The 56,645-nt window shown below is 72.1% G+C and carries 50 protein-coding genes and 1 riboswitch (2 of these 51 running past the window's edge); of the genes, 29 read left to right on the top strand and 21 right to left on the bottom strand.

Translation table 11 applies throughout. The features are described from left to right. Positions 1 to 1,045, bottom strand: partial view of a hypothetical protein gene (locus tag OG446_RS01320; protein WP_328892242.1) — the 5' portion only. The gene continues 248 nt to the left of window position 1, outside the view; 1,045 of the gene's 1,293 nt are visible here — the first part of the coding sequence; its start codon is at positions 1,043 to 1,045; its stop codon lies off the left edge, out of view. A gap of 144 nt (positions 1,046 to 1,189) precedes the next feature. On the opposite strand from OG446_RS01320, the gene OG446_RS01315 reads away from it, so the two are divergent. The 4 genes from OG446_RS01315 to OG446_RS01300 all read left to right on the top strand — a co-directional run bounded on the left by OG446_RS01315 (position 1,190) and on the right by OG446_RS01300 (position 6,370). After that, positions 1,190 to 3,121 (top strand): acyl-CoA dehydrogenase family protein, encoded by a 1,932-nt coding sequence (locus OG446_RS01315; RefSeq protein WP_328892241.1) that lies wholly within the window; start codon positions 1,190 to 1,192, stop codon positions 3,119 to 3,121. A 94-nt stretch (positions 3,122 to 3,215) separates the two neighbouring features. Further along, positions 3,216 to 3,402, top strand: a riboswitch (cobalamin riboswitch). 60 nt (positions 3,403 to 3,462) lie between these two features. Beyond that, positions 3,463 to 4,503 (top strand): ABC transporter substrate-binding protein, encoded by a 1,041-nt coding sequence (locus tag OG446_RS01310; protein ID WP_328892240.1) that lies wholly within the window; start codon positions 3,463 to 3,465, stop codon positions 4,501 to 4,503. A 41-nt stretch (positions 4,504 to 4,544) separates the two neighbouring features. Further along, positions 4,545 to 5,588: a FecCD family ABC transporter permease gene (locus OG446_RS01305; RefSeq protein ID WP_328898166.1), complete on the top strand. Its 1,044-nt coding sequence runs from the start codon at positions 4,545 to 4,547 to the stop codon at positions 5,586 to 5,588. Continuing rightward, on the top strand, positions 5,585 to 6,370 hold the full coding sequence (locus tag OG446_RS01300; RefSeq protein WP_328892239.1) for an ABC transporter ATP-binding protein: 786 nt from the start codon (positions 5,585 to 5,587) through the stop codon (positions 6,368 to 6,370). The genes OG446_RS01305 and OG446_RS01300 overlap by 4 nt, the downstream gene beginning before the upstream one ends. Positions 6,371 to 6,522: 152 nt before the next feature. Here the strand turns inward: OG446_RS01300 and OG446_RS01295 are convergent, their stop codons facing one another. Next, entirely contained in the window at positions 6,523 to 7,566 is a 1,044-nt protein-coding gene (locus OG446_RS01295; RefSeq protein ID WP_328892238.1) for a PRC and DUF2382 domain-containing protein, read from the bottom strand. A 598-nt stretch (positions 7,567 to 8,164) separates the two neighbouring features. Here OG446_RS01295 and OG446_RS01290 point away from each other — a divergent pair. The 6 genes from OG446_RS01290 to OG446_RS01265 all read left to right on the top strand — a co-directional run bounded on the left by OG446_RS01290 (position 8,165) and on the right by OG446_RS01265 (position 15,047). Further along, on the top strand, positions 8,165 to 8,965 hold the full coding sequence (locus OG446_RS01290) for an IclR family transcriptional regulator (protein WP_328892237.1): 801 nt from the start codon (positions 8,165 to 8,167) through the stop codon (positions 8,963 to 8,965). 133 nt (positions 8,966 to 9,098) lie between these two features. Then, positions 9,099 to 10,766: an OPT/YSL family transporter gene (locus OG446_RS01285; RefSeq protein ID WP_328892236.1), complete on the top strand. Its 1,668-nt coding sequence runs from the start codon at positions 9,099 to 9,101 to the stop codon at positions 10,764 to 10,766. A gap of 84 nt (positions 10,767 to 10,850) precedes the next feature. Further along, positions 10,851 to 11,909, top strand: a complete 1,059-nt coding sequence (locus tag OG446_RS01280) for a hypothetical protein (RefSeq protein WP_266787589.1) — start codon at positions 10,851 to 10,853, stop codon at positions 11,907 to 11,909. Between the two features lie 85 nt (positions 11,910 to 11,994). Then, the gene (locus tag OG446_RS01275) at positions 11,995 to 13,296 is read left to right on the top strand and encodes an alpha/beta fold hydrolase (protein WP_328892235.1); all 1,302 of its coding nucleotides are present in this window, start codon (positions 11,995 to 11,997) and stop codon (positions 13,294 to 13,296) included. Between the two features lie 115 nt (positions 13,297 to 13,411). Beyond that, a complete protein-coding gene (locus OG446_RS01270) occupies positions 13,412 to 14,065 on the top strand; it encodes an adenosylcobinamide amidohydrolase (protein ID WP_443050258.1) in 654 nt (217 codons plus the stop codon). 76 nt (positions 14,066 to 14,141) lie between these two features. Beyond that, complete coding sequence (locus OG446_RS01265; protein WP_328892234.1) at positions 14,142 to 15,047, top strand: NAD(P)-dependent oxidoreductase; 906 nt, start codon at positions 14,142 to 14,144, stop codon at positions 15,045 to 15,047. Between the two features lie 27 nt (positions 15,048 to 15,074). Here the strand turns inward: OG446_RS01265 and OG446_RS01260 are convergent, their stop codons facing one another. The 8 genes from OG446_RS01260 to OG446_RS01225 all read right to left on the bottom strand — a co-directional run bounded on the left by OG446_RS01260 (position 15,075) and on the right by OG446_RS01225 (position 26,419). After that, positions 15,075 to 16,331: a sulfite oxidase gene (locus OG446_RS01260; RefSeq protein ID WP_328892233.1), complete on the bottom strand. Its 1,257-nt coding sequence runs from the start codon at positions 16,329 to 16,331 to the stop codon at positions 15,075 to 15,077. A 522-nt stretch (positions 16,332 to 16,853) separates the two neighbouring features. After that, positions 16,854 to 17,816, bottom strand: coding sequence for an RNA polymerase sigma factor SigF (locus tag OG446_RS01255; protein WP_389257076.1), 963 nt, complete (start codon positions 17,814 to 17,816; stop codon positions 16,854 to 16,856). A 311-nt stretch (positions 17,817 to 18,127) separates the two neighbouring features. Beyond that, complete coding sequence (locus OG446_RS01250) at positions 18,128 to 18,739, bottom strand: helix-turn-helix domain-containing protein (RefSeq protein WP_328892232.1); 612 nt, start codon at positions 18,737 to 18,739, stop codon at positions 18,128 to 18,130. Between the two features lie 68 nt (positions 18,740 to 18,807). Beyond that, complete coding sequence (locus OG446_RS01245) at positions 18,808 to 20,736, bottom strand: ABC transporter ATP-binding protein (protein WP_328892231.1); 1,929 nt, start codon at positions 20,734 to 20,736, stop codon at positions 18,808 to 18,810. Beyond that, positions 20,736 to 21,560, bottom strand: coding sequence for an ABC transporter permease (locus OG446_RS01240; protein ID WP_328892230.1), 825 nt, complete (start codon positions 21,558 to 21,560; stop codon positions 20,736 to 20,738). The genes OG446_RS01245 and OG446_RS01240 overlap by 1 nt, the downstream gene beginning before the upstream one ends. After that, complete coding sequence (locus OG446_RS01235) at positions 21,557 to 22,615, bottom strand: ABC transporter permease (RefSeq protein ID WP_328892229.1); 1,059 nt, start codon at positions 22,613 to 22,615, stop codon at positions 21,557 to 21,559. Before OG446_RS01235 ends, OG446_RS01240 begins: the two co-directional genes overlap by 4 nt. Then, positions 22,612 to 24,738, bottom strand: coding sequence for an alpha/beta hydrolase family protein (locus OG446_RS01230; protein ID WP_328892228.1), 2,127 nt, complete (start codon positions 24,736 to 24,738; stop codon positions 22,612 to 22,614). The genes OG446_RS01235 and OG446_RS01230 overlap by 4 nt, the downstream gene beginning before the upstream one ends. 28 nt (positions 24,739 to 24,766) lie before the next feature. Next, positions 24,767 to 26,419, bottom strand: a complete 1,653-nt coding sequence (locus OG446_RS01225; protein WP_328892227.1) for an ABC transporter substrate-binding protein — start codon at positions 26,417 to 26,419, stop codon at positions 24,767 to 24,769. A gap of 294 nt (positions 26,420 to 26,713) precedes the next feature. Between OG446_RS01225 and OG446_RS01220 the strand changes: the two genes are divergently transcribed. The 8 genes from OG446_RS01220 (at position 26,714) to abc-f (ending at position 35,213) form a co-directional block, all read left to right on the top strand. After that, a complete protein-coding gene (locus tag OG446_RS01220) occupies positions 26,714 to 27,634 on the top strand; it encodes an NADP-dependent oxidoreductase (RefSeq protein ID WP_328892226.1) in 921 nt (306 codons plus the stop codon). Then, the gene (locus OG446_RS01215) at positions 27,631 to 28,395 is read left to right on the top strand and encodes a GNAT family N-acetyltransferase (protein WP_328892225.1); all 765 of its coding nucleotides are present in this window, start codon (positions 27,631 to 27,633) and stop codon (positions 28,393 to 28,395) included. The genes OG446_RS01220 and OG446_RS01215 overlap by 4 nt, the downstream gene beginning before the upstream one ends. 208 nt (positions 28,396 to 28,603) lie before the next feature. Further along, complete coding sequence (locus tag OG446_RS01210; RefSeq protein WP_328892224.1) at positions 28,604 to 29,818, top strand: PP2C family protein-serine/threonine phosphatase; 1,215 nt, start codon at positions 28,604 to 28,606, stop codon at positions 29,816 to 29,818. 268 nt (positions 29,819 to 30,086) lie between these two features. Next, positions 30,087 to 30,755, top strand: a complete 669-nt coding sequence (locus tag OG446_RS01205) for a TetR family transcriptional regulator (RefSeq protein WP_328892223.1) — start codon at positions 30,087 to 30,089, stop codon at positions 30,753 to 30,755. Beyond that, positions 30,752 to 31,525 carry an SDR family NAD(P)-dependent oxidoreductase gene (locus OG446_RS01200; protein ID WP_328892222.1) on the top strand — a complete coding sequence of 258 codons (774 nt, stop codon included), beginning with the start codon at positions 30,752 to 30,754 and terminating at the stop codon, positions 31,523 to 31,525. Before OG446_RS01205 ends, OG446_RS01200 begins: the two co-directional genes overlap by 4 nt. Before the next feature lie 66 nt (positions 31,526 to 31,591). Beyond that, complete coding sequence (locus tag OG446_RS01195) at positions 31,592 to 32,632, top strand: NAD(P)-dependent alcohol dehydrogenase (RefSeq protein ID WP_328892221.1); 1,041 nt, start codon at positions 31,592 to 31,594, stop codon at positions 32,630 to 32,632. A gap of 112 nt (positions 32,633 to 32,744) precedes the next feature. Beyond that, positions 32,745 to 33,059, top strand: coding sequence for a DUF6191 domain-containing protein (locus OG446_RS01190; RefSeq protein WP_328892220.1), 315 nt, complete (start codon positions 32,745 to 32,747; stop codon positions 33,057 to 33,059). 504 nt (positions 33,060 to 33,563) lie between these two features. Further along, on the top strand, positions 33,564 to 35,213 hold the full coding sequence (gene abc-f / locus OG446_RS01185; RefSeq protein WP_328892219.1) for a ribosomal protection-like ABC-F family protein: 1,650 nt from the start codon (positions 33,564 to 33,566) through the stop codon (positions 35,211 to 35,213). 38 nt (positions 35,214 to 35,251) lie between these two features. On the opposite strand, the gene OG446_RS01180 is transcribed toward abc-f, so the two are convergent. The 4 genes from OG446_RS01180 to dhaK are packed head-to-tail and all read right to left on the bottom strand — an operon-like array spanning position 35,252 to position 37,883. Beyond that, positions 35,252 to 35,764, bottom strand: coding sequence for an NUDIX domain-containing protein (locus tag OG446_RS01180; protein ID WP_328892218.1), 513 nt, complete (start codon positions 35,762 to 35,764; stop codon positions 35,252 to 35,254). Between the two features lie 50 nt (positions 35,765 to 35,814). Then, complete coding sequence (locus tag OG446_RS01175; protein ID WP_328892217.1) at positions 35,815 to 36,225, bottom strand: PTS-dependent dihydroxyacetone kinase phosphotransferase subunit DhaM; 411 nt, start codon at positions 36,223 to 36,225, stop codon at positions 35,815 to 35,817. Then, positions 36,222 to 36,836 carry a dihydroxyacetone kinase subunit DhaL gene (dhaL, locus tag OG446_RS01170; RefSeq protein WP_328892216.1) on the bottom strand — a complete coding sequence of 205 codons (615 nt, stop codon included), beginning with the start codon at positions 36,834 to 36,836 and terminating at the stop codon, positions 36,222 to 36,224. The genes OG446_RS01175 and dhaL overlap by 4 nt, the downstream gene beginning before the upstream one ends. A gap of 54 nt (positions 36,837 to 36,890) precedes the next feature. Next, positions 36,891 to 37,883, bottom strand: a complete 993-nt coding sequence (dhaK, locus tag OG446_RS01165; RefSeq protein WP_219570360.1) for a dihydroxyacetone kinase subunit DhaK — start codon at positions 37,881 to 37,883, stop codon at positions 36,891 to 36,893. 225 nt (positions 37,884 to 38,108) lie between these two features. On the opposite strand from dhaK, the gene OG446_RS01160 reads away from it, so the two are divergent. Further along, on the top strand, positions 38,109 to 38,654 hold the full coding sequence (locus OG446_RS01160) for a DUF1697 domain-containing protein (protein ID WP_328892215.1): 546 nt from the start codon (positions 38,109 to 38,111) through the stop codon (positions 38,652 to 38,654). An 11-nt stretch (positions 38,655 to 38,665) separates the two neighbouring features. Here the strand turns inward: OG446_RS01160 and OG446_RS01155 are convergent, their stop codons facing one another. Further along, positions 38,666 to 39,088: an arsenate reductase ArsC gene (locus OG446_RS01155; RefSeq protein ID WP_328892214.1), complete on the bottom strand. Its 423-nt coding sequence runs from the start codon at positions 39,086 to 39,088 to the stop codon at positions 38,666 to 38,668. 93 nt (positions 39,089 to 39,181) lie between these two features. On the opposite strand from OG446_RS01155, the gene OG446_RS01150 reads away from it, so the two are divergent. Together OG446_RS01150 and arsB are read left to right on the top strand one after the other, a co-directional pair. Next, positions 39,182 to 39,490 (top strand): ArsR/SmtB family transcription factor, encoded by a 309-nt coding sequence (locus tag OG446_RS01150; protein WP_328892213.1) that lies wholly within the window; start codon positions 39,182 to 39,184, stop codon positions 39,488 to 39,490. Beyond that, on the top strand, positions 39,487 to 40,602 hold the full coding sequence (gene arsB / locus OG446_RS01145; protein ID WP_328892212.1) for an ACR3 family arsenite efflux transporter: 1,116 nt from the start codon (positions 39,487 to 39,489) through the stop codon (positions 40,600 to 40,602). Before OG446_RS01150 ends, arsB begins: the two co-directional genes overlap by 4 nt. A 57-nt stretch (positions 40,603 to 40,659) precedes the next feature. Here the strand turns inward: arsB and OG446_RS01140 are convergent, their stop codons facing one another. After that, entirely contained in the window at positions 40,660 to 41,025 is a 366-nt protein-coding gene (locus tag OG446_RS01140) for an ArsR/SmtB family transcription factor (protein WP_328892211.1), read from the bottom strand. Positions 41,026 to 41,129: 104 nt separating this feature from the next. Between OG446_RS01140 and OG446_RS01135 the strand changes: the two genes are divergently transcribed. Then, entirely contained in the window at positions 41,130 to 42,491 is a 1,362-nt protein-coding gene (locus tag OG446_RS01135; RefSeq protein ID WP_328892210.1) for an NAD(P)-binding domain-containing protein, read from the top strand. 4 nt (positions 42,492 to 42,495) lie between these two features. On the opposite strand, the gene OG446_RS01130 is transcribed toward OG446_RS01135, so the two are convergent. Next, a complete protein-coding gene (locus tag OG446_RS01130; RefSeq protein ID WP_219570362.1) occupies positions 42,496 to 42,891 on the bottom strand; it encodes a TOBE domain-containing protein in 396 nt (131 codons plus the stop codon). Positions 42,892 to 43,034: 143 nt separating this feature from the next. Here OG446_RS01130 and OG446_RS01125 point away from each other — a divergent pair, with 143 nt between their 5' ends. Then, the gene (locus tag OG446_RS01125; RefSeq protein WP_328892209.1) at positions 43,035 to 44,540 is read left to right on the top strand and encodes an MFS transporter; all 1,506 of its coding nucleotides are present in this window, start codon (positions 43,035 to 43,037) and stop codon (positions 44,538 to 44,540) included. Between the two features lie 21 nt (positions 44,541 to 44,561). Continuing rightward, a complete protein-coding gene (locus OG446_RS01120; protein WP_328892208.1) occupies positions 44,562 to 45,593 on the top strand; it encodes a glutathione S-transferase family protein in 1,032 nt (343 codons plus the stop codon). Between the two features lie 6 nt (positions 45,594 to 45,599). Here OG446_RS01120 and OG446_RS01115 read toward each other — a convergent pair whose 3' ends face one another. Beyond that, on the bottom strand, positions 45,600 to 46,109 hold the full coding sequence (locus OG446_RS01115) for a tetratricopeptide repeat protein (protein ID WP_328892207.1): 510 nt from the start codon (positions 46,107 to 46,109) through the stop codon (positions 45,600 to 45,602). 126 nt (positions 46,110 to 46,235) lie between these two features. Here OG446_RS01115 and OG446_RS01110 point away from each other — a divergent pair, with 126 nt between their 5' ends. The 4 genes from OG446_RS01110 (at position 46,236) to OG446_RS01095 (ending at position 52,399) form a co-directional block, all read left to right on the top strand. Next, the gene (locus OG446_RS01110; RefSeq protein WP_328892206.1) at positions 46,236 to 48,458 is read left to right on the top strand and encodes an NADP-dependent isocitrate dehydrogenase; all 2,223 of its coding nucleotides are present in this window, start codon (positions 46,236 to 46,238) and stop codon (positions 48,456 to 48,458) included. Positions 48,459 to 48,794: 336 nt separating this feature from the next. Further along, the gene (gene ctaD / locus OG446_RS01105; RefSeq protein ID WP_328892205.1) at positions 48,795 to 50,525 is read left to right on the top strand and encodes an aa3-type cytochrome oxidase subunit I; all 1,731 of its coding nucleotides are present in this window, start codon (positions 48,795 to 48,797) and stop codon (positions 50,523 to 50,525) included. 29 nt (positions 50,526 to 50,554) lie between these two features. Beyond that, positions 50,555 to 50,899: a hypothetical protein gene (locus OG446_RS01100; protein ID WP_328892204.1), complete on the top strand. Its 345-nt coding sequence runs from the start codon at positions 50,555 to 50,557 to the stop codon at positions 50,897 to 50,899. Between the two features lie 135 nt (positions 50,900 to 51,034). Then, entirely contained in the window at positions 51,035 to 52,399 is a 1,365-nt protein-coding gene (locus OG446_RS01095) for an NAD(P)/FAD-dependent oxidoreductase (RefSeq protein WP_328892203.1), read from the top strand. A gap of 29 nt (positions 52,400 to 52,428) precedes the next feature. Here the strand turns inward: OG446_RS01095 and rho are convergent, their stop codons facing one another. Then, positions 52,429 to 53,580, bottom strand: a complete 1,152-nt coding sequence (gene rho / locus OG446_RS01090; protein ID WP_328892202.1) for a transcription termination factor Rho — start codon at positions 53,578 to 53,580, stop codon at positions 52,429 to 52,431. 350 nt (positions 53,581 to 53,930) lie between these two features. Here rho and OG446_RS01085 point away from each other — a divergent pair, with 350 nt between their 5' ends. Further along, positions 53,931 to 54,812 carry a GNAT family N-acetyltransferase gene (locus OG446_RS01085; RefSeq protein WP_328892201.1) on the top strand — a complete coding sequence of 294 codons (882 nt, stop codon included), beginning with the start codon at positions 53,931 to 53,933 and terminating at the stop codon, positions 54,810 to 54,812. On the opposite strand, the gene meaB is transcribed toward OG446_RS01085, so the two are convergent. Further along, positions 54,809 to 55,822 (bottom strand): methylmalonyl Co-A mutase-associated GTPase MeaB, encoded by a 1,014-nt coding sequence (meaB, locus tag OG446_RS01080; RefSeq protein WP_328892200.1) that lies wholly within the window; start codon positions 55,820 to 55,822, stop codon positions 54,809 to 54,811. The two genes, OG446_RS01085 and meaB, sit on opposite strands and share 4 nt — an antisense overlap. A gap of 12 nt (positions 55,823 to 55,834) precedes the next feature. After that, positions 55,835 to 56,645: the 3' portion of a methylmalonyl-CoA mutase gene (scpA, locus tag OG446_RS01075; RefSeq protein ID WP_328892199.1), read on the bottom strand. 1,391 nt of this gene lie beyond the right edge of the window; 811 of the gene's 2,202 nt are visible here — the last part of the coding sequence; the start codon falls outside the window, past its right edge; its stop codon occupies positions 55,835 to 55,837.

Here is a 56,645-nt window from a genome sequence, read left to right as displayed (position 1 = left end):
ACATCGCCATGACCCGGCTTGCCGCGCGGCCGCTGCCCGTGAGCCAGGCGGCGAGTGCCACCACCGCTCCGACGGTCACCACCAGCCGGACCCCGGCGCGCAGATAGCCCGCCAGCGTGTCGAACACCGCCCCCGCCGCCGGCTGGGAGACGTCCGGGGGAAGGCTGTCGAGATAGAACGCTCGCCCCGCCCACAGTCCGAGCCCGAGCAGCGCGGCACCCACGGCCATGGCCAGCGCCGCGGTGACCAGCGCCCGCCGGCGGCGCACCGCCAGCAGCACCCCGCCCGCCGCCACCACCACCGTGAACACGGGCAGCCAGAATCCGAGCAGTTCGAGGGCCCGGAAGCCCTTCTCGGCCTTGCCGACCGAGTCCGAGGTGAGGAGGGTGAAGTCGGTGTGGATCTCGGGAATCTTCTCGGCCACCGTCAGACCGCGGTCGACGAGGCGCTGTTTCACCCGGTCGATGACCGGGGCGAGGTCCAGGGTCACGGTGTCGCCGGCCAGCTTGACCGCGCCACCGCCCTCACCGGTCAGGGCCTTCACGACGGAGGCGTGCGCCTGCCGGTTGAGGTTGCTCCACACCCGCTCGAAGCCGTCGCTGGTGACGAACCGCTCCACGGTGCCGTGCACGAAGTTCGAGACGCCCGTGGTGAGCGGGCCACCGAGCTTCTGGAGGGCCTTGTCCACCACGGGCCGGTCGGCGGGCGCGACGTCCGCCAGCAGCGCGTCGACGTTCAGGTGGGTCATGACGGCGTCGGTGACCCGTGCGGTCACCGCCGCCTGCACATCCGGGTCGGAGGCCAGCGGCTCCATCATGTCCACGTAGCGGTCCGTGTCCCCGGCGACGCCGCTCGCCCAGCTCGACAGGACGCTCAGCGGGGTGAGCACGGCCGCCACCAGGATCAGCAGGACCGCGAAGAACGAACGCAGGCGCGGGCGTGAGCGTGCCGGGGCGCGGGCCTCCAACTGCGCCACCCGGGCCCGCAGGGCTTCCAGTTCGGCGTGTTCGTCCTGAGCCGCAGGCTGTTCGGGGTGCCGTTCCATGAACCAAGGGGATGGCCTGTCCGCCCGTACAGCGCGGCGGATTGCTGCATACAGGTGACGGACGGCCGACGGGCCGCTGCCGCGCATCGGCCCGGACAGCGACTTGTGGAGTGTCCTGGACGTTTGCTGATCGTTCCCGGTTTTATGAACACCATTTTCGACAGCGCCCACACTCCGGAAGCCGGAACCGGTCCGGTCGCCGGCCCGCTCAGCACCGTCCTCCTCGGCGCGGACGCCCGCCGCGAGCACGGATTCTGGCGCCGCCTCGTCGCCACCGAGCCGTTCCGCCGGCCGCTCTGGCCGCCTCCCGGCCCCACGCCGGACGAGCGCCTCGCCCTGGCGCACGCACGGCTGCGCGCGCTCAACAACGCACTGGACAGCGCCGCCCGGCCCGCCGCGGACCCCCGCGCCCTGGCCGCACTGCACGAGTGGCTCGCCCCCGTGGACCCGGCGTTCGCCACGGTCGCGGGCATCCACTACAACCTCTTCCTCGGCAGCCTTCTGGACCACGACGCCGACAGCCCCCGCGATCTGTCGGACTTCCTCGGGCTGCGGCGGATCGGCACCTTCCTCTGTACGGAGGTGGCGCACGGCAACGACGCCGCGGCCATCGAGACGACCGCCACCTACGACCCCGAACGGGACGGGTTCGTGCTGCACACCCCGCACGCCGGCGCACAGAAGTTCATGCCCAACACCAGCCCGGCCGGCGGCCCCAAGTCGGGTCTCGTCGCCGCCCGGCTGATCGTCGACGGCCATGACCAGGGGGTCTTCCTGCTGCTGGTGCCGCTCACGGACGCGTCCCGGGCCCTGCCCGGGATCCGGGTGCGCCGGCTTCCCGCACGGATGGGCAGTCCGGTCGACCACTGCCTGACCTCCTTCGACCGGGTCTTCGTGGACCGCGGGGCGCTGCTCGGCGGCGCGCAGGGGCGGGTCGGCGACGACGGGGTGTTCCGCGGCGGCACCGACGGACGCAGGCGCCGCTTCCTCGCCTCGATCGGACGGGTCACCACCGGCCGGGTCTGCATGAGCGCCAGCGCGGTGGGCTCCGCCCGCACCACGCTGGCCGTCGCCGTCCGCTACGGCGGCCACCGCTTCGTCTCGGGCGGCCGCTCGGCGTCTCCCGTGCCGGTGATGGCCCACCGCAGCCACCACGGCCCGCTCGCCGAGGCCATGGCCACCGTCTTCGCGATGAGCCTGCTGCACCGGCGGGTGCTCGACCGGTGGGAGAAGGCGGCGGCCCGGCCGCCCGCGGAGCGGGAGACGGACGAGCGGCTGGTCGACATCGCCAAGGGATGGATCACCTGGCAGGCCAGGTCCGTGATCGTCGAATGCCGGGAGCGGTGCGGAGCCCAGGGGCTGCTGGAGAACAACGGAATGACCGAACTCGTCACCGGGATCGAGGGCGCCATCACCGCCGAGGGCGACAACCTGGCCATTCACTCCCGGGCGGCCGCCGGACTGCTCCTCGACGCGGCACGGGCCCCGAGGGAGGAGACGGCTGCCCGCCCCGCGGGCGGCAACCTCGCCGACCTCCGGTTCCTCGGCCGTCTCCTGGACGAGGTGGAGCGCATCTGGTTCGCCCGGGCCGCCGCACGGATGGCGGAGGCGGCGGAGGGCGACCCGCTGGCGCGCTGGAACGCGGCATCCGGGCCCGCGCTGCGGGGGGTCGAGGCCCATGCGTACCGGCAGGCGGCCCAGGCGTACGAGAACGCGCTCGCGGCGCTGCCCGGCGGCGAGGCCCGCGAGCGCCTGGACGAACTGGCCCGGCTGTTCGCGCTGCGCTGGGTCGCACGCAACAGCGGGGACCTGCTCGCGGCAGGCCACCTGACCGCCGGTCAGGTCGACGGACTGAGCGATGCCACCGAACAGCTCGTCACCGCGGTCGGCGGACATCTGCCGGAACTGGCCGCATCCTTCGCGCTGCCCGGTGAACTGCTCGCCGACTGGCCCATCACCGGAGCCCGCTACACCGACGCGTACGACGATCCGGGCGCCTCCTGGCACACCGCCGCGGCCCCGGAAGCGCCCGGCCCGCGCACCCCTGGTGGCGAATCGGTTCACCCCAACGTGTGACCGGAGCCGGGCCGCCCCGGACGGCCCGTGTCCGGGGCGGTGCGCGGCACACCGCCCCGGCCCCGCACCGCCGCTGAGCTGCGCAGAGGCTCGTGGTAGCGTGCCCGGAGCCAGTCGAACTCCACGTAGGGGTCAGGGAATCCGGTGCGAATCCGGAACTGACGCGCAGCGGTGAGGGGGACGGGCGGGGCCACGGCCACTGGGAGACCCACGGTTTCCCGGGAAGGCGTCCCGTCCGCATGAACCCGAGTCCGAAGACCTGCTGGCACCCGCGGTCCGGTACCGGGCCGCGGAACTCCGCACGGGCCCCGCGCATGGGCCCAGAGACGCCGAGGTACTCCGTGCCGCGCACAGCCGGCCCCGCCCGCTCCGCCGCCCTGCTCACCGCCGCCCTGATCCTGCTGACGGCCTGCGGCGGCGGCCTGGACAGCACAACCGCCAAGTCCGGCCACGCCGAGGGCTATCCGGTCACGCTGAAGAACTGCGGACGGACCGTCACCGTGGACGCGGCGCCGGAGCGCGCCGTACCGGTCGACCAGGGATCGACCGAGATCCTGCTCTCGCTCGGTCTCGCCGACCGGCTGGCCGCCACGGCCACCTGGACCGATCCGGTGCTCAAGGGCCTGGAGAAGGCCAACGCGGGCGTCCCGAGGATCTCCGACAACCGCCCCTCGTCGGAGAAGGTCCTGGACCAGGAGCCCGACTTCGTCAGCGCCTCCTTCGAGTCGACGCTCGCCAAGGGCGGTGTCGCCCCCCGCGAGCAGTTCGAGAAGCTCGGCGTCCCCACCTACGTCTCGCCCGCCGACTGCACCGCCAAGGACAACAGCAAGGACGGCGACGGCGTCCGCACCGGCGCCCTGACCATGGACAGCGTCTACGCCGAAGTGCGCGACCTGGCCGAGGTGTTCGGCGTTCCCGAGCGCGGCGAGAAGCTCGTCGCCGGGCTGCGCGCGCGGGTACGGAAGGCGACGAGCGGCATCGACGCCTCCGGCGCCTCGCTGCTGTACTGGTTCGCCAACTCCGAGGCCCCGTACCTGGCCGGCTGCTGTGGTGCGCCCGGCATCATCACCCGGGAACTCGGCGCGGAGAACGCCTTCGACGACACCCACGAGGAATGGCCGCAGATCAACTGGGAGACGGTCGCCGACCGCGACCCCGACGTGCTGGTCATCGGCGATCTGACCCGCAAGTCGCAGACCGCAGAGAGCGCCGCGAAGAAGATCGCCTTCCTGGAGTCCGACCCCGTCACGAAGAACATGGACGCCGTCCGGCACAAGCGCTATGTGCTGCTCAGCGGCCAGGCGATGAACCCGACCATCCGGACCGTCGAGGGCGTGGAGCGCGTGGCCGCCGGCCTGCGCACCTTCGGGCTCGCGGGGTGACGGACACCGAACGGGCCGCGGCGCCGCGCGAGGCCGCGGCCGTGCGCACCGGGCCCGGCCTCCGGCGCATCAGCGGTATCCGCGAAGGGCTCCTGTGGACCGGCGGGCTCCTGCTGCTCGCCCTGTCGGTGGCCGTCGCCGTCACCATCGGCCCGGCCCGGATCTCCGTCGCCGACGTCTGGTCCGCGGTCGCCTCCCACCTCGGCGCGGGCGAGTCGCGGCTCAGCCCGATCCGCGACGGCATCATCTGGAACCTGCGCATGCCGCGCACCCTGCTCGCCGCCGTCTGCGGCGCGGGGCTCGCGGTCTGCGGCACCGTCATGCAGTCGCTGCTGCGCAACCCGCTTGCCGACCCGTTCGTCCTCGGGGTCTCCTCCGGAGCCTCGACCGGCGCCGTCGTCGTGGTCGTCCTCGGGGTCGGCGGGGGAGCGGTCTCCCTGTCGGCCGGCGCGTTCATCGGGGCGCTGTGCTCCTTCGCCCTGGTCATGCTGCTCAGCCATACCCTCGGCGGCAGCACCGACCGGGTCGTCCTGTCCGGGGTCGCGGCCATGCAGCTCTTCTCCGCGCTCACCTCCTTCGTCGTGATGACCGCCGCCGACGCCGAGCAGACCCGCGGCGTCCTGTTTTGGCTGCTGGGCTCGCTCGGGGGCGTCGGCTGGAGCGATGTGTGGATCTGCTCCGCCGTGCTCGGCGTGACGCTGCTGATCTGCCTCGGCCACGCCCGTACGCTCGACGCCTTCGCCTTCGGCCAGGACGCGGCGGCCACGCTCGGCGTCCACGTCGGCCGTACCCGGATCGTCCTGCTGTGCACCACCGCACTGCTGACCGCCGCTCTGGTGAGCTCGGCCGGTGCTATCGGGTTCGTCGGGCTGGTGCTGCCGCACGCGGCCCGGGCGCTCACCGGCTCCGGGCACCGCAGACTGCTGCCTGTCACCGCACTCGCCGGGGCCGTGTTCCTGGTCTGGGTCGACACCCTCGCCCGGACCGTCCTCGATCCGCAGGAGGTACCGGTGGGAGTCGTCACCGCACTCATCGGGGTCCCCGCCTTCGTGCTGGTCCTCCACCGCACCCGGCGGACCCCGTGACCCGGGCCCTCGGCGGCCTGCGGGCCGACCGGGTCAGCCGGGAGGCGGGCGGCCGCCTCATCCTGGACGGCGTCTCGCTCGCTCCGCCGCCCGGCGCCACCATCGGGCTGATCGGCCCGAACGGCTCCGGGAAGTCCACCCTGCTGCGGATCCTGGCCGGAGTCCTCGCTCCGGACGCGGGACTGGTCACTCTCGACGACGACCCGCTGAACGAGGTCGGCCGCCGCACCGTGGCCCGGCGCGTCGCAGTGGTCGACCAGCACGCCGTGACCCAGGTCGAGCTCAGCGTCGTGGACGTCGTACGCCTGGGCCGCATCCCGCACCGCCGCGCCTGGTCGGCGCCGTCGGAGGCCGACGAGAGGGCGGTGCGGGAGGCCCTGGAGCGGACCGGTCTCGCGGAACGCCGCGACCAGTCCTGGCACACACTCTCCGGCGGTGAACGCCAGCGCGTCCAGATCGCCCGGGCGCTCGCCCAGCGGCCGCGCGAACTGCTCCTGGACGAACCGACCAACCACCTGGACATCCAGCACCAGCTCGAACTGCTGACCCTGGTCACGTCGTTGCCGCTGACCGCCGTCGTCGCCCTGCACGATCTCAATCTGGCCGCGATGTTCTGCGACCGGATCGTGGTGCTGGACGGGGGAAAGGCCGTCGCGGGCGGCACTCCGGCGGAAGTGATCACGGAGGGGCTCATCGCCGAGGTCTACCGGGTGCGGGCCGTCGTGACACCGGACGGCCCGCAGGGGAGGCCCTCGGTGCGCTTTCGTCCGGGGCGGGCCTGAGCTTCCTGCCGCGTCCGGTGCGGTCCGATGCGTCGCGGCCGCCGGGTCGCCCCGCGCCGTGGAGCGCGCAAGGGGCGGGCCCCGGTGCGGGGCCCGCCCCTCTCTCGGTGCGGTGCGGTGGAGTACGTCCGTCCGGCGCGGCGTGGCGGGGGTCAGCGGCGCCGTCCCTGACCGAACTCGCCGCCCATGTCCTTGCCACCCGTGTCCTTGCCGCTCTTGCTGGTGCCGTCCGCGTAGTCGATCTGCTCCTTGCGCAGCTCGGCGGAGACTTCCTTCTGCTCGGTCACCTTCTTCGTTTCCATCCGCACCCGCTCGACCGGCACGGTCTCCTTGCGCATCGTGGCGCGTTCGGCGTGCAGGGTGACCTCCACGTCCTGCTCGGTGATGTCGGACCGGCCGGCGGCCTTGTCGCCCGGACGGAGCGGTTCACGGATCACGCGCACCTCTTCGTGCGTGACGGGCACGGTCCTGGTGACGTTCTCGGTGACGACGTACTTGTGGAGACGGGCCTTGCCGCTCTCGTACTCCTCGGTGCCGATGTGCAGCTGTTCCTCGGAGCGGATCAGTTCCTCCTTGCCGCTGAGGTCGGCGCTGGAGCGTTCGGCTCCCGCACCGGCTCCGACCAGCGGACGGGACGTGCCCGAGGTTTCGGTGTCGCGGTGCCTGCCGGTCCCGGTGCCCGCACCGGCCATGCCGGCCGACGTGGTCTTGTCGGTCGTGCGGCCCGTGCCCGCGGCACCCATGGCCCCGGCCCCGGCCCCTGCTGCGGCACCGGCCCCGGCCGCGCCCATGGTGCCCGTGCCGGTCGTGGTCGGTGCGTCGGCGCTCGTGGTGCCGGCGGCCCCGGCGCGGTCGCCGAGGTTGGCCTTGGTATTCCGGCTCAGGCCGTAGTGCCGGTAGAGCTCTTCCTCCTCGGAGACGGACAGATGGGCGTCCGCGTCCACCCGGGGGGCTTCCTTCACCCGGTCCTTCGGATGCGAGATGTGCAGGTCGGAGCCCACGCGACGGGCTCCGGCGAGAGGCACGAAACTCTCCTTCATACCGAACAGGCCGGTCTTCACCGTGATCCAGTCCGGTCGGCCGGTGTTGTCGTCGACATACACCCGCCCCACGTTGCCGATCTTCTCGCCCTCGGTGTCGTACACCGTCAGGCCGTCGAGCTCTCCGGAATCCGTGAAACCGTCAGCGGCTCCCATGACCGATTCCTCCTCGCCCGGGCGCGTCCTGTGGGTGGGTCCAGCAGGGGAGGCGCGTCCGGATTCCATCGCGCCTCACCCGGATGGGCGCTGCAACCGCCCGGCCGCCGGAGGCCGGCCGCCGTACCCGCCCCACGTCGGTGCAGGCCCCGTGCGATGCGGCTGTGGGGCTTCCGTCCCGATTAGGCCAATCGAGTGAACGAGGGCGGGGAGGCCCCGTGAGCCCGCCCACCGCAGAGCGGGGCGGAACGGCCGCGTCGTGAGGAACGCGGAGCGGACGGCGTTCTCCGCCTTCACCCGGGCACCGGAGCGGACGGCGTTCTCCGCCTTCACCCGGGCACCGGACCCGACGGCGTTCTCCGCCTTCGCGCGGCACCGGACCGACCGCGTTCTCCGCCTCCATCCGGGCAGCGGACCCGTCCTTGTCGCAGGGCCCGCCCTCCACCGCCCCCTGAGCAGGCCGTTCCCGCCGCTGAGCGAATTTCCGGGAAACCCTTGACACCCGCTGAGGCCGCCCGCATCCTTTCGCCAGAAATCGCAACGGCGTTGCGATTTCCGCACCGGAAGATCGACGACGTGGACCAAGGAGGCCCGGCCCATGGCTGAGCGCGGCACGGACACCACCACTCCGGCACCGGCCGGACAGCAGGCCCCCGCCGTGCTGCAGACCGTGGACCGGGCCCTGCTCGTGCTGCTCACGTTCACCGAGCAGCGTCCGGAATGGGGCGTCAGCGAACTGGCCCGCCACCACGGCTGGGACAAGGCCGTCGTGCAGCGCCTGCTCACCACCCTGAGCGCGCGCGGCTTCCTGCTCTGCGACGACAACAGCCGCCGCTACCGCCCGGGTCCGGCCCTCTCCCGGCTGGCCAGGGTCAGCGAGCACAGCGGCGTGCTGTCCTCGATCTCCCGCCCGATACTCGCCCGGCTGCTCCGCGAGACCGGCGAGAGCATCGTCCTCAACGTCCCGCACGGCGGCAGCTACCGCTGCGAGGCCGCCGTCGACGGCACCGGGCCCGTCCGCTACACCGCGATCATCGGCGCGGTCATGCCCGGCCACGCCGGGGCGTCCGGGCACACGATCTTCGCGTACCACCCCGAACGCGAGATCCGGCAGATGTTCGGCGCCACCGGACTGACGCGCTTCAACGACCGCACGATCACGGACCTGGACGCGCTCCTCGCCTGCTACGCGCAGGTCCGCGCCGATGGCTACTGCATCAGTCACGGCGAGTACGACGAAGCGGTGACCGCGGTCTCCGCCCCCGTCTTCCAGGGGGACGGCGTCCCCGCCTCCCTGACCGTCATCGGCCCGTCCCACCGCGTGGACCGGGCCGCCGAAACCCTCGTGACGCTGGTACGCGCCGGAGCGGCGGAGATCACCGCCGCCCTCGGCGGCTGAGCCCCGCGCCCCGAACGAACCCGCCCCACCGCGGCCCTCCCGCGCCGCCGGCCTGCCCCGGTCCCGCCCCGGCCGCCCACCCCACCGGGGGACTCACCGAGCTCCCCGCCCTGCTCACCGAAGGGGGTGCCCCATGGCGCACCACGTCTCTGCGCCGCACCCTGCCCCGCAGCCGCCGGGTCCCGAAGAACCCCAGTCGCATCCGAGGGTGACGGAACCCGTCCTGCTGGTCATCCTCGTCGTGCTCTCCGCCGTCGGCGCCGTCATCGGCATCGACCTCGTCTCCAAACTGGGGATCTCCGCCAACACCTCGGTCGTCGGCGCACTCGTCGCCATGCTGATCGGACGCATCCCCCTCGGCTTCCTGAGCCGGATGCGTTCCGTGCACCGCCAGAACCTGGCCCAGAGCGCCATCTCGGCCGCGACCTTCGCCTCGGCGAACGCGCTGCTCACCTCCGTGGCCGTCCCGTACGTCTTCGGCCGCGAGGACCTGGTCTGGCCGATGCTCGCCGGCGCGTGCATCGGCCTCCTCGTGGACGCCTGGGTCCTCTACCGGGCCTTCGGCTCCCGGCTGCTGCCCGCCGACGCCGCCTGGCCGCCCGGCACGGCCGCCGCCGAGACCATCAAGGCCGGCGACCGGGGAGGACGCCGCGCCCTGATCCTGGCCGGCGGCACCGCGGTCGGACTCGCCGGGACGCTCTTCAGCCTGCCGCTCTCCGCCGCCGGTGTGGCCTTCCTCGGCAACGTCTGGGCGCTGATGATGTTCGGCATCGGCCTGATGCTGCGCCAGTACAGCCCCGATGTCTTCCACACCGATCTCGGCGCCGGGTACATCCCGCACGGCGTCATGGTCGGAGCCGGGATCGTCGCACTCGGCCAGGCGGTCCACCTGCTCATAGGCCGACGTGAACGCAAGCGGAGGGAAGCCGCCGCGGAGGCTTCGAGCGTCGCGACCGTCCAGGACACGGACCCGACCACCGCCTTCACCGTCGACGAACGGGCCCTGCGGGCCTCCCTGATCCGCGGCTTCGCGCTCTTCACCGGGGGCGCGGCCGTCCTCGCCGTCCTCGGCGGCCTGATCGGCGACATGAGCCCCCTCGGCATCGTCGGCTGGGTCCTGTTCGCCGCCTTCGCGGCCCTGGTCCACGAACTGATCGTCGGCCTCGCCGCCATGCAGTCCGGCTGGTTCCCGTCCTTCGCCGTCACCCTGATCTTCCTCATCCTGGGCCTCGCCATCGGCATCCCGTCCGTACCGCTCGCCCTGCTGGTCGGGTACGTCTCCGCCACCGGACCCGCATTCGCCGACATGGGCTACGACCTCAAGGCCGGCTGGCTGCTGCGACGCGAGCACCGCCCCTGGGACCCGTTCGAGCGCGAGGGCCGCCGCCAGCAGTTCATGGCCGCCCTCATCGGATTCGCCGTCGCCCTCGTCGTGGTCGCCCTCGCCTGGCGCTCCTACTTCGGACAGGGACTCATCCCGCCCGTCGCCAAGGTCTACGCCGACACGATCAAGAGCGGGCTCAGCGACCCGGACGCGGTACGCACCATGCTGCTCTGGGCCGTTCCCGGCGCGGCCATCCAGCTGCTCGGCGGCACCCGCCGGCAGATGGGCGTCATGCTCGCCACCGGCCTGCTCATCCTCACCCCGCAGGCCTGCTGGCTCGTCCTCGGCGCCCTCGTCGTCCGGGTCGGCTACCGGAAGCTGCGCGGTCCCGCCGCCGACGAGGAACTCAACCTGGTCGGCGCCGGACTGATCGCGGGCAGCTCGCTGGGCGACTCGGCCCAGATCCTCAAGACCTGACGGCCCCACCACCCCCTGAACCACAACCCGCACCACCGCACCACTCAGCACCACCCGCATGGCAAGGAGAACCACCCCGTGGACATGTACAGCAGGCTCGAACCGCGCCCCGAGTACCTCAGCTTCGAACTCGCCCTGGCCGCCCGCAAGCTCGTCGAGGAGGTCATGCTGGTCAAGCGCGGCGAGCACGTCGTCCTCACCGGCGACACCAGCAGCGACCGCCGCGTCATCGAGGCCACCGCCCAGGCCGTCGCCGCCGCCGGAGCGCACCCCGTCGTCGTCTGGTACGAGACGCTGCCCGGCGCCTCCATGGAGCCGCCCCGGCCCGTCGCCGGTGCCATCGCCGACGCCGACGTGTGGATCGAGTTCGCGGTCTCGTACCTGATGCACTCCGACGCCTTCCGCACCGCGATGGCGAACGGCTGCCGCTACACCAATCTGACCGCGATGGACGTCCAGATGCTGGTCGCCACCGTCGGCCGTCCCGACTTCCAGGGCGTCATCCGCCTCGGCAAGGCGCTCGTCGCCCTCCTGGAGGCCGCCGACGAGGTCCGGATCACCTCCGCCAACGGCACCGACCTCGTCGGCCGCAACGGCGACCGGCCGATCAACCTGCGCGGCAAGCCCGCCGAGAAGCCCGGCGAGACCGTGATGCTCTCCGGCCAGATCTCCTGGAACCCCCTGGAGGAGACCCAGGACGGCGTCCTGGTCTTCGACGGTGCCCTGTGGCCGCCGGACGAGCTCGGCCTGCTGCGCTCCCCGGTCCGCTGCACCGTCGAGAAGGGCGTCGTCACCAAGATCGAGGGCGATGCCGACGCGGACACCTTCCGCCGCTGGATGGAGTCCTTCGACGACCCGAACATGTTCCGCATCGCGCACTGGTCGCTCGGCTTCAACCCCGGCGTCCTCGCCCCGACCGGCCGCATCGTCGAGGACGAACGCGTCTTCGGCTGCGTCGAGCTCGGCATCGGCACCAAGGGCGCCTGGATCGGCGGCGAACCGTGGGTCGCCGCCGCCCACACCGACGGCAGTGTCCTCGGCCCGTCCATCTACCTGGACGGCGTCGCCATCGAGGAGAACGGGCGCTACGTGCACCCCGAGCTCGTCGGGATCTGCCGCGACCTGGGCGTCGCCGGCTACTGAGCCGACCGCCGGGCGGGCCCGCACCACCCTGGTGCGGGCCCGCCCGGCACCCGTGAAACCGCACCGAGTCGCGCAAGGAGCGCCCATGACCACCCCCGCCCCCGTCTCCTACCGCCACGACGGCCTGGTCTGCACCGACCACACCCTCACCGTGCCGCTCGACCACCACACCCCGGAGGGCCCCGCGATCCGTCTGTTCGCCCGCGAGGTCGTCGCCGAGGGACGTGAGCACGAGGACCTGCCCCGCCTGCTCTGGCTCCAGGGCGGCCCCGGCGGCCGCGCCGAACGCCCCAACGCCGCGGGTGCGTGGCTGCGCCGAGCCCTCGCCGACTACCGCGTCATCCTCCTGGACCAGCGCGGCACCGGCCGTTCCACCCCCGCCGACCGGGTCACCCTGGCACGCTTCGGTGCGGACTCCGGGGCCGCCGCCGACTACCTCGCGCACTTCCGCGCCGACTCGATCGTCCGCGACGCCGAACACCTGCGCCGCCACCTCCAGGGCGAGGTGCCGTGGAGCGTCCTCGGCCAGAGCTTCGGCGGATTCTCCACCCTCACCTATCTCTCCTTCGCACCGGAAGGCCTCACCCAGGCGTACATCACCGGCGGGCTGCCGACGCTCACCGGCCATGCCGACGACGTCTACCGCGCCGCGTACGCCCGCACCCTCGCCCACAACGAGCGCTACTTCGCGCGCTACCCCGGCGACCAGGCCCTCGCCGACACCGTCGCCGCCCACCTGGACACGCACGACGTCCGGATGCCGGCCGGGGAACGCCTCACCGTGCGCCGTTTCCAGAGCCTCGGCATCACCTTCGGTACCGCGGCCAAGTTCGACTCGCTGCACTACCTCCTGGAGACCGCCTTCGCCGAAGGCCCCGACGGACCGGAACTCACCGACACCTTCCTGCGCGGCGTCGACGCCGCCGTGTCCTTCGCCGAACGCCCCCTGTACGCCGCGCTCCACGAGCCGATCTACGCCCAGGGCGGCCGCCCCACCGACTGGTCCGCACACCGGATCCGCCAGGAGTTCCCCGCCTTCGACGCCACTGCCGGCGGCCCGCTCCGGTTCACCGGCGAGATGGTCTACCCCTGGCAGTTCGACGAGGATCCGGCGCTCGTCCCGCTGCGCGGCGCCGCCGAGGCGCTCGCCGCCCGTACCGACTGGCCGGCCCTGTACGACCCGGACCGGCTCGCCGCCAACGAGGTTCCCGTCGTGGCCGCCGTCTACCACGACGACATGTACGTCGACCGGGAGCACGCCCTGGCCACCGCCGGTGCCGTGCGAGGACTGCGGACCTGGGTCACCGACGCCTACGCCCACGACGGCGTCCGGGCCGACGCCGCCGTACTGGACCGGCTGATCGCCATGGCCCGCGGCGAGGCCTGACCCCCGGCACCGGGGCGCCCCCGGGTGAGCCCCGCCGCGGCACCTATGATCGACGGGTCCCACGCCGACCACCGTCCTGCCGCACCACCGGGGGTATCCCATCCGTTCCGTACGCATCCGGCTGCCCGAACAGCGCGGTGAACTGCTGGCCCGGCGCGAGGACGGCCTCGAACTGCACCATCTCGTGTGGCGGCTGGGACCCGGCTGGCGGGTGTGCAGCAGCGCGGTACTCGGCGGCGGCATCGGCCCGCGCGACTGGATCCTCAACGCGCAGGTGCCCGGCGGCTATCCGCGCATGGACCCCGACCGCCACCTGGCCGAGATCGCCGCCGCCGAACGGCTCACCGGCCCCGGTGCCGGACTGATGACGGCCGCCGACGTCACCGCGTATGCGGTCGCCGCCGACGAGGGCGTCACCGCGACCGCCACCTGCGGTCTCGGCGTACGGGGCTGGGCGGCGGCAGCGGCCGAGGGAAGCGGGGGACCGCAGCGGCCGGGGACGGTCAACATCGTCGTCACGCTCCCCGCGCCCCTGACCGACGCCGCGCTCGTCAACGCCGTCGCCACCGCCACCGAGGCCAAGGTGCAGGCACTCCTGGACGCCGGGCTCGACTGCTCGGGCACCCCCACCGACGCCGTCTGCATCGCCGCACCCGAACCGCGTGACGGCGTGCGCGAACTATTTGCCGGACCCCGCTCACGGTGGGGCGCACGGCTCGCCAGAGCGGTGCACGCCGCGGTCCTCGAAGGCGCGCAGCGTCAATCCTGAGTATCCGAAGCGCCGAGACAGTATCCGAAGCGCCGCGACCGGACCTTCCGGCCGGCCGACGAAGGGACCTTGCCTCATGACCTCAGCCGCCGCCACCGTTGTGGCCCGTCCCGTCGTCGCCGTGCTCGGCACCGGGATCATGGGCGCCGCCATGGCCCGCAGCCTGCTCCGGGCCGGACTCGACGTCCGGGTCTGGAACCGCACCCATGCCAAGGCGGCCCCGCTCGCCGCCGACGGCGCCACCGTCGCGGCCACCGCGGCCGAAGCCGTACGCGGCGCCGATGTTCTTCTCGCCGCGCTCAACGACAGCACCGCCGTCGCCGCCGCGCTCACCGCCGCGTCCGACGGACTGCGCCGCGGCCAGATCCTCCTGCAGAGCTCCACCGTCGGCCCGGAGGGAACCGCCGATCTGGCGCAGCGCGCCGCCGACCTCGGCCTGGTCTACCTCGACGCCCCGGTCGCCGGTACCCGCCGGCCCGCCGAGGAGGGCAAACTCACCGTCCTCGTCTCGGGACCGTCAGCCGCCCGCAGGGATGTCGAGCCGGTGCTGGACGCGATCGGGCAGCGCACGGTCTGGGTGGCCGAGGAGCCTGGCGCCGCCTCCCGGCTGAAGCTCGTGGTCAACACCTGGGTGATCACCATGGTGAGCGGGGTCGCGGAGTGCCTGAACCTCGCCGAGGGACTCGGCGTGGACCCTCAGGCGTTCCTCGACGTCGTCAAGGGTGGGCCCCTCGACTCTGGCTATCTGCAGGGCAAGTCCGCCGCGGTGCTCTCCGGTGACCTCACCCCGAGTTTCGCTCTGTCCACGGCCCTCAAGGACACCCGTCTGATCCTCGACGCCGCGGAGAGTTCCGGTGTGCGGCTGGACCTGACCGCCGCGTCCGCCGCCCGTTTCGAGCGGGCCGAGGCGGCCGGACACGGTGACGAGGACATGATCGCCACCTACTACGCCGGACGGCCCACGCAGAAGGACGGCGGCTGACCCGGTCGCGCCCGGCACCGGCGCCCGTCAGACGACCCGCACCTCGTGCCGCACCACCGCGTCGAACAGATAGCCCTGGGCGTTGTGCACGGCGACGTCCGGCTGGACGCGGCCCGACCGGTCCGTCGCCCGTGCCAGCAGGACGGCCGGGCCGCGCGCGCCGGGCACCCAGTCGGCCGACCAGCGCACCCAGCTACCCCTCCGCGGTTCGTCATGCAGCCGCGCCCGGCGCCACCGCGTGCCCCCGTCCGTGCTGATCTCGACCGTGCGCACAGGTGCCCCGCCCGACCACGACCGTCCGGTCAGCACCTGGCGCCGACGGGCGGGGAACTCCGCGTCAGAGGCCAGCTCGAAGGCACTCTTCAGCGTCTGCCGGGTCAGCGGCGCACTGCCCTCGGCCGGGTAGCCGGGGCCGAACAGCCGGTAGAGGCCGGTGTTCCACGGGGAGACCAGGGGCCGGGCGCTCACCTCGATGTCGCCGACCCACTTGATGTTCGCGATCCCGACCCAGGACGGCACGATCAGCCGCACCGGATGGCCGTGATCGGGCGGCAGCGGTTCGCCGTTCATCTCGTACGCGAGGAGCACGTCGTCCAGTGCCTTCGCCACCGGCAGCGGCCGGCGCACATGCCCGAGGTTGATCCCGTCGCTGACCACCTCGTCGTCGAGGCCCCGCGGCAGCACGTCGACGGCGTGCCGGGTGATGCCCGCGCGGTGCAGTACGTCGCCGAGCCGCACTCCGCGCCAGCGCGCCGTGCCGATCGCCCCCAGGGTCCAGGCCGTGCCACTGACCTGCTGCCCCTGCTGAGTCGTGTAGTAGCTGCGGGCGTTGCCCGCGCACTCGACGAACGCGGTACGCGTCACCGACGGCAGCGCGCGCAGTTCGTCGTACGTGAACTCCACCGCAGGGCCGCCGAGTCCGTCGCCCCACACCCTGAGCCGCCAGTCGGCTGCCTCGATCCGCGGGGTCACCGTGTGGTTGCGTACGAAGAACCGTTCGGCCGGAGTGAGCAGCCCGGTCGTCCGCAGTGCGGCGAAGTTCGTCTCCGCGTTGGTGCCGCGCACCGTGAACACGTCGGGCGGCAGCGGCTTCACGATGCCCGGGGCGGCGGACGCCGCGTGCGCGGGAGGGGCGAGCCCGGCGAGCGGGGCCGCCACCGACGCGGCAGCGACCAGCCGCAGCAGATCACGGCGCTCGATCCCCGCGGAGCGCGCGGCACCGCGCGCCCACTGGCGCAGCCGCATCCGGTCGTAGGAGGCCTCGGACGGCGGAACGGATCTCATGGACGGCTCCAGGGGCGGGAGGAGAGCGGGACGGCAGAGCGGATCGGAGACGCGGATGTGTGTCATCGGCCCGCAGAGCGGATCAGCCGTTCGACGGCGTGGGTGCACAACAACGCCCGCCGGGGCGACACGCGGTGGAGACGGGGCGTCCCGGATCCACGTGCCGCCGCGAGGAGGGAGCCGGGTTCGCGGGCATGCGGGTGAGCGTGTCAGCGGCCCACCGGGGCGTCAACGCACTCCGGCAGGGACCCGGGGCCCGTCGGGAACGTACGAGGACCGGACCCGTCGACGCGCGCGGCGCGGCCCCGCGCCCTCGGCACGGCTCCGACCTGCGCGGACGCGGCACCGGGGAGATCCGGCACGCCGGGCCGGGGCAGGGAGCCGGTGGTGTTCCCGGGGGGTGTGGATTTCATCGGGCCGCAATCTTCGGACGGCCGCGACGGCCGGAACCGGCGAGAACCGCGTCCGGACACACGTGTGGGCTCCGGGTCGCCGCGGCGACCCGGAGCCCACACGTCACGCTCACTCCTCGATGGTCATCCCGTCACGGAGCCTGTGCAGAATCCGGCTGATCAGCCGGGAGACGTGCATCTGCGAGATGCCGAGCTCGGCGCCGATCTGCGACTGCGTCATCTCCTGGCCGAACCGCATGTCGATGATGCGACGCTCACGCTCGTCCAGATCGTCCAGCAGCGGTGCCAGGGCGTGCAGGTTCTCGACCGTCTCCATGGCCGGATCCGGGCTGCCCAGCACATCGGCGAAGGTCCGCCCCGTCGTGCTGTGCTGCCCCGAGTCGGCCGCGGCGGCCGGCATGTCCAGCGAACCCGCGGTGTACCCGTTGGCCGCCACGATGCCCTCGGTGATCTCCTCCTCGCTCAGCCCCAGGTGCTCGGCGAGCTCGGGAACGGTGGGGTCGCGGTCGAGCTCGCCGGCCAGGGCCTCCTTGGTCTTGGCGATGTCGACCCGCAACTCCTGGAGCCGGCGGGGGACATGGACCGCCCAGCTGGTGTCACGGAAGAATCGTTTGATCTCCCCGGTGATGTACGGAACCGCGAAGGAGGTGAACTCGACCTCGCGGGACAGGTCGAACCGGTCGATGGCCTTGATCAGCCCGATGGTGCCGACCTGGACGATGTCCTCCATGTCGCCGCTGCCCCGGTTCCTGAACCGGCCGGCGGCGAACCGGACGAGGGAGAGGTTCATCTCGATGAGCGTGTTCCGCGCGTACTGATGGGCGGCCGTCCCCTCCTCCAGGACCTGGAGGCGGTCGAAGAACAGCCGGGACAGTTCCCGTGCGTCGGTGGGCGCCACCTTGCCCGCGTCCTCGATCCACGGCAGGTCGCCGAGGTCCATGGGGGCCGGTCCGGTGCCCGTGAGTTCGTCCTGCCCGGCGACAGCCGTCACGGCTGCTCCCTGGCCGGCCGGTGCCGACCGTGCACTCTCCGCTCGCTCCGCACCGGCAGTCCGCGCAGTGTGCGTCGTCATCTCGTCACGCTCCCCTGGTGGTAGGCCATCAGGTGTAGACGCCTGCCCCGTCAGGAGATTCCCATGCGCACAAACGGAATTTGATCAGTGACTTGGCGTCAATGGCCGGAAGTCGAGGGGCCTCCCGCCTCCGGGGCAGGGCGCGGCATCCCGGCACAGGGAACCGCCCCACCGGTACGGGGGAGCCCGGTGGGGCGGTCCTCACCAGAGTGCCACAGCCGCGGCCGCCAGGGGACGGGCCGACGCGTATCCGGCGGTAGTTGAGTCGAAATCGACGGTGCCCCGAGGCGGGCACGGCCCCGGGCGGAGAGTCAGTCGCGCGGATATCCGACGACCGTGTGGGTGACCGCGGGGGAGTCCTCGGTGGTGTAGTAGTGGCTGCACTGTGCCGAGAAACGGGCGGTGTCCCCCGCCTCCAGGAGGTACGGAACGTCGTTCACCACCAGCGTCACCTGACCGGACATCACGAGCACGTACTCCACCGAGTCCGCGCCGTGCGAACTGACCTGGCTCTGCGCGTGCGGGTGGAGCCTGGTCCGGTAGATCTCCAGACGGCCCTGCTCGTGACCGGAATACAGCAGGCTGACCGAGGTCTCGTCCTCGGGCTCGTCCAGCGTGGAGACCCGGATGATCTCCGGCTCCAGCAGCGGCTGGCGCAGCAGATCCGTGCAGTTGGTGCCCAGCACGTCGGCGACCCTGACCAGCACGTCGACCGTCGGATTGGCCTCCGCGCGCTCTATCTGGGACAGCAGTCCCTTGCTGACTCCGGTCGCGGCCGACAGCTCACGCAGGCTCCAACCCCTGGCGAGCCGACGGCGGTTGAGATTTCCGGCCAGGGAAGCCCGCACACCGGAGGCGGACTTCCCGGCCTCCGGCGGACGTGCGGCCGCGGGCGGTCCGGCGTCGGTGGTCGTCTCGGACACCGTTCCTCCTCGCTCTCGGTGGTACGCGCAGGTCAGCGGCACACTCTACCCGCGCCGGCGCGGACCGGTCAGGGACGGCGGCCGATGCCGGCGCTCGCGGGAACCGCGTCGATCATGCGACGGGTCCAGGGGTGTCGCGGGGCGTCCAGGACCTGGGCGGCGACCCCCTGCTCGACGATCCGTCCCCGGTGCATCACGGCCACCAGGTCCGCGATCTGCCGCACCACGCCCAGGTCGTGGGTGATGAACAGCACCGCGAAGCCCTCCTCGCGCTGAAGCGTGACGAGCAGGTTGAGCAGCTGGGCCTGGACCGACACATCGAGCGCCGCCACCGCCTCGTCGCAGATCAGCAGCCGGGGCCGGGCGGCCAGGGCGCGTGCCAGGGCGACCCGTTGACGCTCGCCGCCGGAGAGCGCGGCCGGACGACGCCTGGCGTACGCACCGGGCAGCCCGACCTGTGCGAGGAGGTCGTCCACCCCGGGCGCGTCGCCCCGCCCGCGCCCGCCCCCGGCGGCGGCCAGGGCCTCGCGCAGCGTCGCGCCCACGGTGCGCAGCGGGTTGAGCGAGGAGTACGGGTCCTGGAACACGATCTGTACCTGTTCCGCCAGACGCCGCCGGTCCGCCGTGGTGGGACGACGCCCCGCGGGCAGGGCGATCCCGCCCACGGACACCGCGCCCCCGTCGAAGGTCTCCAGGCCGACCGCGATCCTGGCGAGCGTCGTCTTGCCCGAGCCGGACTCGCCGACCAGGGCGACGACCGTGTTCCGCGGAACGGTGAGGCTGACATCGAGCAGTGCGGTGTGGTCCCCGGCCGACGAGCGGAAGGTGCGGTCGACGGAGGTGGCCACGAGCGCCGCATCCGGGGCGGGTTCCTCGCCGGGCCCCCGGCCGGGCACCGTCGCCGGCTCCGCGACCACGCGCGCCGACGGTCCGACGAGCGCGCCACCGAGCTCGGGCAGGCGCACACAGGCCGACGACCGGCCCGTTCCGCCCGCCGCCCCGGCCCCCGCCGGGGGCAACAGCTCGACCGGTTCGCTGCGGCACACCGGGGCCGCGTGGGCGCAGCGGTCGGCGAACGGGCAGCCCGGTCCCCGGGAACCCGGGGTGGGCACGGAGCCGGGAATGGCCGGGAGTTCCGCGAACCGCTCGTGCACCGACGGCTCGGAGGCCAGCAGGCCCGCGGTGTACGGATGCAGCGGTCCGGACTCCAGCTCCTGCGAGCTGCCGTGCTCCAGCACCTGGCCGGCGTACAGCACGTACACCCGGTCGCAGGCGGAGAACGCGACCCGCAGATCGTGCGTGATGAGGACCAGCCCCATGTGCCGGCTCCGCTGCAGGCCACGCAGCAGATCCAGTACGGCACCCTGACTGGCGGCGTCCAGGGCCGTGGTCGGTTCGTCCGCGATCAGCAGTTCGGGATCGCCCGCGAGCGCAGCCGCCGCGGCGACGCGCTGACGCATCCCGCCCGACAGCTCGTGCGGATAGCGGTCGGCGACATCGGGGCCGAGGCCGACCTCTGCCAGCCGCCGCTCCACTTCGGCGCGCCGGGCCGCCTTCGCCCGACGCAGGTTGCGTCCGCCGTCGAGGTCGCGGAGACCGTCCGCGATCTGACGTCCGCAGGTCAGCTGCGGATGGAGCATGGTGAACGGGTCCTGCATCAGCAGCGTGACGCGCCGTCCACGCAACGCGTGGTGTTCGCGCGGCGAAAGACCGAGGACCTCCCGGCCGTCGATGCGTACGGAGCCGCCCGTCACCCCGGTACCGGACGGCAGCAGCCCCGCAACGGCCCGCATGGCCAGGGACTTGCCACTGCCGGACTCACCCACGATGCCGATGCACTCGCCCCGGCCCACCTCCAGCGAGATGCCCTCCAGGATCGGGACCGGACCGCCCGGCGCGGCCGTCGCCGCCACTCGGAGGCCGTCGACGGCCAGCAGCCGGCCGGTGGCCGGTGAAGCGGCGGGGGTAGGGCCGGCCATGGCCGCGCGCGCTGTCATCAGGACCTCCCACGGTCGGAGAACGCCTCGAACAGCCGGTCGCCGAGGAGGTTGAGTGCGACGGCCGCCGCGACGATGAGTACGGCAGGAGCGAGGGCCGCGGAAGGGTTGTCGTACAGCAGGGTGCGGTTCTCGGAGAGCATCCGGCCCCAGTCCGGGGCACCCGGCGGGACACCGAGGCCGAGGAACGACAGGGAGCTCAGCGCCACGATCGCCCCGGCGAAGTTCAGCAGGGTGTTCGCCACGACGACGGGCAGCACATTGGGCCAGATGTGCCGGGTCATCACGGTGAAGGGGGAGAGGCCCAGGGTCTGTGCCTCCTCGACGTACGCGCGGTGCCGCTGCTCCAGCACGGCGGACCGCACCAGCCGGATGTCGGCGGGCGACGTCAGCACGACGAGCACGCCGACGGCCAGCGCGTAGCCGCCACCGCCGATCCCGGCCACGACGATCGTCACCAGGAGCGCGGGCAGCGCCAGCAGCAGATCGGCCCAGCGCCGCACGACGGTGTCGATCCACCCGCCGCGGTAGCCGGCCAGCAGGCCGAGGACGTTGCCGATGACCATCGACCCGACCGCGACGAGGGCCGCACCCGCCAGGGTGGACCGGGCACCGGCGACCACCATCCGCGCGATGTCACGGCCGAGTTCGTCGGTGCCGAGCAGATGCCCGCCACCGGGCATGGCCGCGCCGGTCGCGAGGTCCTGGGCGTCCCAGTCCGGCAGGACCAGCCGGCCGACGGTCGCGGCCAGTGCGAACAGCACCAGCAGGACGGTGCAGCAGACGGTGAGCGGGGAGAACCCGCGGTCGGTACGGGATGTCATGCGTTCTCCTCCGCACGGGCGCCGGACGACAGGGCGGGGGCGGACGTCTTCGGCGTGGACGGGGTCCTGGCCGCGGGTGCGCTCCGCAACTGCGGATCCAGCAGCGGCTGTACGAGATCGGTGACGAGGTTGGCCAGACAGACGAGGGCGGCGATGAGCAGCGCCTCGGCCTGGACGACCGGCACGTCCCGGAAGGTGACCGAGTCGACGAGCAGGGAACCGAGCCCCGGCAGTGCGAAGACCTGCTCCACCATGACCGTTCCCGCCAGGAGGTAGGCGAGGATCAGCCCGATGCCGGTGAGGACGGGCACGACGGTGCCGCGCAGCACGTACCGCAGCAGGATGTCCCGCTCCCGCACACCCCGGGCGCGGGCGAACGTGACGTGTTCGCGGCCGAGTTCCCGGATCACCGCCGCCCGGGTCAGTTTCAGCAGGACGGCGGTCACGGCGAGTCCGAGCGCCAGGGCGGGCAGCACCAGGTGGGTGAGCCGGTCCGTGCCCGTGCCCTCGCCCGGTCCGTACGCCGGGAACCAGCCGAGCATCAGCGAGAACACGTAGATGAGCACCAGTCCGCCCGCGAACGCCGGGGTGGACAGGGCCACCACACCGAGGCTCTGCACGGCCCGGTCGGTGACGCGCCGGTTGCGCAGGCCCGCCAGGACGCCCAGCGGTATCCCGAGCAGCAGCGCCACGGCGAAGCCCAGGCCGACCAGCTGCCCGGTGAGCACCAGGCGGTCGCCGAGTGCGGCGGCGACGCTCTCGCCGGTGCGGATCGACGTACCGAGATCGAGCCGGACGGCGTCACTCAGCCAGTACCAGTACTGGACGGCCATCGGGCTGTCGAGGTGGTGGCGGGCCCGGACGGCGTCCAGCGCCTCGGGGGTGGCACTGCGCGGGCCCAGCAGCGTCTGGGCGGGGTCGCCCGGGGCGGCCTGGAGCAGGGCGAACACGGCGACGGACAGGACGACCAGCAGTCCCAGGGTTCCGCCGAGGCGGCGTACCACGAGCCCGGCGGGGAGCGCGGCGCTCAGCCGCGACCGGGTGGTGGCCGTCATCGCTCGTCTCCGGCAGGTCCGGCGGAAGCCGGGCGGGGGATGGCGGGACCCGAGGATGTCAGGGGGGTGACGTCCTCCGGCCCCGCCGGGGGAGCCGTGCCGGGGATCGGCTCGGGGGAAGCGTCCCCCGGCACGGCGGTCGGGCGGGCGGCCGCGGGACGCGGCGCCAGGTGGGTGGCGAGCCACTGTTCGACCCGGGCCGCGGCATCGAGGAGATGGCCGCCGTCGGTGAACTCGTGGCCCTCGTCCGGATACACGTACAGCTCGACGGGGGCGCGGCCGGTGCGCAGCAGCGACCGGTACAGCTCCTGGGCCTGGCCGACCGGCGTGACCCGGTCCGCGGAGCCGTGCACGATGAGCGTCGGGGTGCCGCTGCCGCCGCGGGCGAAGACCGGCGAGCGCCGGATCAGCTCCTGCGGGGTGTCCGGGCCGCCGATCGCGTAGGTCCGGTCGTAGCCGCCGCCGATGTTGCTGGTGTGCGTGAAGCTCAGCCAGTCGGTCGGCGCCGAGACGACGACCGCGGCCCGGAACACATCGGTGCGTGCCGCGGCCTGGGCGGCGAGGAAGCCGCCGTAGCTGTGGCCCAGGACGGCGGTGCGGTCCGGGTCGGCGAGCCCGGCGTCGATCAGGTGGCGCACACCGGACAGCACGTCGTCCAGGTCGGCGCCGCCCACGTCGCCGACCACGGCACGGGCGTGTTCGAGTCCGCGGCCGTTGCTGCCGCGGGGGTTGGGCAGCAGCACCAAGTATCCGGCGGCGGCCAGGGCGGGCGCGAGTCCCAGCACGTCGCCCGGCGCGTATCCGGCGGACCAGAGCCAGGCGGGGCCGCCGTGCACGAGGACGGCGAGGGGGCGGGGGCCGGTGCTGTCGCCGGCGGAGAGGACGAGCCCCTGGACGGTGCGGCCGTCGGCCGCGGACCAGAGGATCTGTTCGGTACGGAGACCGGCGAGTTCGGGGTCCGGGGGATCGTTGAGCGCGGTGACCGGCGCCCAGTTCCAGGCGTCCTGACCCCCGGTGCGGGCGATGACCGCCTCGGGGGGACGGCCCGGCGCGTCGAGCACGGTCGCGGCCAGCAGCCCGTCGCCGCTGAGCGAGAGTCCGGGCTGGTAGCCGGACCCGCCGAGGGTGGCCGGGCCCGACCAGCGGGTGGGGGCGCCGGGGCCGGTGTGCCCGACACGGGATCCCGTACCGTCCCAGCCCGCGAACCACAGGGCGCCGGGTTCCCTCTCGTCGAACCGCAGCCAGGTCGCGTCCTCGACGCCGGGCACCACGACGGTGTCCCCGGTCGTCAGACCGACCACGACCGGGCGTCCGGCGACGATGGAGATGCCTTCGCAGACCGCCGCCGACCGGCCGTCGGCGGCGAGCGCGGGGGCGCCCAGCTGTCCCCGGGGCGTGTACACGGTCCTGGCGGTGCGGGCGTCGAGGTCCAGGGCGGCAAACCGGGCACCGTAGTACCCGGCGGGCAGCGTGTCCTCGCAGACCGTCGCGACAGCGGTCGCACCCCCGCGCCACGCGACGTTCCACACCGTGAGCCCCGCCGGCCCTGCCTCCCGTACCGCACCGTCGGCGAGATCGACGAGATGCAGCGAGCGGCGGCCGGTACCCGGGGCGAAGCGTTCCGGCGCCGGTAGGGATCCGAGTCGCACCGGCAGGCCGAGGTGCATGCCGTCCTGCTCCGCACCGTCCGCCGCGCAGAGCAGCAGCGCCTGGTGGCCGTCGTCGGAGACCAGGAGCTCCTCCACGGCGCCGGGTGCCCGGACGACGGTGCGTACCGTGCCGGTGCGTGTGTCCAGGGCCGCGAGCCACACCTCGGTTCCGGACGGGCCCCCGCTCTCGGCGATGTGCAGCAGGGTCCGGGAGTCGGGCAGCCAGCGCGGGCTGTGACGGTCCGTCGACGCGGCCGGTGCCGATGCCGCGCGCGGCACGGGGACCGGCGTGCCCGCGGCCCGGTCGGTCATTGCGGCGGGGACCGGAGCAAGGACCAGCCCGGCCCCCTCGGGGCCCGCCGCTGCCACGGCGACCGCGCGGCCGTCCGGGCTGATCCGGGCCTCTACCGGGTGGACCAGGCGCAGCATCGCCTCGCGGACGCGCCGCACGACGATCGCAGCGGGACTGGGCATGGGTTTCCGTTCCTCGAAGGTGTGGCGGTCAGGCGGACTTGCGGATCCGGGTCGCCCACGGGCCGATGAACGCGAACGGGCCCTGGTCCGGCAGCACGAACTCCTTGGAGAACGCGGAGGCGGTCCGGGCCCACCACAGCGGGAGGTACGGCAGGTCGGCGCCGGCGGTCTGTACGGCCTTCATCAGTTCCCGGGCACGCACGTTCTTGTCCGTGGCGGACTTCGCCGTGTCCAGTGCCGTGTTGACGGTGCTGTTGTCGTAGTGCGCGATGTCCGTCGCCGTGGCCGCCGCGTTGAGGTACGGGTCGGCCAGTTCGGCCGGGTCGCCGGTGACGGGGAAGTACCACAGGAACTGCAGTGGCTGCTTGCCGGAGCCGAGCTCCGCCACCCACTGCTCCAGGGTGATCTCCTTGACGTTCAGCGTGATACCGATCTTCTTGAGCGAAGCGGCGAGCGCGAGCGCCGCCTTGCCCAGCTGAGGACCGCTGTTGGGGTAGTGCAGTTCGGCCGTGAAGCCGTCCTTCGCCGACGACTTGTCCAGTTCGGCCCGTGCGGCGTCCAGGTCGAAGGACAGCGCGGGAATGGCGTCGTAGGCGGAGCGGACCTCGGCCGCCGGCATCAGGTCGCCCCACATCTCGCGGGACGGCAGCGCGTCGGCGACCTCGGCCCTGCCGTGCAGGATGCCCTTGACCATGCCCTCGCGGTCGGCCGCGTGGGCGATGGCACGGCGGACATGGATGTCGTCGAACGGCGCCTTCGCGGTGTCGAACGCCAGCGACACCACGGACCGGTCGCCGGTGTACGTGACGCGTGCGTGCGACTCCCAGCCGCGGGCCTCGTCCGACGCGAGGCCGAGAGCGCCGTCCACCGCGCCGGACTTCATCGCGACCAGCCGCGTGCCGGCATCGGGGACGAAGGAGAGCTTCAGCTTCCGCACGGCGGGCTTCTGGCCCCACCACGCGTCGTTGCGCTCCAGCAGGACGTGGTCGTCGGCGGCGAACTCGGTGATCCGGTACGGGCCGGTGCCGAGCAGCAGCGTCTTCGCCGTGCCGATCCGGCCCTTGTTACGGGTGAGGAAGGCACGGCTGCTGACGAGGAGCCCGCCGGCGGTCGTCGTCCAGGCGAACATGGCGTCCGGTGCCTTCAGCCGGATGGTGACCTCGTGGTCGCCGGTGGTCTTCACGGAGTCGACGCCCGCGTACGCGTATCCGAGGGCGGAGCCGTTCTTCGGGTCCCGGATCGCGTTGATGGACGCCACCACGTCGTCCGCGGTGAACGGGGTGCCGTCGGTGAACGTGACGCCGCGGCGCAGTGTGTACACATACGTCCTGGCGTCGGGCTGCTTCCAGGACGACGCGAGCCCTGGACCGAGCTTCCCGGACGGATCGACCGAGAGCAGGGACTCCTGGGCCAGCACGGCGACCAGGTAGTTGAGGACGCCGGACTCACGGCTCACGTCGAGGGTGGAGAGGGAGGAGGGCAGGGCGAGCGTGAGCGTGTCGATCGGCACGTCCGCCCCCTGCGCACCGGCGCCCGAGCCCGTTGTCCCGTCACCGGATTCCTTAGCGGGCGGGGGCGCACACGCGGCGAGCACACCGGACGCGGCGAGGACACCCAGGCCGGCGCCGGTGAGGCGCAGCAGTCGGCGTCGGCTGAGGTTGCCACCCGGTTCCGAGGTCATCGGGAACCACCCATCTCACTTTGTCCACTGTCAATGCCCAACTGGGCGTGGACAGTATCCGAAGCGCTTTGGGTGCGTCAAAGGGTGACTAATGACCGTCCAAGGGGCGGACGTTCGGGAGGTACTTATGCCGCACAAATGGACGAACGGTGCGCCCTGTTCTCGATGGGTGGATTCCCTGGTCGACCCTTGAGCCCCGCAGCGGGGAATACGTGCGCAGCGAACGGACTTCCTGCTGCTGGGGCAGCCGGCGTCCGGCCCGGGCGCCCCATGCCATGAACGGAGAGGGAGCCGATGTCCAAGGCGTACGTGTTCACCCGCAACGGCGGACCGGAGGTGGAGGCCCTCGTCGACCAGGACACGCCCGCGCCCGGTCCCGGGGAGCTGCTCGTCGCCGTCCGGGCGGCCGGGGTCAACCCGGTGGACTGGAAACTGCGCACGGGGTACACCCGGCCCGGCAGCGTGCCGCAGCCGTTTCCCACCGTCTTCGGCAGCGAGGCCGCAGGGGTCGTCGAGGCGACCGGCCCGGGCGTCGAGGGATTCGCGGTCGGCGACGAGGTCTTCGGCAACCCGGTGACGGGCGGGTACGCCGAGCACACCCTGCTGCCCGTCGCCGTGACCGCCCACAAGCCGGCTTCGCTCCCGTTCACCGACGCGGCGGTGCTCCCGGTCGCGGCGGCCACGGCCTATGACGGGGTACGCCAGCTCGGCCTCGCCCCGGGGGCCGTACTGCTGGTCACGGGGGCCGGCGGAGGGGTGGGCAGCGCCGCGGTGCAGCTCGCCCGCCACGGGGGCGCCCAGGTCATCGGCGTCGCCGGCGCGGCCAAGAAGGAGTTCGTCGAGTCGCTCGGCGCGGTGCACGTGGAATCCGGCGCGGGACTCGCCGAGCGGGTACGGGCGGCGGCACCCGGCGGCATCGACGCGGTCTTCGACCTGGCCGGCGGTGACACCCTGCGCGAAGCGGCCTCGCTGCTCGCGGACCCCGCCGCGCTGATCAGCGCCGGTGACAAACCGCTGGTGGCCGAGCTCGGCGGGGCGCCCGTCGAACGGGCCCGCACCGCCGCGGTGCTCGACGCGGTGGCGGCCCTCGTCGTCTCCGGCGCCCTGCGCACGCACGTCACCCGGACCCACCCGCTCACGGCGGCGGGCGAGGCGCTGCGTGCGGTGGAGGACGGCCATGCCCTCGGCAAGACCGTGATCGAGGTGGCCGCATGACCGGGTCACGGACCCCCGACAGCGCTCTGCACCCCCTCGACGACCCGGTGGGCTCGGCGCTGCGGGGACCGCACGCCCACTTCGCCGAACGCCGCGGCCGCATCCTGCGCTATCCGCCGTCCGTCACCCCCTGGCTCGCCCTTCCGGACCTGCCGGAGGCAGCGGACTGGGCCGATGCGGCCGCGCTCGCGGGACCCGGCGGCATCGTCACCGTCACCGCCTTCCGTGAGCGGCCGCCGGAGGACTGGGAGGTCGTCTTCGACGCCGAGGGCGTCCAGCTGGTCGACGTGGCGGTCGAGGCGGCTCCGTGGCCGGAGGCCGTCCGGCTCGGCCCCGCCGATGTGCCGGAGATGCTGGACCTGGTCGCACGGACCCGGCCCGGCCCCTTCGAGACCCGCACGATCGAGCTCGGCACCTATCTCGGTGTACGGCGCGACGGGGTACTCGTCGCCATGGCCGGTGAGCGGTTGCGCCCGCCCGGCTGGAGCGAGATCAGCGGCGTCTGCACGGACGAGTCGGTCCGCGGGCAGGGACTTGCCGGCGGACTCGTGCGGGCCGTCGCCCACGAGATCCGGGCGCGCGGCGAAACGCCCTTCCTGCACGCCGCCGCGTCCAACACCAACGCCGTCCGGCTCTACGAGTCGCTGGGCTTCGCCCTCCGCCGCCGCACGCCGTTCCTCTCGGCGATCGTCCCGGGGAACCCGCCGATACGTGTGGCCGGCAACGCCCCGGACGACGTGCGTGAGGCTGCCACGCGCTGATCCGGAGGCCCCCGGTCCTGCGGGCGCGGAAGGTTTGCGCCCCCGCCTTCGGCCTGCGAACTGTGGGCCGAAGGCCCCTGCCGGCACGGCTCTCGGGACTTTCGGCGCAGTGTGTGAGGCCGTAAGCCTCGTGTGCTGACCGCAGCGTCTCGGGTGCACTGGTAGGGAACGCCGGCGCCGGGCCGGCTGATCCCGGGAGGAAAGGGCCGTGACGATCGGGCTCCAGCAGTTGACGGCGACGCGTGGAGCAGAGCTTGCGGGTGCAGACGCCGGCGAGCCGGCGGGCGGGGTGCAGAGGGTCGGCAACCGGCCGCTGTTCGGCGGTCTGGCACTGCTGACCGCCGTGATCCTCCTTCTCGACATCGGGTCCGGCGACGACCTGCGCATCGTGCCGCTGCTGGTCGTCGTGCCCGCCCTCGTCTCCGTGTTCGGGACCATCCGGCAGACCGTGGGCGTGGCCTCCTGGATCATGGTGGTGGCCGTCACCTCGCGCCTCGTCATCGGCGGGACGTTCTGGGACATCACCAGCAGTGTCATCTTCACGGTGCTGGCCTGCGTTCTCGGCGTCGGCGCCTGCGCGCTGCGCATCCGCCATGCCACCGAGATAGCCAGACTGCGCTCCGCCGCCGTCGCGCTGCAGCGCCAGATCCTGCGCCCGCTGCCCATCGAGACCGACCAGGTCGTCGCCCACGGCACCTATGCGCCGATCGAGGAGGACCGTCTCGTCGGCGGTGACATCTACGAGGTCGTGTCGTCGCCCTACGGAACCCGGGTGATCATCGGGGACGTGCAGGGCAAGGGGCTCGCCGCGATCGGGGCGGGTTTCGCCGTGCTCGGCGCGTTCCGTGAGGCGGCCATCCGTGAGCCCAGTCTGACCGGGGTCGTCGACGCCCTGGAGGACGCGGTCGCCCGGCACAACGCCTTCTCCGCGCAGACCGGCGAGATCGAGCGCTTCGTCACCGCGCTGGTGCTCGGCTTCGACGGCGACGGACGCGTCCAGGCCGTCAACTGCGGACATCTGCCGCCCCGCCTGCTGCACGACGGAGTGGCCTGCCCCGTCCCGCTGCGCCGTACCTCGGTACCGCTGGGCCTGGCCGAGCTCAGCAGCGAGGCGCGTGTCACCGAATGGGTGGACTTCCCGGCCGGTGCGACGCTGCTGATGTTCACCGACGGGGTGACGGAGGCCCGTGACGCGGCGGGAGCCTTCTACCCGCTGGACACCCGGCTGGGTCGCTGGGCCCATCACGGCCCCCGGCAACTGCTCGACGCGCTCCACCACGACCTGGAGGAGTTCTCCGGCGGCGTGCGGCGCGACGACATCGCGGTGCTCGCCGTGCGGCGGGAGCCGTCCCGCGGTCACCTCCGGCCCGAGGAGTCGGACCGCGGCGCGAGGCGAGCCGCGGAGGTGTTCAGTGGCCGCTAGGACCTGTCGTCGGACTGCCGTCCGCCGTGCGACGCCGTGCACACACTCCCGCCGTACCGGCCCTGGACCCCGGTACGTCCAGTACGAGGGCCGGGGGCCGGCACGCCGAGAGGACGCACCTGAGCCGCGCGGCCGCCCTTCGGGCGACGACGGCAGCGTGACGACGGGCCCCAGCGGTGCCGCGTCACGCGAGGCCGACATGGTCCACCCAGCTTGTCGCGGTGGGACGTTTGTCGCGGCGGGACATTTTTGGGTGTATGGTACAGACATGAACCGGGAACGGAAGACCCCCGAGAGGCGGAGCCGCAAGGCGCGCCGGACCCGGGACACACTGGCCCAGGCCGCATTCGAGCTGGTGCTCGACCACGGTCTGAGGGACGTCACGGTCGAACAGATCGCGGAACGCGCCGACGTCGACCGCCGCACGTTCAGCCGGTACTTCACGAGCAAGGAGGCTGCCGTCCTGGACTCGGTCCGGGGCGACGGCGACCGGATCAACGACGCGCTGCGGGCCCGGCCCGCCGGCGAGCCCCCGCTCACCGCGTACCGCCGGGCCGTCCTGGACTGGCTGGCGGACCCCGAAGCGGAGGCATGGCACCGCCGCCCGAGGATCTTCGAACTGCTGGTCCTCGCCGAGCGGGAGCCGACCCTCTACGCGGCGTTCCACCACATCCGGGTGGACGCCCAGGAGGACTCGCTCGCCATCGTCGCCGACCGGCTCGGAGTCGACCCGCGGCAGGACATCCGCCCCGCCGTGACGGTCGCCGCCGGAGCCGGAGCACTGCTCGCCGCCCAGGTCGCCTGGGTGCGCGGGGGCTGCCCCGACGAGTTGCCCCGACTCGTCGAGCAGGCATTCGACGCCCTTTCGGGGGAGCTCATCCAGGAGCCCGCCGGACCGGCGTCACACAGCACCACGGAAGGAAACGGAACATCATGAGCACCACCCCCACCCCCGCCGACCAGGAGTTCGCCGGCCGTACCGCCCTCGTCACCGGAGGAGCGTCCGGCATCGGCCTGGCGCTGGCCCACCGGCTCGCCGCCTCCGGCGCGTCCGTCGTCGTGGCCGACTACGACGAGGCGAGCGCCCGCAAGGCGGTGGCCGAACTGGAAGGCGCCGGAGCCAAGGCGGCCGCCGTGGCCATGGACGTCACCGACCCGGCCTCCGTCGAAGCGGGTGTGCGGTTCGCCGTCGACACGTTCGGCGCGCTGCACCTCGCCGTCAACAACGCCGGCATCGGCGGACCGAGCAGCCCGACCGGCGACTACGCCGTCGAGGACTGGAACCGGGTCGTCGCCACCAACCTGAGCGGCGTCTTCTACTCGATGCGCTACGAGCTTCCGGCCATCGTCGCCGCGGGCGGCGGCGCCATCGTGAACATGTCGTCGATCCTCGGCACCAACGGCTTCGCCGGCTCGCCCGCGTACGTCGCTGCCAAGCACGGCGTCGTCGGTCTCACCAAGACGGCCGCACTCGAGTACGCCGCACAGAACGTGCGCGTCAACGCGGTCGGCCCCGGCTTCATCGACACCCCGCTGCTGCGCAACACCGAGGGCCCGGCCCGCGACCACCTGATCTCGCTGCACCCGGCGGGACGCCTCGGAACGGCGGAGGAAGTGGCGGAGCTCGCCGCCTTCCTGCTCTCCGACCGCGCCTCCTTCATCCACGGCAGCTACCACCTGGTGGACGGCGGCTACTCCGCCTCCTGAGTGGCGGACGGGGGACAGGGGGGCGAGAAATAGGGCAAAGGAGCAGGAGAGGTCAAGGAGGACCCCATGAAGGCTGTTCAGTACCGCGAAATCGGAGCCGCACCCGAGGTCGTCACCGTGCCCGACCCGGAGCCCGGGCCCGGGCAGGTGCTGCTGAAGGTCACCGCGGCAGGTGTCTGCCACTCGGACATCGCGGTGATGAGCTGGCCCGCGGACGAGTTCCCCTACCCGCTGCCGCTGACCCTCGGTCACGAGGGAGTCGGCACCGTCGCCGCACTCGGCGACGGCGTCAGCGGGCTCTCGGTCGGTGAGTCCGTCGCGGTCTACGGCCCCTGGGGCTGCGGCACGTGCGTGAAGTGCGCCGAAGGCAAGGAGAACTACTGCCTGCGCGCCAAGGAACTCGGCATCAACCCGCCCGGGCTGGGTTCGCCCGGCGCCATGGCCGAGTACATGATCGTCGACGACCCGCGCCACCTCGTCCCGCTCGGTGACCTCGACCCCGTGCAGGCAGTGCCGCTCACCGACGCCGGCCTCACCCCGTACCACGCGATCAAGCGCTCCCTGCCGAAGCTGGTGCCCGGCGCGACCGCCGTCGTCATCGGCACCGGCGGCCTCGGCCACGTCGCCATCCAGCTGCTCCGGGCCATGACGGCCGTCCGGGTCATCGCGCTCGACGTCACGGAGGACAAGCTCGCCCTGGCCCGCGAGGTCGGGGCGCACGAGACCGTCCTGTCCGACCAGCACGCCGCGGACCGGATCCGTGAACTGACCGGCGGGATCGGCGCCCAGGTCGTGCTCGACTTCGTCGGAGCGCCTCCCACCGTGGCCACGGCAGGCGCGGCGGCCGCGGTCGACTCCGACGTCACGATCGTCGGCATCGGCGGCGGAGCACTGCCGGTGGGCTTCGGCTCACTGCCGTTCAACACGACGGTGACGGCCCCCTACTGGGGATCCCGCTCCGAGCTGGCCGAAGTCCTCGACCTGGCGCACGCCGGCGCGGTGAAGGTCCACGTCGAGACGTACTCGCTGGACGAGGCACCGCTGGCGTACGAGCGGCTGCACGACGGCCGGATCAACGGCCGCGCGGTCATCCTTCCCAACGGCTGACCGGACCCGGCACCTCCCTCACGAGCCTGCGGGCCGACGCACCCAGCGCCGGCCCGCATCGTGATGCCCGCGGCCGATGCGCACCGCACCGCTCCGGATGGATACTGTCCGCATGGAATTCGCTGCTCTGATGACGCTGCCCGTCCTGGTCATCGGTCTGACCGTCGTGGCCCTCCTGGACCAGCTGATGCTCCGGGCAGGGCGGGCCGGTCTGCTCCCGTGGCGCAACAGCGCCCGGCAGGGCCAGATCTCGGCGACCGGCTTCGAGCAGCTGCACGCGACGTTCTCACCCGGCAAGCAGAGCGAGCTCAAGGAACGACAGAGCGCGCTGCTGCTGCGGGACGACGAGGAGGACGGCGCCCCGCCGCACCGCTCCACCGTCGACCTCGACGGTGGCCTCGCCGTCATCCGCCTGCGGCAGCAGTGACGCCCGGCCCGGCTCATGGGCCGGGCGTGTGACCGTGCGCATCGGGTGATCGTCACCTCCAAGGCCGGACCGGTGGGCGGGCCCATCAGGACCACGCCTCGGTGCCGGGTGTACCGGGCGGCCGTCACTCGTGCGGAACGACGATGCCGGCTGCGCGCGGGTTCGCGTCGATCAGCGTGTTCAACCGGGCGATGGAATGGAGGCCGAGTGCGGCGAGACTTCCCACGCAGCGGACACAGGCCCCCGCGCAGGGGCGGGGGACAGCGCGGCGCGGGCTCGGGGAAAGGGAGCTGACAGATGCCCCGGCCCCCCGGCTACACTCACCTCATGGGTTCGTACTACTTCTTCCGCTGACGTCGGCAAGGGCAGCCGCCGCACTCCGCCGGGCCGTCACCCCGTGACCCCGGGCAGGCCGCGCGCCGCCCCCTTCGGACCGTCCGGAAGCCCCGCCCGCCGCGTCCCGTCCCGGGCCGCCGAGGCATGTGACCCCAGGGAACCGCCACCATGCCCCTCCCGCACGACCGCGCCCAGCTGACCCTCAAGGACGTCTCCAAGGCCTACGGAGACCGCGCCGTCCTCGACCAGGTCTCGCTCACCGTCCGCCCCGGCGACCACGTCGGTGTCATCGGCGAGAACGGATCCGGGAAGTCCACCCTCCTGCGGCTGATCGCCGGTGCCGAGACGCCCGACAGCGGCGAGATCACCGTCCGCTTCCACGGCGGCACGGGCTACCTCTCCCAGACGCTCGACCTCGACCCCACCCGCACCGTCCAGGACGCCGTGGACACGGCCCTCGCCGAACTGCGCGCACTGGAGCGGCGGATCAGCGCCGCCGAGGCGGCACTCGCCGCCCCCGGCGGCGCCGACAACGCACAACTGGCCACGTACGGAGACCTGCTGACGGAGTACGAGGAGCGTGACGGATACCGGGCCGACGCCCGGACCGAGGCCGCACTCCACGGCCTCGGACTCGGGCTCCTCACCCGGGAGCGCACGCTCGGCAGCCTCTCCGGAGGCGAACAGTCCAGGCTGGCGCTCGCCTGCGTCCTGGCGTCCGGCCCGGAACTGCTGCTCCTCGACGAACCGACCAACCATCTCGACCTCCGGGCGGTCACCTGGCTGGAGGACCAGCTGCGCGCCCACCGCGGCACCCTCGTCGTGATCACCCACGACCGCGCGTTCCTGGAACGGACCACCACCGTCATCGTCGAGGTCGACCGGGATCTGCGCAGCGTCGTCCGGTACGGCGACGGCTGGGACGGTTACCGCACGGCGAGGGCCGCCGCGCGCCGCCGCTGGGCGCAGGACCACCAGGAGTGGCTGGACGAACTGGCCCGTACCGAAGAACTCGTGAACGCGGCGGGACAGCGGCTCGCCGCCACCGGCAAGGACCCGGGGGAGGGCTGGGGCAAGCACCGCCGCTCGCACGAGGCGAAGCTCTCCGGTCAGGTCAGAGCGGCCAGAACCCGGCTGGAGGGGCTGCGCAGGGAGCCCGTGCCGGCACCGCCCCAGCCGCTGCGGTTCTCGGCCGGACTGACCCTGGCCTCCGAAGGGGACAGGCACCCCGGTCCACTGGTGGAGCTCTCTTCCGTGGCGGTGGGCGACCGGCTGAACGTGCCCGCGCTGCGGGTCGACAGCGGGCAGCGCCTGCTGGTCACCGGGCCCAACGGGGCCGGAAAGTCGACTCTGCTCAGAGTCCTCGCAGGTGATCTCGTCCCCGACACGGGCACGGTGCGACGCCGGGTCCGGATCGGCTACCTTCCGCAGGAACTCCCCGCCCGGCCGACCCGCCGCACCCTGCTGGCGACGTTCGCGGCCGGGCGGCCCGGTCATGCGGACGAGTACACCGACATGCTCCTCGCGCTCGGTCTCTTCCGGGCGGAGGACCTGACCGTCCCGGTGGCCGCGCTCTCCGTCGGACAGCAGCGCAGGCTGGCGCTGGCCCGGCTGGTCACCCGTCCCGCCGACCTGCTGGTGCTGGACGAACCGACCAACCACATCGCCCTGGCCCTGGTCGAGGAACTGGAGGCGGCGCTGGCGGCGTACGGGGGAGCCGTCGTGGTCGTCTCGCACGACCGCAGCTTCCGGAGCCGCTTCAAGGGCGACCGGCTGGAACTCCGTGCCGGCCGGCCCGTCGCCCGCACCCGCACCTGACCACGACCACGCACGGCGAACGGGGCGGACGCGGGCTCTCAGGCCCCGCCGTCGTGCACGGCGGGGACCTGTCCGCCCGACAGACGCTCCCGCAGCCGGTCCAGGAAGATGCGCTGCCCCTTGACCAGCCGCTCGGCCGCGGTCTCCGGCGTACACCAGGCGAACCGGTCGATCTCCGGGAACTCCTGCCGCACACCGGAACCCCGGGGCCACTCCATCGTGAACGTCCCCGGGACCGCCTCCGCCGGATCGAGGTCGCCCTCCACGGCCCACACCGTCACGGTCTTGCCTCCGGCCTGCCGAGACTCACCCAGCGACAGCCACGCGCCGTCCGGCACCGGGTGCCCGAACTCCTCCTCGAACTCCCGCCGGGCCGCCGCCTCCGCTCCCTCCGCCGGGTCGTACTCGCCCTTGGGCACCGACCAGGCCGCACTCTCCCGACGTGCCCAGAACGGCCCGCCCATGTGACCGATGAGGACTTCGAAGCCGCTGCCGCGGTGGCGGAACAGGAGGAGACCGGCACTGCGCCTGGCGGGATCGCGGGGTGTCATGCCGTCAAGTGTGGGCATGGCGGCCGTTGAACCCCGGACGACAGGCCGTCCTAGACCTTGCGGTAGCCGTACGCCTCCGCGGCCGCGGCCGCCACCGCGTCCAGGTCGCCGCCGGCCGATGCCGTGACCACGGCGGCCACCGCCCCCTCCACGAACGGCGCGTCCACCAGGCGTGCCCCGTCCGGGAGCTCGTCGCCCTCGGCCAGCATCGCCTTCACCGTCAGCACGGCGCTTCCCAGGTCGACGAGGACCGCGACCCCCACACCGCCGTCCACGGTCCGGGCCGCCTCCGCGATGAGCTCCGCACTGGTCCCGAGCCCGCCCGCGGGCGTGCCGCCGGCCGCGGCCACCGGCGCCGTGGCACCGCCGGCCGCGAGCCCCTTCGCCAGGTCGGCGACCGCCGCGGCCACCGGGCCGCTGTGCGACACCAGCACGATCCCGACCTGCTTGTCCGCGCTCATGCGCCACCTCCCGCCACGGCGGCCGTCTCCGCGAGCGCGGCGATCAGCAGCGCGGCCGACGTGGCCCCCGGATCCTGATGCCCGATACTCCGCTCACCCAGATAGCTCGCCCGGCCCTTGCGCGCCTGCAGGGGGACGGTCGCCAGCGCGCCCGCCCGGGCCGCGTCCGCTCCCGCCTCGAACGACGTCGTGAGCGCCTCGACGGCCGGCAGCAGCGCGTCGAGCATCGTCTTGTCACCGGCCTGTGCCCCGCCCAGCTGGGCCACCGCCGCCACACCCTCTCCGAGCGCGCGCGCCACGTCCCCGGCTGCGACGGCGGGCGCGTCACCCAGCGCCTTTCCCGTACGCCGCAGCAACGTCCCGTACAAGGGCCCCGACGCGCCCCCGACGGACGAGATCAACTGCCGCCCGGCCAGCATCAGTACGGCGCCCGGGGTCTGTGGCGGCTCCTTGTCCAGTGCGGCCGAGACCGCGGCGAACCCGCGCTGCAGATTGCTGCCGTGGTCGGCGTCCCCGATCGCGGAGTCGAGCTCGGTCAGACGGGCCGCCTCACGGTCGACCGAGGCCGCGGTCGTGGACATCCAGCGGTGGAAGAATTCGGCGTCGAGCACATGCGCTCCTCGGTGCGTCGGATGAATCGGCGTCCCCGCGAGGGGTCGGGCGGGTCAGCGGCCCCAGCGCAGTGCGGGTGTCTGCACCGGCGCGTCCCAGAGCCGTACCAGCTCCTCGTCGACCTGGCAGAGCGTCACCGAACAGCCCGCCATGTCGAGCGAGGTCACATAGTTCCCCACGAGGGTACGGGCCACCACCACGCCGCGCTCGGAGAGCACCCTCTGCACCTCGGCGTTGAATCCGTACAGCTCCAGCAGCGGTGTCGCGCCCATCCCGTTGACGAGCGCGATGACAGGACCCCGTGGCCGCAGGTCCTCCAGCACCGCGTCGACCGCGAAGTCGGCGATCTCCCGTGAGGTCATCATCGGGCGCCGCTCCCTTCCCGGCTCGCCGTGGATCCCCACCCCGAGTTCGAGTTCGCCGGGCGGGAGATCGAAGGTGGGGGAGCCCTTGGCCGGCGTGGTGACCGAGGTCAGCGCCACACCGAAACTCCGCGACGCCTCGTTGACCTGCCGTGCGAGGGCCGCCACCCGGTCCAGCGGTGCGCCCTCCTCCGCGGCGGCCCCGGCGATCTTCTCGACGAACAGGGTCGCCCCCGTGCCCCGGCGCCCGGCCGTGAAGAGGCTGTCGGTCACCGCCACATCGTCATTGACGAGCACCTGGGCGACCTGCACGCCTTCCTCGTCGGCGAGTTCGGCGGCCATCTCGAAGTTGAGCACGTCGCCGGTGTAGTTCTTCACGACGAACAGCACGCCGGCGCCGCTGTCGACGGCGGCGGCGGCCCGCACCATCTGATCCGGCACGGGTGAGGTGAAGACCTCGCCGGGGCAGGCGGCCGAGAGCATGCCGGGGCCGACGAACCCGGCATGGAGCGGTTCGTGACCGGACCCGCCACCGGAGACCAGGGCGACCTTGCCGGCCACGGGCGCGTCGCGCCGTACGACGACACGGTTCTCGACGTCCACGGTCAGTTCGGGATGGGCGGCGGCCATGCCGCGCAGCCCGTCGGCGACCACGGTTTCAGGGACGTTGATCAGCATGCGCAACGGAATCTCCCAGGAAGGCTGTCGAGGCTGGACCACCACCGTAGGACGCCGGAGGCCCTGTGCGAAGAACCGCGCCTCTCCGCTCCTGCGCGAGATCCGCCGAAGAGTCCGCCGCAGGCGCACGGACCCGCCGCCCTGCTGTCGAACGGCTCCCGGGCTACGCTGTCCGGCGCGGCCGTGGTTCCTCTGCTCCGGCGGACATCTCCTTGCGGACAGGTGATCTGAATGCTGTACATCGCGTTCCTGCGCGGAATGAACGTGCCGGGCCGCTCGGTGAAGATGGAGTATCTGCGCGGTCTGTTCACGGAGATGGGGTTCGACTCCGTACGCAGCTACATCCAGAGCGGGAACGTCTTCTTCGAGTCCGACGAGACGGACCGGGCCGTGCTCGGTGCCCGTGTCCGTGAGCGGCTGACCCAGGAACTCGGCTACGAGGTCGCGGTCTGTCTGCGTACGGTGCCGGAACTGGAGGCGCTGATCGCGCTGGACCCGTTCAAGAAGGTCACGGTCACCGACGATCTGCGCTGCTGCGTGGTGTTCACGACCGAGCGGATCGATCCGGAGCTTTCCCTGCCGATGCTCTCTCCGAAGAAGGACATGGAGATCATCGGCACGAGCGGGTACGACGCCTTCGTCGTCTGGCACCTGATCAAGGGCAAGGCGCCCGCCGCGAAGGGGTTCCAGGAGCGCGTCCTCGGCCACGACGCGACGACGCGCTTCTTCCACACCGTTGTGAAGATCCTCGCCGCGGCCAAGAAGGGCAGTGCCTGACGGACGGCCCGTCAGGCACTGCCGTCCGGGGCGAGCTCGGCGATCAGATCCTCCACCAGCGCCCTGATCTCGTCGCGGACGATGCGCACGGCCTCGACTCCCCGGCCGGCCGGGTCGTCCAGTTCCCAGTCGAGGTAACGCTTGCCGGGGAAGACGGGACAGGTGTCGCCGCAGCCCATGGTGACGCACACGTCCGATCCCCGGACGGCGTCGGCCGTCAGGATCTTCGGCGTCTCGGCGGAGATGTCGATCCCGGCCTCCGCCATCACCTCGACGGCGGCGGGGTTGACGTGGGAGCCCGGGTCCGAACCGGCGGAGCGGACCTCGATCCGGTCCCCGGCCAGATGGGTCAGCCAGGCCGCCGCCATCTGGGAACGGCCTGCGTTGTGCACGCAGACGAAGAGGACGGACGGCTTCCCGCCGGGCTCGGCCATGGTGATCGTGCTCCCTCGTCGCATGACGGAACCAGCCGTCGATGAATCAGCCCCCACTGGTATCAGCGAGTGATGATGTGAGAGTATCAGTGCATGCTGACTTCAGTCGATCCTGATCTGATCCGGGTGCTGGGCGATCCGCTCCGCCTCCGGATCGTGACCCTGCTGGCGCGCGAGACGCTCTGTACGACGCACCTGGTCGAGGAGACGGGCGCGAAGCAGACGAACCTCTCCAATCACATGAAGGTCCTGCGCGAGGCGGGTGTGGTGGAGACCGAGCCCTGCGGCCGCTTCACCTACTACAGGCTCAAGCCCGAGGTCCTGGCCGGGCTCTCCGAGCAGTTCGCGGCGCTGGCCGACTCCGCTCGCACCGCCTCCACGAACAAGAGGGCCTGCCCGTGACCTCCGCCGAAGCCGCCACCTCCCCCGCTCCGGTCGGTGGTGGGGACGACTCGATCGTCAGGAAGCTCTCCACCCTCGACCGCTACCTCGCGGTATGGATCCTGCTCGCCATGGCCGTCGGTCTCGGCCTGGGCCGCCTGATCCCGGGGATGAACGACGCGCTCGCGAAGATCGAGATCGGCGGGATCTCCCTGCCGATCGCGCTCGGCCTGCTGGTCATGATGTATCCGGTGCTGGCCAAGGTCCGCTACGACAGGCTCGACACCGTCACCGGCGACCGCAGGCTGATGGTCTCCTCGCTGGTCATCAACTGGATCGTCGGCCCCGCCGTCATGTTCGCCCTGGCGTGGATCTTCCTGCCCGACCTGCCCGAATACCGCACCGGCCTGATCATCGTCGGCCTCGCCCGCTGCATCGCCATGGTCATCATCTGGAACGACCTCGCCTGCGGCGACCGCGAAGCCGCCGCCGTCCTCGTCGCCCTCAACTCCGTCTTCCAGGTCCTCGCGTTCGGCGTACTGGGCTGGTTCTACCTCGACCTGCTGCCGCGGTGGCTGGGCCTCGGCGACGGACAGGGCCTCGACGTGCCCGTCTGGCACATCGCCCTCAACGTCATCGTCTTCCTCGGTGTCCCGCTGCTCGCCGGCTTCCTCACCCGCCGCATCGGCGAGAGGAAGATGGGCCGCGAGTCGTACGAGGCGACGTTCCTGCCGAGGATCGGGCCGTGGGCGCTGTACGGGCTGCTGTTCACGATCATCGTCCTGTTCGCCCTTCAGGGGAGGACGATCACCTCGCAGCCGCTGGACGTCGTACGGATCGCACTGCCCCTGCTGGTGTACTTCGCGATCATGTTCTTCGGCTCCTTCCTGCTCGGCAAGGCACTCGGACTCGCCTACGACCGCACCGCGACCCTGGCCTTCACCGCGGCCGGCAACAACTTCGAGCTGGCCATCGCCGTCGCCATCGCCACCTTCGGCGTCACCTCCGGCCAGGCCCTGTCGGGTGTCGTCGGCCCGCTGATCGAGGTTCCGGTGCTGATCGGGCTGGTGTACGTCGCGCTGGCCTGGCGCGGCAGGTTCGCCCCGTCCGTCGCAGCGGGCCGGGAGGGCTGACGCTGGTGCCGATGCCCCGCTCGCCGCACGTGCGGCGAGCGGGGCATCGGCGCGCAGTCAGGGGCGCAGGTCGAGCATGGCGGACATGGCCGCCACGACGGACGGGGCGACCCGGTAGTAGACCCAGGTGCCGCGCCGCTCCGAGGTCAGCAGGCCGGCCTCGCGCAGCTTCTTCAGGTGGTGGGACACGGTCGGCTGGGAGACACCGACATCGGAGATGTCGCACACGCACGCCTCGCCGCCCGCGTGTGACGCGACCTTCGAGAACAGGCGCAGCCGCACCGGGTCGGACAGCGCCTTGAACATCACGGCCATCCGCTCGGCTTCGCTCGGTGACAGTTCTCCGGCGGTGATCGGCGGGCAGCACGGCACCACGGCATCCACGGCCGGCGTCGGCAGTTCCGCCATCCCTGAATTCGACATGCGTCTATATTGACATCCGTTGATACCAGGTGCAAGCTTCGTAGATAGACAGCGATCGAATCAGCGGCCGGGAGCGGCCGCCCGTCCAGGAGGACATCACCGCCATGACCACCACTGCACAGCTTCCGGTCGTCGTCATCGGCGCCGGCCCCACCGGGCTGGCGGCCGCCGCCCATCTCGTCGAGCGCGGCATCGAACCGCTGGTCCTGGAGGCCGGTCCCGGTGCCGCGACGGCGGTCCGCGGCTGGTCGCACGTGCGGCTGTTCTCCACCTGGGGCGAACTGACCGACCCGGCCGCCGAGAAGCTCCTGGCGCCCACCGGCTGGACCCGGCCCGACGCGGACACCTACCCCACCGGCGGCGACTGGGCCGAGCAGTACCTCCAGCCCCTCGCGGACGTCCTCGGCGACAAGGTCCGCTACGGCGCCACCGTCACCGGCGTCTCCCGCCTCGGCCGCGACCGGATCGTCGACGCGGACCGGGAGCAGCAGCCCTTCACCGTCCGCCTCGCGCTCGCCGAGGGCGCCGAGGAGCGGATCCTGGCCCGGGCCGTGATCGACGCGTCCGGCACCTGGTCCACCCCGAGCCCGATCGGCGCCGACGGGCTGCCCGCCCTGGGCGAGCACGCCGCGTCCGCCCGGATCTCCTACCGCATCCCCGACCTCAGGGACCCCGCGGTCCGCGCCCGGTACACGGGCAGGCGCACCGCTGTCATCGGCTCGGGGGCCTCCGCGTTCACCGCGCTGGCCGGCCTCGCCGACCTCGCGAAGGAGGCACCCGGAACGCACTCCGTGTGGATCCTGCGCCGCGGTATCAGCGGCTCCACCTTCGGCGGTGGCTCATCCGACCAGCTTCCCGCGCGGGGCGCCCTGGGTCTGGCGGCCAAGGCCGCCGTCGACCACGGACACGCCGAGGCGGTCACCGGATTCCGCACCGGGAGCGTCGAGCCCACCGACGACGACCGCCTGGTCCTGACCGGTGAGGACGGCCGGCGTCTCGACCCGGTGGACGAGGTCATCGTCCTGACGGGCCTGCGCCCCGACCTGTCCTTCCTGTCCGAACTCCGCCTCGCCCTGGACGAACGCCTCCAGGCGCCGGTGGAGCTCGCCCCGCTCATCGACCCGAACCAGCACTCCTGCGGCACCGTCTACCCGCACGGCCACCGCGAGCTGTCCCACCCCGAACAAGGCGTCTACCTGGTCGGCATGAAGTCCTACGGACGGGCCCCCACCTTCCTGGCCATGACCGGCTACGAGCAGGTCCGCTCGGTCGCCGCTGCCCTCGCCGGCGACACCGAGGCCGCCGACCGCGTCGAACTCACCCTCCCCGAGACGGGGGTCTGCGGCGGCGCCGGCCTCTTCGACGAACCCGCCGCAGAACAGAACGACGGCGGTGGCTGCTGCGCCGCTCCCGCTCCGGTCCTGGTGCAGATCGCCGGCCCCGCCGAAGCGGAGGGGCGGGGGTGACGGGTCAGGTGCGGTCGATGTGCACGCTGGTCGACTTCACGCGGGCGGTCGCCGTCATGCCGACCTCCAGCCCGAGTTCCTCGACGGCCTCCCGGGTCAGCAGCGACACGAGCCGGTGCGGACCCGCCTGGATCTCCACCTGAGCCGCCACGTCCCCGAGCTTGACCGCGGTGACGATGCCCGGGAAGGCGTTGCGTGCGGAGGTGTACGAGACCTCCTCCTCGCCCGTGCCGTTCTGCGCGACCTCCACGGAGAACGCGGCCAGGTCGCGGCCGTCGATGAGGCGACGGCCGCCCTCCTCGCGATGGGTGGCGACGCGGCCGGCATCCGCCCAGCGCCGCGCGGTGTCCGGGCTGACGCCCAGCAGGCGGGCGGCCTGCCCGATGGTATAGGTCTGCATATGCAGCACTCTAGGGCGAATAAACTTGCACATGCAAGGATCAAGCGCAAAAGTGCGGGTGGATGCCAAGGTCGAACCCCACCAGTGGGCCGGGTGGCTCTGCCGGGGTGAGGAATCGGCCCGTGCGCCCTAGGGTGCGAGCCATGGCAGAGAGCGCGGGGTACCGGGGTTCTGCGGGCCGGGATGCGGCCTCCGCCGCCGGACCGGACACCCCCGACCCCCGGCGGTGGAAGGCGCTCGCGGTCTGCCTGGTCGCGGGATTCATGACGCTGCTGGACGTGTCCATCGTCAATGTGGCCCTGCCCTCCATCCGGGAAGGGCTGCACACCCCCGAGTCCGACCTGCAGTGGGTGCTCTCCGGGTACGCGCTCGCCTTCGGGCTCTTCCTGATCCCCGCCGGGCGTCTGGGGGACGCCCGTGGACGACGCGAGGTCTTCATGGCGGGGCTGGTGCTCTTCACCCTGTCGTCCGCGGCCTGCGGTGCGGCCCAGTCCAGCACCTGGCTCGTGATCGCCCGACTGGTCCAGGGACTGGCGGGCGGTCTCCTCTCGCCGCAGATCTCCGCCCTCATCCAGCAGATGTTCTCCGGGCGGGAACGCGGCCGGGCCTTCGGCATGTTCGGCACCGTGGTCGGCATCTCCACCGCCGTCGGTCCGCTGCTGGGCGGACTTCTCATCCAGGCGGCCGGCGCGGAGGAGGGCTGGCGCTGGGTGTTCTACGTCAACCTGCCGCTCGGGTTCGTCTGCCTCCTGCTGGCGCGGCGGCTCCTGCCGGACACGCCTTCCGCGGGCCCGGTACGGCTGCGGGACCTGGACCCCCTGGGGATCCTGCTGCTGGGCGCGGGGGTGCTGGCTCTGCTGCTGCCGTTCGTCCAGGCCCATCAGTGGCCGGGCAACGGGAAGTGGCTGCTCCTGCTGGTCGCCGCCGCCCTCCTTGGCGCGTTCGTCGGCTGGGAGTCGCGGTGCGGGCGCCGCGGCACCCAGCCGGTCGTCGACCTCAGGCTCTTCCGGGTCCGCTCCTACTGGCTGGGCTGCCTGCTGATCCTGCTGTACTTCGCCGGTTTCACCTCGATCTTCTTCATCACCACGCTCTACCTGCAGAGCGGCCTGCACTACACCGCCCTGCAGGCGGGCCTGGCGATCACCCCGTTCGCCCTCGGGTCCGCCGTGGCCGCGAGCCCGGGCGGCAGACTCGTCGGGCGGTACGGACGGCCCCTCGTCGTCGTGGGCATGGCCACCGTGGCGGTCGGACTGGCCGCCACCGCCCTCGCCGTCCACCTGGTGCCCGGCAGAGGCGCGGGATGGGCGATGGCCGCCCCGCTGCTCCTGGCCGGACTGGGCAGCGGTCTGGTCATCGCTCCCAACCAGACCCTGACCCTGTCGCAGGTGCCGGTCGCCACGGCGGGAAGCGCCGGCGGCACCCTGCAGACCGGCCAGCGCGTCGGCTCCGCGATCGGGATCGCCGCCGTGGGCTCGGTGTTCTTCGCCCAGGTGGGCTCCGCGGCCTGGTCCACCGCCTACGACCACGGGCTCATCGTCTCCGTCGCCTTCGTGCTCGCCGGACTCGTCGTGGCGCTCGCCGATGTGGGCGGGGCCCGGCGGGGCAGAGACCGTACACGGCAGTCCGCACCCTCACCGGCGGACCACTGAGCGGATCACGGAGGAGACGCGATGAACGACCCCGACGGCACGGCACAGGACGGCAACCGTTCGTACGGACACAAGCCTTTCAAACGGTCCCGCAGCCATTTCGCCGACCGCATCACCGCCGACGGACAGGGCGGCTGGCCCGTCGAGGCGGACCGCTACCGCCTCGTCGTCAGCCGCGCCTGCCCCTGGGCGAGCCGCGCCCTGGTCTCCCGCAGGCTGCTGGGCCTGGAGAGCGCCCTCTCGCTCGCCGTCGCCGACCCGTTGCAGGACGACCGCAGCTGGCGCTTCACGCTGGACCCGGACGGCCGGGACCCGGTGCTCGGCATCCGCTACCTGAGCGAGGCGTACGACGCGCGGGAGCGTGGCTACCCCGGCGGCGTCAGCGTCCCCGCGATCATCGACGTCCCCAGCGGCAGGCTCGTCACCAACGACTACCAGCAGATCACCCTGGACCTCGCCACCGAGTGGACCGCGCTGCACCGCCCCGGAGCACCCGACCTGTACCCGGAGCCCTTGCGGGAAGAGATCGACGAGGTGATGGAGGGGATCTACCGCGACATCAACAACGGCGTGTACCGGGCCGGGTTCGCCGACGGCCAGAGCACGTACGAGAGCGCCTACGAGGCGCTCTTCCGCCGTCTGGACGAGGTGTCGCAGCGGCTGGCGGACCGGCGCTACCTCGTCGGCGACACGATCACCGAGGCCGACATCCGCCTCTTCACCACACTGGTGCGCTTCGACGCCGTCTACCACGGTCACTTCAAGTGCAACCGCTCCAAACTGGCCGAGGATCCGGTCCTGTGGGCCTACCTCCGGGACCTCTACCAGACCCCCGGATTCGGGGACACCGTCGACTTCCACCACATCAAGCAGCACTACTACCGGGTCCACACCGGCATCAACCCCACCGGCATCGTGCCCGCCGGGCCCGACCTGTCCGGATTCCTGACGCCGCACCACCGCGAGCAGCTCGGCGGCAGGCCGTTCGGTGACGGCACCCCGCCCGGCCCCGTCCCGGCCGGTGAACAGGTCCCACCGAGGCACCGGCCCTGAGCGGTCCTACTCCGTGTCGTCCAGGTGATCGGCGTAGTACTCGATCGCCGGACGGTACGACCGCACCTGCGGATCCTCGCTGGTGGCGGCCGACACCAGCAGGAGGGTGCGCACCGCTTCGCGGGACTCGCCCAGGTTGTACAGCGTCATGGCCAGGAACGTCCGCAGGGCGGGGTCCTGCGCGAACTCGTCCAGACCCCGGCCGAGCACCTCGCGCGCCTCCTCGTGGCGGCCCAGCACCCGCAGCGTGCTGCCGAGGCCGAGGAAGGCCCCGTGGCGGTCCTGCGCCGGGAGTCCCGTCCCGGCCAGCGCGCGCTCGTAGAACGGAACGGCCTGAGCTTCGAGGCCGAGCCGGTCGTGGGACCAGGCGGCCTGGTAGGCGATGGCGGCATCGTGCGGATGGCGCCCCGCCAGGCGCACCAGCTCCTCGTGCGCCTGTGGGGTCCTGCGCTCGCGCAGCCGGACCGCCTGTGCGAGGGCCGCGCCGGCCGTCTCGTGCCCTTTGTCGGTGCTCATGCAACGCACGCTGCCAGGGCGAAGGGCGCAGCGCAAAATCATGTGGGGCAGGGCCCTGTCGAGACAGCGGCGATCACGAGATATCTTGATGTCAAGCAATGTTGCAGACGTGGAGCGGAGCACAGGGTGACTGACTCGACCATCATCTATACACACACCGACGAGGCCCCGGCCCTGGCGACGTATTCGTTCCTGCCCGTGGTCGAGGCCTATGCCTCGAAGGCCGGGGTCACCGTGGAGAGCCGTGACATCTCCCTGGCGGGCCGGATCATCGCCAGTTTCCCCGACCGCCTCCAGGAGAACCAGCGCATCGACGACGCTCTTGCCGAGCTCGGCGCGCTGGCCACGACTCCCGGTGCGAACATCATCAAGCTGCCGAACGTCTCGGCCTCGATCCCGCAGCTGAAGGCCGCGATCGCCGAGCTGCAGGGGCAGGGCTACGCGCTTCCGGACTACCCGGACGACCCGAAGAACGACGAGGACGAGGACGTCCGCGCCCGCTACGACAAGATCAAGGGCAGCGCGGTCAACCCCGTCCTGCGTGAGGGCAACTCCGACCGCCGTGCCCCCGCGTCGGTCAAGAACTACGCCAAGACCCACCCGCACCGCATGGGCGCCTGGACGGCCGACTCGAAGACGAACGTCGCCACCATGGGCGTCGACGACTTCCGTTCCACCGAGAAGTCCGCCGTGATCGCCGAGCCCGGCACGCTGCGCATCGAGCTCGTGGGCGACGACGGCACCACCACGGTGCTGCGCGAGTCCGTACCGGTCCTCGCGGGCGAGGTCGTGGACGCGGCCGTCATGCGCGTCGCGGCGCTGCGCGAGTTCTTCACCGCGCAGATCGCCCGGGCCAAGTCCGAGGACGTGCTCTTCTCCGTCCACCTCAAGGCCACCATGATGAAGGTCTCCGACCCGATCATCTTCGGTCACGTGGTCCGCGCCTTCTTCCCGAACACCTTCGCCAAGTACGGCGACGTCCTGGCCGCCGCCGGCCTCACCCCGAACGACGGCCTCGGCGGGATCCTCAAGGGTCTCGACTCGGTGCCCCACATCGGCGCCGAGATCAAGGCGTCCTTCGAGGCCGAACTCGCCGAGGGCCCCGCCCTGGCCATGGTCGACTCCGACAAGGGCATCACCAACCTGCACGTCCCCAGCGACGTCATCGTCGACGCCTCCATGCCGGCCATGATCCGTACCTCCGGCCACATGTGGGGCCCCGACGGCCAGGAGGCCGACACGCTCGCCGTCCTGCCGGACAGCAGCTACGCCGGTGTCTACCAGGTCGTGATCGACGACTGCCGCGCGCACGGCGCCTTCGACCCGTCGACCATGGGCTCGGTGCCCAACGTCGGTCTGATGGCGCAGAAGGCCGAGGAGTACGGCAGCCACGACAAGACCTTCGAGATCCCCGCCACGGGCACCGTGCGGGTCGTCGACGCCGCCGGCAACGCCGTGCTGGAGCAGACCGTGGGCGCCGGGGACATCTTCCGGATGTGCCAGACCAAGGACCTGCCGATCCAGGACTGGGTCAAGCTCGCCGTCACCCGCGCCCGCGCGACCGGCAACCCGGCCGTGTTCTGGCTCGACGAGGACCGCGCCCACGACGCGCAGCTCATCGCCAAGGTCAAGACCTACCTGGCCGAGCACGACACCGACGGTCTCCAGATCGAGATCATGACCCCGGAGAAGGCGACCGCCTTCTCGCTGGAGCGCATCCGCCGCGGCGAGGACACCATCTCGGTGACGGGCAACGTGCTGCGTGACTACCTCACCGACCTGTTCCCGATCCTGGAACTCGGCACCAGCGCGAAGATGCTCTCCGTCGTGCCGCTGATGAACGGTGGCGGTCTGTTCGAGACGGGCGCCGGCGGCTCCGCGCCCAAGCACGTCCAGCAGCTCGTCAAGGAGGACTACCTGCGCTGGGACAGCCTGGGCGAGTTCCTCGCCCTCGCGGTCAGCTTCGAGCACCTCGCACAGACCACGGACAACGCGCGCGCCCAGGTCCTCGCCGACACGCTGGACCGTGCGACCGCCACGTTCCTGAACGAGGACAAGTCGCCCAGCCGCAAGCTCGGCGGCATCGACAACCGCGGCAGCCACTTCTACCTCGCCCTGTACTGGGCCCAGGAGCTGGCGAAGCAGACCGCCGACGCGGACCTCGCGACGGCGTTCGCCCCGCTCGCCAAGACGCTGGCCGAGCAGGAGCAGACCATCGTCGGCGAGCTCATCGCGGTCCAGGGCAAGCCGGCCGACATCGGCGGCTACTACCAGCCCGACCCGGCCAAGGCCGCGGCCGTCATGCGCCCGTCGGCCACGTTCAACCGGGCGATCGCGAGCCTCGCCTGATGTGACAAGGGCGAAAGGACCAGGGGGCCCGCGCCTCAGCCCCCGTCCGCTCGCCCGGTGACTGCTGCTCCGCCCCGGCCGGCCTTCCGTCGCGCCGGGGCGGAGCTGTGTGCGGCGACGCCCCCGCGCGCCCGGCCGGCGGTGGACCGGGGGACGCCCTGACGAGTGAAAGTGCCGCCGTGGCGGGCGCCGGGCGGCCCTCGGAAGGCCCGTGGCTGGTTTGCTGCAACCGGAAACACGCGCGACGCGCGGGGAGGGCCGTTCGGCCGACTCGCCGGAGCGGCGCCACACCGGGTGCGCGGTCCACCCGCGGATGACAACCGAAGGAGCGTCCCTGTGACGACGACGGGCACAGCAGAGCCGACGGAAGAAGAGGAGTCGTACGCCAACGAGCTTCCGGTGCACAGCAAGGAGCCGGGAAACGTCGTCATCAAGTGGCTGACCACCACCGACCACAAGACGATCGGTTCGCTGTACCTGGTCACCTCGTTCGCGTTCTTCATCGTCGGCGGCCTGCTCGCGCTCGTCATGCGCGCCGAGCTGGCCCGTCCGGGCACCCAGCTCGTGTCCAACGAGCAGTTCAACCAGGCGTTCACCATCCACGGCACGATCATGCTGCTGATGTTCGCGACGCCGCTGTTCGCCGGATTCACCAACTGGATCATGCCGCTGCAGATCGGCGCGCCGGACGTGGCGTTCCCGCGGCTGAACATGTTCGCGTACTGGCTCTACCTCTTCGGCTCCCTCATCGTGGTGGCCGGCTTCCTCACGCCGAACGGCGCGGCCGACTTCGGCTGGTTCGCCTACTCCCCGCTGACGGACGCCGTCCGGTCGCCCGGGATCGGCGGTGACATGTGGATCATGGGGCTGGCCTTCTCCGGCTTCGGCACGATCCTCGGCTCGGTCAACTTCATCACCACGATCATCTGCATGCGCGCGCCCGGCATGACGATGTTCCGCATGCCGATCTTCGTCTGGAACGTCCTGCTGACCGGTGTGCTGGTCCTGCTGGCCTTCCCGGTGCTCGCCGCCGCGCTCCTGGCGCTGGAGGCGGACCGGAAGTTCGGCGCCCACGTCTTCGACGCGACCAACGGCGGCGCGCTGCTCTGGCAGCACCTCTTCTGGTTCTTCGGCCACCCGGAGGTGTACATCATCGCGCTCCCGTTCTTCGGGATCGTCAGTGAGATCATCCCCGTCTTCAGCCGGAAACCGATCTTCGGCTACATCGGCCTGGTGGCCGCGACGATCTCCATCGCCGGCCTCTCCGTGACCGTGTGGGCGCACCACATGTACGTCACCGGAGGCGTGCTGCTGCCGTTCTTCTCCTTCATGACGTTCCTCATCGCGGTGCCCACCGGGGTGAAGTTCTTCAACTGGATCGGCACGATGTGGAAGGGCTCGCTGTCCTTCGAGACACCGATGCTCTGGTCCATCGGCTTCCTCGTCACCTTCCTCTTCGGCGGTCTGACGGGCGTCATCCTGGCCTCGCCGCCGATGGACTTCCACGTCTCGGACTCGTACTTCGTGGTCGCGCACTTCCACTACGTCGTCTTCGGCACCGTAGTGTTCGCGATGTTCGCCGGATTCCACTTCTGGTGGCCGAAGTTCACCGGCAAGATGCTGGACGAGCGGCTCGGCAAGATCACCTTCTGGACCCTGTTCGTCGGGTTCCACGGCACGTTCCTGGTCCAGCACTGGCTCGGCGCCGAGGGCATGCCCCGTCGTTACGCCGACTACCTCTCCAGTGACGGTTTCACGGCGCTGAACACGATCTCGACCATCTCCTCGTTCCTGCTCGGCCTGTCGATGCTGCCGTTCTTCTACAACGTGTGGAAGACCGCCAAGTACGGCAAGAAGATCGAGGTCGACGACCCGTGGGGCTACGGCCGTTCGCTGGAGTGGGCGACCTCCTGCCCGCCGCCGCGGCACAACTTCGTCACGCTGCCCCGGATCCGTTCCGAATCTCCGGCGTTCGACCTGCACCACCCGGCCGTGCGTGAGCTCGACGAGGCCGCCAACCGCCAGGACCGCTCCGTGACGGTGGCACCGGGGGACAAGCAGGCGTGAGCAGGACGGCCGGCGGAGAGGAGAAGCGCATGGGTTCCGACCGCGACAAGGACGCCGCCCGCGGACTGGCCCAGATGGAGGGCTATCTGCTGTGGAACGCCGAGGTCGAGGACGCCCGCCGGCGGGCCCGTCGCTTCACGGACGGACTTCCATGGCTGACGACGGCCCAGCGCGAGGACGTGGAACGGGTCTACACGGCGGACCGGACCGCCGCCTCGCGGGCGATGCTCGTGCGCGTCTCGGTCCGGGCCGCCGAGCTGCGCGGCGAGTACAGCGAGCGATATCGCAGGCTCAGGGCGCGCTGCGTCGCCGCCGCGGTGGTCGCGAGTACGGCGGGAGGCGCCTGTACCGCCTGGACGTTCCTGGCCAGATGACCCGGACCGGGGTCGTCCGTTCTGCCCGCTCAGCAGGCGGACTCGCGCCCGTCTCGTGAAGATGAGAGGTGACGGGCGCGTGTGACGGGGCAGGCGAACGGATGACCGTGCAGACCCCGAGAAGGGACGAACACTGTGGCACGACCCAGGATTCTCGTTGTCGGAGCCGGATTCGCCGGGGTCGAGTGCGTACGCCGTCTGGAGCGCGGGCTCCGCCCGGGCGAAGCGGACATCGTGCTCGTCGCGCCGTTCTCGTACCAGCTCTATCTGCCCCTGTTGCCGCAGGTCGCCTCCGGCGTCCTCACCCCGCAGTCGGTCGCGGTGTCACTGCGACGGAGCAGCCGGCACCGCACCCGCATCATTCCCGGCGGGGCCATCGGAGTGGACCCCAAGGCGAAGGTCTGCGTCATCCGCAAGATCACCGACGAGGTCGTCCACGAGCCGTACGACTACATCGTGCTCAGCCCGGGCAGCGTCACCCGCACCTTCGACATTCCCGGACTGCTCGACAACGCCCGCGGCATGAAGACGCTGGCCGAGGCGGCGTACGTACGTGACCACGTGATCGCCCAGCTCGACCTCGCCGACGCCAGCAGCGACGAGGAGGAGCGGGCCTCCCGGCTGCAGTTCGTGGTGGTCGGCGGCGGCTACGCGGGAACCGAGACGGCTGCCTGCCTCCAGCGCCTCACCAGCAACGCGGTGCGGCACTACCCCCGGCTCGACCCGAAGCTGATCAAGTGGCATCTCATCGACATCGCCCCGAAGCTGATGCCCGAACTGGGTGACAAGCTGGGCGAGAGCGCGCTGAAGGTGCTGCGTGAACGCGGCATCGAGGTGTCGCTGGGCGTCTCGATCGCGGAGGCGGGCGCCGACAAGGTGACGTTCACCGACGGCCGGGTACTGCCCTGCCGCACGCTGATCTGGACGGCCGGTGTCACCGCGAGCCCGCTCGTCACCACCTTCGACGCGGAGACGGTGCGCGGGAGGCTGGCGGTGACCCCCGAGATGAACCTGCCCGGCTACGACGGCATGTTCGCCCTCGGGGACGTGGCGGCCGTACCGGACCTCGTCAAGGGCGACGGAGCGGTCTGCCCGCCCACCGCCCAGCACGCGATGCGTCAGGGCCGCAGGCTCGCCGACAACCTGCTGGCGACGCTCCGGCACCAGCCGATGCGCCCGTACGTCCACAAGGACCTCGGACTCGTCGTGGACCTCGGTGGCAAGGACGCCGTGTCCAAGCCGCTCGGCATCGAGATGCACGGCATCACGGCCCAGGCGGTGGCCCGTGGCTACCACTGGTCGGCGTTGCGGACCAATGTGGCCAAGGCCCGCGTCATGGCCAACTGGCTGATCAACGCGGCGGCGGGCGACGACTTCGTCCGTACCGGATTCCAGTCCCGCAAGCCCGCGACCCTGCGGGACTTCGAGTACACGGACAGTTATCTCACCCCGGAGCAGGTCCGCGAGCACACGGCCTCGCTGAACGCCCGGATGAAGTGAGCCGGGCCCGGGGCCGGAGCCGGGGCCCGTCAGGCCGACGGGACAGTGGTGCGGATCAGGCGCAGGAACGCGGCGTTGTCCCCGGTGTTCCTGATCCGGTCCAGCAGCGTCTCCAGGGACGTCTGGGCGTCCCTGGAGTGCAGGGCTCGGCGCAGTCCTCGTACGGCGGTCAACGTATCGGCCGGAACGAGGAGTTCGTCGCGGCGGGTGCCGGAGGCGGCGATGTTCACCGCCGGGTGGATCCGCTTCTCGGCCAGTGAGCGGTCGAGCCGCAGCTCCATGTTGCCGGTGCCCTTCAGCTCCTCGAAGAAGTACTCGTCCGCCCGGGACCCGGTCTCGACGAGCGCCGTGGCCAGAATGGTCAGCGAGCCCGCCTCCTCGGTGAGGCGTGCGGCACCGAAGAGCCGCTTGGGGCCGGTCAGCGCGGCAGCGTCCACGCCGCCGCTGAGGGTGCGTCCGCCGTTGCCCGCGGCGTTGTTGTGGGCCCGGCAGAGCCGGGTGAGCGAGTCCAGCAGGATGACGACGTCGCGGCCCTGCTCGACGAGCCGCTTGGCCCGTTCGAGGGCGAGATCCGCGAGGGCGATGTGTTCCTTGGCGGGCCGGTCGAAGGTGGAGGCGTAGACCTCGCCGCGCACCGAGCGGCGCATGTCGGTGACCTCCTCGGGGCGTTCGTCGAGGAGTACCACCATCAGATGGGACTCGGGGTGGTTCTCGGCGACGGCGGCGGCGATCTGCTGGAGGAGAACCGTCTTGCCGGTCCTGGGCGGTGCGACGATCAGCCCGCGCTGTCCCTTGCCGATCGGGGCGACCAGATCGACGATGCGGGTCGAGGGGCCGCCGGACGGTGTTTCCAGGTGCAGCCGCTGCCGGGGGTGGAGCGGGGTGAGGTCGCGGAAGTGCGGGCGGCCGCGCAGCGACTGCGGGGGCAGCCCGTTGACGCGTGCGACGGCGCTCAGGGCGCGGGGACGCTCGCAGGCGCCCTCGACGACATCGCCCTTGCGCAGGCCGTACTTGCGGATGAGTGCCGCGGTGACCTGTACGTCCCCGGGGGCGGGGTGGCCGCCGGCGGTGCGCAGGGAGCCGTGCCCCTGCTGTGTGAGATCGAGGATGCCGGCGGCGGCAGCGGTGGTGACGGGATGATCGAGTGTGGTGGTGACGGGGTGTTCGAGTGTGGTGGTCATGCGGGGTGGTCCTTTCGCGGACATGCGAATGAAGGGGCCCGGCTGAGACGGGGGCGGAGATCTCACGCCCCGGACGACGGGCAGGAAAGGCCGGTGGGCGAGAGCCCGTGCCGGACCGAGGGAATCAATGCGATGAAGCCGGATCGCCGGTCGCGGAGGACGGGCGCATCGGCGTGCTGAAGGTGAATCGGTACCGGAGCCTGAATGAGAGGCATGCACATGTACCGATTGCAATGTAGCACGGCCGTCGGCCGGTGGTGGCCGATGTGCTGCGGACAACCCCGTTGCGGTGGGGGAGCGGGGGGTGGTTTCGTACTCCGGGCCGTTCCCCTCCCGACTCCGGAGTCACCTTGCCGATACACCTGACCGCCCTGACCGATCCCGATCGCGGAGCCAACGACTACCGTCTGGCGTGGCTGGCGTCCGACGAGGCGGGTGCGCCCGTCGGATCGGCGTTCCTCCGGGTCTTCACCCGGGAGGGCCAGGACCACCTCGCCGAGCTGGAACTCCACGTGCACCCGGTGGAACGCCGGAAGGGCACCGGCTCCCAGCTGCTCGACGCGGCGGTCCGGGGAGCCAGGGAGCACGGTCGGCGTTCCGTCGTCGCGCAGACCGAGGCCGGCACCCCGGGAGACCTGTTCCTGCAGGCCAGGGGGGTGCGCAGGGTCCTCGCCCTCGCCTACGCCCGGCTCGTGCTGGGAAAGGTGGACACCGCGGCCCTGACCGCCGTCACCCGGGAACAGCATCCGGGCTACCGGCTGGAATCCTGGGACGGCATCGTCCCGGAACCGCTGGCGCACACGTTCGCCGCGTCGCGTCGCGCCATGGACGACATGCCCATGGACGACACCGACTACGGCACCGTGGCCTGGGACGTCGACCGGGTCAGGGCCGTCGCGCGGGCCGTCACGGACCGCGGCGACCACCTTCACACGGTGGCCGCCGTCGACGAGACCGACGGGTCGATCGCGGGCTTCACCGAACTCGTCGTGCCCGGTGACGGACAGGGCGACGGGCAGCACTACGGGACGGGCGTCCTGCCCGAGCACCGGGGCCACGGCCTCGCCCGGTGGATGAAGGCCGCGGCCATCCTCGGGGCCCGCGAGCGCCACCCGGACCTGGGCGGCCTGCTCGCGGACACCGCCGACAGCAACACGTACATGCGGCGCATCAACGACGCGTTCGGATACGAGCCGACGCACCGTTCGTACGAGTACCAGTTCGACCTCTAGGGAATTGCGCGCCCGGTCGCCGGACCCGGCCCCCGGAACACCTCCAGGATCTGTTCGGCGGCCAGCGTGGCAGGCAACGAGCCCTCCCGTACGCGCAGTTCGAGCTCCGGCGCGAGCGCGCGCACCCCCGGATGACTGCGCAGGCCGTCCAACAGGTCGTCCCGCACCATGGTCCAGGTCCAGTCGACCTGCTGCTCGCTGCGCTTGGCCGCGAGCCGCCCCGTCGATTCGAGCAGGGTCCGGTGCTGCTCCAGCCGCTCCCACAAGGTGTCCAGACCGCTGGACTCCCGGGCGCTGCAGGTCAGCACCGGCGGGGTCCACGCCGCGTCCACCGGGTGCATCAGTCGGAGCGCACCCGCCAGTTCACGCGCCGCCGAGCGGGCATCGCGCTCGTGCGGCCCGTCGGCCTTGTTCACGGCGATGGCGTCCGCCAGCTCCAGCACACCCTTCTTGATGCCCTGGAGCTGGTCACCGGTGCGTGCCAGCGTCAGCAGCAGAAACGTGTCGACCATGTTGGCGACAGCGGTCTCCGACTGGCCGACGCCGACCGTCTCCACCAGCACCACGTCGTAGCCCGCCGCCTCCATCACCACGATCGACTCGCGGGTCGCCTTCGCGACCCCGCCCAGCGTGCCGGCGGTGGGGGAGGGGCGGACGAACGCAGCCGGGTCCACCGCGAGCCGCTCCATCCTGGTCTTGTCGCCCAGGATGGAGCCGCCGGTACGGCTGGAGGACGGGTCCACGGCAAGCACCGCGACCCGGTGCCCGAGCCCGGTGAGCATCGTGCCGAGTGCGTCGATGAACGTGGACTTGCCGACCCCGGGCACCCCGCTGATGCCGATGCGGCGGGCCTTGCCCGAGTGCGGCAGCAGTTCGCGCAGCAACCGCTGGGCCAGCGCCCGGTGATCGGGGCGGGTGGACTCCACGAGGGTGATGGCGCGCGCGATGTGTGCGCGCTTCCCGTCGAGTACGCCCTTCACGTAGCTGTCGAGATCGATCTTCGGAGCCATCGGTTCAGCGGCTCACAGCTCGTGACCGAGTGAGGCACCGAGCCGCGTCACCAGATCGTGGGCCGCGTCCGGGATCACCGTTCCCGGCGGGAACACCGCTGCCGCGCCCGCCTCGTGCAGCGCGTCGACGTCCTGCGGCGGGATCACCCCGCCCACCACGATCATGATGTCCTCACGGCCCTCGGCGGCGAGCTCCGCGCGAAGCGCGGGTACGAGCGTGAGGTGGCCGGCGGCCAGGGAGGAGACGCCCACGATGTGGACGTCCGCCTCGACCGCCTGCCGGGCGACCTCGCCCGGCGTCTGGAACAGCGGGCCGACGTCCACGTCAAAGCCCAGGTCGGCGAAGGCGGTCGCGATCACCTTCTGGCCGCGGTCGTGACCGTCCTGGCCCATCTTGGCGACCAGGATCCGCGGCCGGCGTCCCTCCGCCTCCTCGAACGCGTCGACCAGCGCGCGGGTACGGTCCACGGACGGCGACTCCCCTGCCTCGTTGCGGTACACACCGGAGATCGTACGGATCTGGCCCGCATGCCGGCCGTACACCTTCTCCAGGGCGTCCGAGATCTCGCCCACGGTCGCCATCGCCCGTGCCGCGTCGACAGCCAGGGCCAGCAGGTTGCCCTCAAGACCGGGACCCGGCTCCCGTCCGGCTGCCTCCGTCAGCGCGCGCAGCGCGTCCTGGCAGACCTGTTCGTCGCGCTCCTCGCGCAGCCGGCGCAGTTTCTCCAGCTGCTGGGTGCGCACGGAGGAGTTGTCGACCTTGAGCACGTCGATCTTCTCGTCGGTCTCGACGCGGTACTTGTTGACGCCGATGACGGGCTGG

The sequence above is a fragment of the Streptomyces sp. NBC_00236 genome, from assembly GCF_036195045.1.
Taxonomy (GTDB): domain Bacteria; phylum Actinomycetota; class Actinomycetes; order Streptomycetales; family Streptomycetaceae; genus Streptomyces.
Note: the sequence above shows the minus strand (reverse complement) of the source record. Positions and strands in the feature narration are given on the sequence as shown.

What these genes read in the sequence shown, in the direction of transcription:
- OG446_RS01315 (WP_328892241.1), top strand. Translation starts at nt 1,190, where the DNA reads ATGAACACCATTTTCGACAGCGCCCACACTCCGGAAGCCGGAACCGGT.
- OG446_RS01295 (WP_328892238.1), bottom strand. Translation starts at nt 7,566, where the DNA reads ATGGGAGCCGCTGACGGTTTCACGGATTCCGGAGAGCTCGACGGCCTG.
- OG446_RS01290 (WP_328892237.1), top strand. Translation starts at nt 8,165, where the DNA reads ATGGCTGAGCGCGGCACGGACACCACCACTCCGGCACCGGCCGGACAG.
- OG446_RS01285 (WP_328892236.1), top strand. Translation starts at nt 9,099, where the DNA reads ATGGCGCACCACGTCTCTGCGCCGCACCCTGCCCCGCAGCCGCCGGGT.
- OG446_RS01280 (WP_266787589.1), top strand. Translation starts at nt 10,851, where the DNA reads ATGTACAGCAGGCTCGAACCGCGCCCCGAGTACCTCAGCTTCGAACTC.
- OG446_RS01275 (WP_328892235.1), top strand. Translation starts at nt 11,995, where the DNA reads ATGACCACCCCCGCCCCCGTCTCCTACCGCCACGACGGCCTGGTCTGC.
- OG446_RS01265 (WP_328892234.1), top strand. Translation starts at nt 14,142, where the DNA reads ATGACCTCAGCCGCCGCCACCGTTGTGGCCCGTCCCGTCGTCGCCGTG.
- OG446_RS01260 (WP_328892233.1), bottom strand. Translation starts at nt 16,331, where the DNA reads ATGAGATCCGTTCCGCCGTCCGAGGCCTCCTACGACCGGATGCGGCTG.
- OG446_RS01255 (WP_389257076.1), bottom strand. Translation starts at nt 17,816, where the DNA reads ATGACGACGCACACTGCGCGGACTGCCGGTGCGGAGCGAGCGGAGAGT.
- OG446_RS01245 (WP_328892231.1), bottom strand. Translation starts at nt 20,736, where the DNA reads ATGACAGCGCGCGCGGCCATGGCCGGCCCTACCCCCGCCGCTTCACCG.
- OG446_RS01240 (WP_328892230.1), bottom strand. Translation starts at nt 21,560, where the DNA reads ATGACATCCCGTACCGACCGCGGGTTCTCCCCGCTCACCGTCTGCTGC.
- OG446_RS01235 (WP_328892229.1), bottom strand. Translation starts at nt 22,615, where the DNA reads ATGACGGCCACCACCCGGTCGCGGCTGAGCGCCGCGCTCCCCGCCGGG.
- OG446_RS01230 (WP_328892228.1), bottom strand. Translation starts at nt 24,738, where the DNA reads ATGCCCAGTCCCGCTGCGATCGTCGTGCGGCGCGTCCGCGAGGCGATG.
- OG446_RS01225 (WP_328892227.1), bottom strand. Translation starts at nt 26,419, where the DNA reads ATGACCTCGGAACCGGGTGGCAACCTCAGCCGACGCCGACTGCTGCGC.
- OG446_RS01220 (WP_328892226.1), top strand. Translation starts at nt 26,714, where the DNA reads ATGTCCAAGGCGTACGTGTTCACCCGCAACGGCGGACCGGAGGTGGAG.
- OG446_RS01215 (WP_328892225.1), top strand. Translation starts at nt 27,631, where the DNA reads ATGACCGGGTCACGGACCCCCGACAGCGCTCTGCACCCCCTCGACGAC.
- OG446_RS01205 (WP_328892223.1), top strand. Translation starts at nt 30,087, where the DNA reads ATGAACCGGGAACGGAAGACCCCCGAGAGGCGGAGCCGCAAGGCGCGC.
- OG446_RS01200 (WP_328892222.1), top strand. Translation starts at nt 30,752, where the DNA reads ATGAGCACCACCCCCACCCCCGCCGACCAGGAGTTCGCCGGCCGTACC.
- OG446_RS01195 (WP_328892221.1), top strand. Translation starts at nt 31,592, where the DNA reads ATGAAGGCTGTTCAGTACCGCGAAATCGGAGCCGCACCCGAGGTCGTC.
- OG446_RS01190 (WP_328892220.1), top strand. Translation starts at nt 32,745, where the DNA reads ATGGAATTCGCTGCTCTGATGACGCTGCCCGTCCTGGTCATCGGTCTG.
- abc-f (WP_328892219.1), top strand. Translation starts at nt 33,564, where the DNA reads ATGCCCCTCCCGCACGACCGCGCCCAGCTGACCCTCAAGGACGTCTCC.
- OG446_RS01180 (WP_328892218.1), bottom strand. Translation starts at nt 35,764, where the DNA reads ATGACACCCCGCGATCCCGCCAGGCGCAGTGCCGGTCTCCTCCTGTTC.
- OG446_RS01175 (WP_328892217.1), bottom strand. Translation starts at nt 36,225, where the DNA reads ATGAGCGCGGACAAGCAGGTCGGGATCGTGCTGGTGTCGCACAGCGGC.
- OG446_RS01160 (WP_328892215.1), top strand. Translation starts at nt 38,109, where the DNA reads ATGCTGTACATCGCGTTCCTGCGCGGAATGAACGTGCCGGGCCGCTCG.
- OG446_RS01155 (WP_328892214.1), bottom strand. Translation starts at nt 39,088, where the DNA reads ATGGCCGAGCCCGGCGGGAAGCCGTCCGTCCTCTTCGTCTGCGTGCAC.
- OG446_RS01150 (WP_328892213.1), top strand. Translation starts at nt 39,182, where the DNA reads ATGCTGACTTCAGTCGATCCTGATCTGATCCGGGTGCTGGGCGATCCG.
- OG446_RS01140 (WP_328892211.1), bottom strand. Translation starts at nt 41,025, where the DNA reads ATGTCGAATTCAGGGATGGCGGAACTGCCGACGCCGGCCGTGGATGCC.
- OG446_RS01135 (WP_328892210.1), top strand. Translation starts at nt 41,130, where the DNA reads ATGACCACCACTGCACAGCTTCCGGTCGTCGTCATCGGCGCCGGCCCC.
- OG446_RS01130 (WP_219570362.1), bottom strand. Translation starts at nt 42,891, where the DNA reads ATGCAGACCTATACCATCGGGCAGGCCGCCCGCCTGCTGGGCGTCAGC.
- OG446_RS01125 (WP_328892209.1), top strand. Translation starts at nt 43,035, where the DNA reads ATGGCAGAGAGCGCGGGGTACCGGGGTTCTGCGGGCCGGGATGCGGCC.
- OG446_RS01120 (WP_328892208.1), top strand. Translation starts at nt 44,562, where the DNA reads ATGAACGACCCCGACGGCACGGCACAGGACGGCAACCGTTCGTACGGA.
- OG446_RS01115 (WP_328892207.1), bottom strand. Translation starts at nt 46,109, where the DNA reads ATGAGCACCGACAAAGGGCACGAGACGGCCGGCGCGGCCCTCGCACAG.
- OG446_RS01100 (WP_328892204.1), top strand. Translation starts at nt 50,555, where the DNA reads ATGGGTTCCGACCGCGACAAGGACGCCGCCCGCGGACTGGCCCAGATG.
- rho (WP_328892202.1), bottom strand. Translation starts at nt 53,580, where the DNA reads ATGACCACCACACTCGAACACCCCGTCACCACCACACTCGATCATCCC.
- meaB (WP_328892200.1), bottom strand. Translation starts at nt 55,822, where the DNA reads ATGGCTCCGAAGATCGATCTCGACAGCTACGTGAAGGGCGTACTCGAC.